This is a genomic window from Secundilactobacillus angelensis (assembly GCF_012641075.1).
GTDB classification, from domain to species: domain Bacteria; phylum Bacillota; class Bacilli; order Lactobacillales; family Lactobacillaceae; genus Secundilactobacillus; species Secundilactobacillus angelensis.
Window position 1 is genome coordinate 1 of record NZ_JAAXLJ010000017.1, and the last position, 54,931, is coordinate 54,931.

44 protein-coding genes are annotated in these 54,931 nt (G+C 42.8%); 8 read left to right on the plus strand and 36 right to left on the minus strand.

The window, feature by feature from the left end; genetic code table 11:
- Positions 1 to 446: 446 nt before the first annotated feature.
- Together HC026_RS09100 and HC026_RS09105 are read right to left on the minus strand one after the other, a co-directional pair.
- The gene (locus tag HC026_RS09100; protein ID WP_269814117.1) at positions 447 to 1,811 is read right to left on the minus strand and encodes a cytosine permease; all 1,365 of its coding nucleotides are present in this window, start codon (positions 1,809 to 1,811) and stop codon (positions 447 to 449) included.
- 183 nt (positions 1,812 to 1,994) lie between these two features.
- The gene (locus HC026_RS09105) at positions 1,995 to 2,405 is read right to left on the minus strand and encodes a hypothetical protein (protein WP_168925657.1); all 411 of its coding nucleotides are present in this window, start codon (positions 2,403 to 2,405) and stop codon (positions 1,995 to 1,997) included.
- 149 nt (positions 2,406 to 2,554) lie between these two features.
- On the opposite strand from HC026_RS09105, the gene HC026_RS09110 reads away from it, so the two are divergent.
- Complete coding sequence (locus HC026_RS09110; protein WP_168925658.1) at positions 2,555 to 3,499, plus strand: dihydroorotate oxidase; 945 nt, start codon at positions 2,555 to 2,557, stop codon at positions 3,497 to 3,499.
- A 31-nt stretch (positions 3,500 to 3,530) separates the two neighbouring features.
- Here the strand turns inward: HC026_RS09110 and HC026_RS09115 are convergent, their stop codons facing one another.
- From HC026_RS09115 to HC026_RS09135, 5 genes are all read right to left on the minus strand, one after another.
- Positions 3,531 to 4,259 (minus strand): DUF1003 domain-containing protein, encoded by a 729-nt coding sequence (locus HC026_RS09115; protein ID WP_168925659.1) that lies wholly within the window; start codon positions 4,257 to 4,259, stop codon positions 3,531 to 3,533.
- 139 nt (positions 4,260 to 4,398) lie between these two features.
- Positions 4,399 to 4,590, minus strand: coding sequence for a hypothetical protein (locus tag HC026_RS09120; RefSeq protein ID WP_168925660.1), 192 nt, complete (start codon positions 4,588 to 4,590; stop codon positions 4,399 to 4,401).
- Positions 4,591 to 4,761: 171 nt separating this feature from the next.
- A complete protein-coding gene (locus tag HC026_RS09125; protein ID WP_168925661.1) occupies positions 4,762 to 5,634 on the minus strand; it encodes an RluA family pseudouridine synthase in 873 nt (290 codons plus the stop codon).
- Positions 5,635 to 5,640: 6 nt separating this feature from the next.
- Positions 5,641 to 7,392: a thiamine pyrophosphate-dependent enzyme gene (locus HC026_RS09130; RefSeq protein ID WP_168925662.1), complete on the minus strand. Its 1,752-nt coding sequence runs from the start codon at positions 7,390 to 7,392 to the stop codon at positions 5,641 to 5,643.
- A 75-nt stretch (positions 7,393 to 7,467) separates the two neighbouring features.
- Positions 7,468 to 8,550: a glycosyl hydrolase family 8 gene (locus tag HC026_RS09135; protein WP_168925663.1), complete on the minus strand. Its 1,083-nt coding sequence runs from the start codon at positions 8,548 to 8,550 to the stop codon at positions 7,468 to 7,470.
- A 79-nt stretch (positions 8,551 to 8,629) separates the two neighbouring features.
- Here HC026_RS09135 and HC026_RS09140 point away from each other — a divergent pair, with 79 nt between their 5' ends.
- Positions 8,630 to 8,947 carry a hypothetical protein gene (locus HC026_RS09140; protein WP_168925664.1) on the plus strand — a complete coding sequence of 106 codons (318 nt, stop codon included), beginning with the start codon at positions 8,630 to 8,632 and terminating at the stop codon, positions 8,945 to 8,947.
- Positions 8,948 to 9,147: 200 nt separating this feature from the next.
- Here HC026_RS09140 and HC026_RS09145 read toward each other — a convergent pair whose 3' ends face one another.
- The 4 genes from HC026_RS09145 to HC026_RS09160 form a co-directional block, all read right to left on the minus strand.
- A complete protein-coding gene (locus HC026_RS09145) occupies positions 9,148 to 12,162 on the minus strand; it encodes a KxYKxGKxW signal peptide domain-containing protein (RefSeq protein WP_168925695.1) in 3,015 nt (1,004 codons plus the stop codon).
- A 258-nt stretch (positions 12,163 to 12,420) separates the two neighbouring features.
- Positions 12,421 to 14,955, minus strand: a complete 2,535-nt coding sequence (locus tag HC026_RS09150; RefSeq protein WP_168925665.1) for a M1 family metallopeptidase — start codon at positions 14,953 to 14,955, stop codon at positions 12,421 to 12,423.
- A gap of 78 nt (positions 14,956 to 15,033) precedes the next feature.
- Positions 15,034 to 15,828: a CPBP family intramembrane glutamic endopeptidase gene (locus HC026_RS09155; protein ID WP_168925666.1), complete on the minus strand. Its 795-nt coding sequence runs from the start codon at positions 15,826 to 15,828 to the stop codon at positions 15,034 to 15,036.
- A gap of 74 nt (positions 15,829 to 15,902) precedes the next feature.
- Positions 15,903 to 16,640, minus strand: a complete 738-nt coding sequence (locus HC026_RS09160; RefSeq protein ID WP_168925667.1) for a sulfite exporter TauE/SafE family protein — start codon at positions 16,638 to 16,640, stop codon at positions 15,903 to 15,905.
- Positions 16,641 to 16,727: 87 nt separating this feature from the next.
- On the opposite strand from HC026_RS09160, the gene HC026_RS09165 reads away from it, so the two are divergent.
- On the plus strand, positions 16,728 to 17,294 hold the full coding sequence (locus tag HC026_RS09165) for a TetR/AcrR family transcriptional regulator (protein ID WP_168925668.1): 567 nt from the start codon (positions 16,728 to 16,730) through the stop codon (positions 17,292 to 17,294).
- 36 nt (positions 17,295 to 17,330) lie between these two features.
- Here HC026_RS09165 and HC026_RS09170 read toward each other — a convergent pair whose 3' ends face one another.
- From HC026_RS09170 to rsgA, 19 genes are all read right to left on the minus strand, one after another.
- On the minus strand, positions 17,331 to 18,284 hold the full coding sequence (locus HC026_RS09170) for a serine hydrolase (RefSeq protein ID WP_168925669.1): 954 nt from the start codon (positions 18,282 to 18,284) through the stop codon (positions 17,331 to 17,333).
- Positions 18,285 to 18,449: 165 nt separating this feature from the next.
- Complete coding sequence (locus HC026_RS09175; RefSeq protein WP_211089465.1) at positions 18,450 to 19,871, minus strand: KxYKxGKxW signal peptide domain-containing protein; 1,422 nt, start codon at positions 19,869 to 19,871, stop codon at positions 18,450 to 18,452.
- A gap of 197 nt (positions 19,872 to 20,068) precedes the next feature.
- On the minus strand, positions 20,069 to 21,487 hold the full coding sequence (locus HC026_RS09180; RefSeq protein WP_168925670.1) for an NAD(P)(+) transhydrogenase (Re/Si-specific) subunit beta: 1,419 nt from the start codon (positions 21,485 to 21,487) through the stop codon (positions 20,069 to 20,071).
- Complete coding sequence (locus tag HC026_RS09185) at positions 21,487 to 21,798, minus strand: NAD(P) transhydrogenase subunit alpha (protein WP_168925671.1); 312 nt, start codon at positions 21,796 to 21,798, stop codon at positions 21,487 to 21,489. Before HC026_RS09185 ends, HC026_RS09180 begins: the two co-directional genes overlap by 1 nt.
- A gap of 1 nt (position 21,799) precedes the next feature.
- Positions 21,800 to 23,023 (minus strand): NAD(P) transhydrogenase subunit alpha, encoded by a 1,224-nt coding sequence (locus tag HC026_RS09190; protein WP_168925672.1) that lies wholly within the window; start codon positions 23,021 to 23,023, stop codon positions 21,800 to 21,802.
- Positions 23,024 to 23,291: 268 nt separating this feature from the next.
- The gene (gene aldA / locus HC026_RS09195; protein WP_168925697.1) at positions 23,292 to 24,731 is read right to left on the minus strand and encodes an aldehyde dehydrogenase; all 1,440 of its coding nucleotides are present in this window, start codon (positions 24,729 to 24,731) and stop codon (positions 23,292 to 23,294) included.
- A 90-nt stretch (positions 24,732 to 24,821) separates the two neighbouring features.
- The gene (locus HC026_RS09200; RefSeq protein ID WP_168925673.1) at positions 24,822 to 25,943 is read right to left on the minus strand and encodes an NAD(P)-dependent alcohol dehydrogenase; all 1,122 of its coding nucleotides are present in this window, start codon (positions 25,941 to 25,943) and stop codon (positions 24,822 to 24,824) included.
- A 383-nt stretch (positions 25,944 to 26,326) separates the two neighbouring features.
- A complete protein-coding gene (locus HC026_RS09205) occupies positions 26,327 to 27,607 on the minus strand; it encodes an MATE family efflux transporter (protein WP_332871180.1) in 1,281 nt (426 codons plus the stop codon).
- 187 nt (positions 27,608 to 27,794) lie between these two features.
- The gene (locus tag HC026_RS09210) at positions 27,795 to 28,472 is read right to left on the minus strand and encodes a type 1 glutamine amidotransferase (protein WP_168925674.1); all 678 of its coding nucleotides are present in this window, start codon (positions 28,470 to 28,472) and stop codon (positions 27,795 to 27,797) included.
- On the minus strand, positions 28,469 to 29,251 hold the full coding sequence (locus HC026_RS09215; protein WP_168925675.1) for an ABC transporter permease: 783 nt from the start codon (positions 29,249 to 29,251) through the stop codon (positions 28,469 to 28,471). The genes HC026_RS09210 and HC026_RS09215 overlap by 4 nt, the downstream gene beginning before the upstream one ends.
- Positions 29,244 to 29,900: an ABC transporter ATP-binding protein gene (locus HC026_RS09220; RefSeq protein WP_168925676.1), complete on the minus strand. Its 657-nt coding sequence runs from the start codon at positions 29,898 to 29,900 to the stop codon at positions 29,244 to 29,246. Before HC026_RS09220 ends, HC026_RS09215 begins: the two co-directional genes overlap by 8 nt.
- Before the next feature lie 209 nt (positions 29,901 to 30,109).
- Positions 30,110 to 33,076 carry a KxYKxGKxW signal peptide domain-containing protein gene (locus tag HC026_RS09225; RefSeq protein WP_168925677.1) on the minus strand — a complete coding sequence of 989 codons (2,967 nt, stop codon included), beginning with the start codon at positions 33,074 to 33,076 and terminating at the stop codon, positions 30,110 to 30,112.
- Positions 33,077 to 33,252: 176 nt separating this feature from the next.
- Positions 33,253 to 33,912: a hypothetical protein gene (locus HC026_RS09230; RefSeq protein ID WP_168925678.1), complete on the minus strand. Its 660-nt coding sequence runs from the start codon at positions 33,910 to 33,912 to the stop codon at positions 33,253 to 33,255.
- 68 nt (positions 33,913 to 33,980) lie between these two features.
- Positions 33,981 to 35,153: an aminotransferase class I/II-fold pyridoxal phosphate-dependent enzyme gene (locus HC026_RS09235; protein ID WP_168925679.1), complete on the minus strand. Its 1,173-nt coding sequence runs from the start codon at positions 35,151 to 35,153 to the stop codon at positions 33,981 to 33,983.
- A gap of 319 nt (positions 35,154 to 35,472) precedes the next feature.
- Positions 35,473 to 36,015 (minus strand): phosphoribosyltransferase family protein, encoded by a 543-nt coding sequence (locus tag HC026_RS09240; RefSeq protein WP_168925680.1) that lies wholly within the window; start codon positions 36,013 to 36,015, stop codon positions 35,473 to 35,475.
- A 128-nt stretch (positions 36,016 to 36,143) separates the two neighbouring features.
- Positions 36,144 to 37,097 (minus strand): alcohol dehydrogenase catalytic domain-containing protein, encoded by a 954-nt coding sequence (locus HC026_RS09245; RefSeq protein ID WP_168925681.1) that lies wholly within the window; start codon positions 37,095 to 37,097, stop codon positions 36,144 to 36,146.
- Between the two features lie 27 nt (positions 37,098 to 37,124).
- On the minus strand, positions 37,125 to 37,463 hold the full coding sequence (locus tag HC026_RS09250) for a DUF1048 domain-containing protein (protein ID WP_168925682.1): 339 nt from the start codon (positions 37,461 to 37,463) through the stop codon (positions 37,125 to 37,127).
- On the minus strand, positions 37,456 to 37,785 hold the full coding sequence (locus HC026_RS09255; protein ID WP_168925683.1) for a PadR family transcriptional regulator: 330 nt from the start codon (positions 37,783 to 37,785) through the stop codon (positions 37,456 to 37,458). The genes HC026_RS09250 and HC026_RS09255 overlap by 8 nt, the downstream gene beginning before the upstream one ends.
- A 182-nt stretch (positions 37,786 to 37,967) precedes the next feature.
- A complete protein-coding gene (gene rsgA / locus HC026_RS09260) occupies positions 37,968 to 39,038 on the minus strand; it encodes a ribosome small subunit-dependent GTPase A (protein WP_168925684.1) in 1,071 nt (356 codons plus the stop codon).
- Between the two features lie 290 nt (positions 39,039 to 39,328).
- Between rsgA and arsB the strand changes: the two genes are divergently transcribed.
- Positions 39,329 to 40,372: an ACR3 family arsenite efflux transporter gene (arsB, locus tag HC026_RS09265; RefSeq protein WP_211089464.1), complete on the plus strand. Its 1,044-nt coding sequence runs from the start codon at positions 39,329 to 39,331 to the stop codon at positions 40,370 to 40,372.
- Positions 40,373 to 40,964: 592 nt separating this feature from the next.
- On the plus strand, positions 40,965 to 41,807 hold the full coding sequence (locus tag HC026_RS09270) for a zinc ribbon domain-containing protein (RefSeq protein WP_168925685.1): 843 nt from the start codon (positions 40,965 to 40,967) through the stop codon (positions 41,805 to 41,807).
- Positions 41,808 to 41,882: 75 nt separating this feature from the next.
- Here the strand turns inward: HC026_RS09270 and HC026_RS09275 are convergent, their stop codons facing one another.
- A complete protein-coding gene (locus HC026_RS09275) occupies positions 41,883 to 43,316 on the minus strand; it encodes an aminotransferase-like domain-containing protein (protein WP_168925686.1) in 1,434 nt (477 codons plus the stop codon).
- A gap of 113 nt (positions 43,317 to 43,429) precedes the next feature.
- On the opposite strand from HC026_RS09275, the gene pdxS reads away from it, so the two are divergent.
- Positions 43,430 to 44,314, plus strand: coding sequence for a pyridoxal 5'-phosphate synthase lyase subunit PdxS (gene pdxS, locus HC026_RS09280; protein ID WP_168925687.1), 885 nt, complete (start codon positions 43,430 to 43,432; stop codon positions 44,312 to 44,314).
- Between the two features lie 15 nt (positions 44,315 to 44,329).
- Positions 44,330 to 44,878 (plus strand): pyridoxal 5'-phosphate synthase glutaminase subunit PdxT, encoded by a 549-nt coding sequence (gene pdxT / locus HC026_RS09285; protein WP_456300134.1) that lies wholly within the window; start codon positions 44,330 to 44,332, stop codon positions 44,876 to 44,878.
- A 707-nt stretch (positions 44,879 to 45,585) separates the two neighbouring features.
- Here the strand turns inward: pdxT and HC026_RS09290 are convergent.
- The 5 genes from HC026_RS09290 to HC026_RS09310 form a co-directional block, all read right to left on the minus strand.
- On the minus strand, positions 45,586 to 46,857 hold the full coding sequence (locus HC026_RS09290) for a nucleotidyltransferase (protein WP_168925688.1): 1,272 nt from the start codon (positions 46,855 to 46,857) through the stop codon (positions 45,586 to 45,588).
- Positions 46,858 to 46,865: 8 nt separating this feature from the next.
- Positions 46,866 to 47,951, minus strand: a complete 1,086-nt coding sequence (locus HC026_RS09295; RefSeq protein WP_168925689.1) for an SLATT domain-containing protein — start codon at positions 47,949 to 47,951, stop codon at positions 46,866 to 46,868.
- 176 nt (positions 47,952 to 48,127) lie between these two features.
- The gene (locus tag HC026_RS09300; RefSeq protein WP_168925690.1) at positions 48,128 to 51,124 is read right to left on the minus strand and encodes a type I restriction endonuclease subunit R, EcoR124 family; all 2,997 of its coding nucleotides are present in this window, start codon (positions 51,122 to 51,124) and stop codon (positions 48,128 to 48,130) included.
- Positions 51,125 to 51,146: 22 nt separating this feature from the next.
- Positions 51,147 to 52,367, minus strand: a complete 1,221-nt coding sequence (locus HC026_RS09305; RefSeq protein ID WP_168925691.1) for a restriction endonuclease subunit S — start codon at positions 52,365 to 52,367, stop codon at positions 51,147 to 51,149.
- On the minus strand, positions 52,367 to 53,950 hold the full coding sequence (locus HC026_RS09310) for a type I restriction-modification system subunit M (protein WP_168925692.1): 1,584 nt from the start codon (positions 53,948 to 53,950) through the stop codon (positions 52,367 to 52,369). Before HC026_RS09310 ends, HC026_RS09305 begins: the two co-directional genes overlap by 1 nt.
- Positions 53,951 to 54,366: 416 nt before the next feature.
- On the opposite strand from HC026_RS09310, the gene HC026_RS09315 reads away from it, so the two are divergent.
- Complete coding sequence (locus HC026_RS09315) at positions 54,367 to 54,660, plus strand: hypothetical protein (RefSeq protein ID WP_168925693.1); 294 nt, start codon at positions 54,367 to 54,369, stop codon at positions 54,658 to 54,660.
- Positions 54,661 to 54,931: the final 271 nt, after the last annotated feature.

The window sequence follows — 54,931 nt, forward strand, 5'->3', positions numbered from 1 at the left end:
CCGTCGCTTTGGCGACATTGCTGAAACGTGTTACATCAGGCAGAGACTTGCATCTAAGGGCTAAGCAACACAAATCCAAGCCCGGGATTTCCGTTTCTTAGCCCTTAGACTCCAGTCTCTAAACGCCTGGTTCCACACTCTCCTCAAAAAAAGCCCCCCCAGTTTTTCACTGAAGAGACTTTTCCAGTAACAGGGTGCCTGGCTAGCACTGAGAAAATCAATTTCTTAATTTTCACTTACCCGTCATTCAGATACGATTACTGGCTCAGTTTACACTGAGCGCTCAAAGCGCATTGTAGCGCCATCCATGGCAAATCTGTCAAGTTTAGCGACTAGCGACGTTTATCAAACTACATTCAAAGACAAACTTCAAAAGTATTTCCAGTATTAGCCAGTCATATCCTGTCACTATAGTAAGAATAACATTATCAAAGGCTTATGGAAACCTATTCAACCTGCTTTTGTGTGAATTTCGCCAGGGCTCCGTAAAGCACCATGCTCAGTATAATCACTACAAAAGTTGCGCCAATCGTGTTTGCAATGATTGAAACGTGCTTTAATCCGATGTAACAGGCAACCGACACAACCCAAACCAGAATGGCAATCCAGTTGACACCGCCTTGATACCAATACTGGCCATGAACCTTCGAAAAATCATCGATCTGATATTGCTGACGACGCAACCAGAAGTAGTCAACTAAGAATATGCCAATCTCTGGGCCAAGCACCATACCGATACCGTCCAAGAAGGCAGTGAAAATGGTCAGAAACGATGCCACAAAAATGGGTAGAAACGTTACCGCAGTGGCAACCAGCGTCACAACCCACAAGCTCACCCTTAAGCTCAACCGACGTGTCATGTTGGTCAGTGCTGAGCCTGCCGACATGAGATTCACGGCATTGGCTGTGGTACTGGTCAAAATAATGACGATCATGGCTAAGAAACCCAGCCCTAACTTGCTGGCAATGGTACTGGGGTCCGAATTGTTCGGGTCAAAATGATTCAGTGTAATGGCAGTCCCAATGGTGGCAATCAGGCCAATAAAGGCAAACCAGAACAGCCCCAAATTGGCTCCGAGGAAGGAAGCCTGCGTAGCGTTTTTCTTCACTCCAGTAAACCGAGAGAAATCACTAGCGGCAGTCACCCATGCCAAGTTAAAGGCAGCTAACACATCAATCGCTGCGCCGGGTGTCATTTTCAAATGATGCGGTGGCTGCCAGTTCAAAATCTGATGAAAGGAAACCGTCTTGAAAACCACGATGGACTCCCAGATAACGAAGATGAATACCAACACAATGCCCACCCGTTCAATCATCTGCACAGAACGTTGCCCGACTGAAATACTAAGGAGATGGAAAATACTCATCACAATGATACCAACTACCAAACCCGTGGTACCCCCGGGCTTACCGTACACCGGCCAACCGAAAATATCATGAAAGAGATAGCTCATTGATGTTGCTGCAATGAAAGTATTTACCGCTGCCCAGCCGATAAATTGTACTAAGTTGATCACTGATGGCAGCAAGCTACCCCTTAGTCCAAAGGAAGCCCGAGTCAAAGTCATGGCGGTTAGCCCGGTTTTGTAGCCCATATAACTGGCAGCAGCCAACAACAAATAGGAAATGACACCACTAATAATTAAAGTTGTCGAAGCCGTCAAAAAACCGCATGCCGCAATCACACCGCCAATGTACCAGGTCCCATTATTTGCATTGGCACCAACCCAAGTGGCAAACATATCCCAGTAAGACATGTGTCTGGCATTCACCGGAATCGCAGGAACCCGTCCTAACCCATTTTTTGCCAACTCAAACACTCCTCATCTCGCATTTATAGTAAAAAAACACCTCTATGCCCGCAGGTATAGAGGTGTCGTCATTAATTGCTGTTGCCAGCGCCGACCCTTTATTAGCCTCACGGGACTAAATTAAAAGGTATATTGATTTGAATTCAGTATAGAGTTAGGAATGAGTGTTGTCAATATGCATCGCTAACTCACAATTTGATGCCATTCTGCTTCATCAGCGCGCGAAATGTCATTCAAAAACTTCAACACACGTTGGGCACGCTTTTCCTGTTGAGCAAATAAATTGTTCAACCCTGCGCCAGTTGTGAGTGGCTGCCCCAACTTCAGCTGTTTATCCTGACGAGTACCTTCAGCAAAGGCCACCACCATCTCACCACTGTCAATTGTAGTGAATAAGAAGAACAGGCTGTAAGGATCATCGTCCTGCAAGTAAGCCGGCATCGCCCAAATTCCCTCTTGCAACTCACGAAGTTCAGACTCGCCAAACTTGTAGTCTAAATGATTTTGCTGGTTAATCGGCGTCTTTAAAAATAGCATCATGTTTTCGAACTGATCATCACCCAGCTTCAGTGCTGGACCGTCATTTTCACTCATTTTTATCCTCCTGTTAAACATTTACGCTCTATCTTACCTCTTTTTCGTTATGATTGTCTGCTGAAATGTCACTTGACGCTGACAAATTTATACTGTAAAGTTAACGGCAATTGAATACCAAATAAATTCAGACAGGGAGCTGATTTTTGATGACAAGTTTAGCAACGAGTATTGGCGGCAGAACCTTCGATAACTGCATGATGAATGCGGCAGGGATTCGCTGCCAAAGTAAGAAAGATTTGGACGCACTGATTGCCTCGAACGCAGGTGCATATGTGACTAAGAGTGCTACGCCAGAGAAACGAGCAGGTAACCCTTCACCACGGATGCAGACTTTGCCACACGGCAGTATTAATTCCATGGGTTTACCGAATAATGGCTTAGAATACTATTTAGATTATGTTATCGATGATCAGCATAATCGTCCTGGCACAACCAATTTTCTTTCCGTGGCTGGCACAAGTTTGGAAGATAACTTAGCCATGCTGCACGAGATTCAAGATTCTGAGTACGACGGTTTTGTAGAATTGAACTTATCGTGTCCCAACGTTCCTGGTAAGCCACAAGTTGGCTATGACTTTGATCGAGTAAATACAGTGTTGGATCAGGTCTTCAAATTCTACACGAAACCGCTTGGTGTGAAGTTGCCACCTTACTTTGATTTGGTGCATTTCGACCAAATCGCCGAAATTTTAAATCAGTATCCTCTCACCTTTGTGAACTCAATCAACAGTATCGGTAACGCTTTGGTAGTAGATCCACAGACTGAACGGGTCGCCATTCGGCCTAAGGGTGGGTTTGGCGGCATCGGTGGTGCTTCGGTGAAGCCTACTGCGTTAGCCAACGTGCGCGGCCTAGCGTTACGACTAAAACCTGAAATCGCCATTGTTGGTACCGGTGGGATTTTGAACGGTGTGGATGTGTTTGAACACATCTTGTGTGGTGCTTCCATGGTTCAAATCGGTACTCAGTTTGGTTACGAAGGGACCAAGATTTTTGACCGCCTTGCCAGCGAGTTAAGAGAAATCATGAATCAAAAAGGATATACCAACATTAATCAATTCCGTGGCAAACTAAAAACATTTGATGATTAACAAAATAAGGACTGAGCCGATTGTTTTCGGTTCAGTCCTCTTTTTTGTCTGCGCGTAATTCAGCTAATTCAGACCGAATTTCAGATAAAATCTCAATCTGCAGTTTTTCAATTTTCAGTGTATGGGGAATTTGGTTTTGGGAGAGATGATCCAGCTTGGCATGCAGAATCCGGAGTTCATGTTCTGATTTCAGATTCACGTGGAAATCATTCTCAGCATCCATCCGGTCACGATCTGCAGAACGGTTTTGACTCATCATGATGATGGGCGCTTGAATCGCTGCGATACAGCTTAGGGCCAGATTCAATAAAATGAAAGGATAACGGTCAAAATGGATGCCGAATAATTGCAAACCGTTGACCAGCATCCAGGAAATCAGGATGAAAACAAAGATACCAATAAACCCCCAGCTACCACCAAAGCGGGCAACATTATCCGCCACCCGTTCGCCAAACGTCAGACTTTTATTCAACGTTTCGTTAACATCAGTGATTTCATAATCATCGCTTTGCATCGCTCGAGTTAACTTCCGATTGATCTTTTGGCTCTGTTTCAAATCAGAATTAATCATCGCGTCAACGTTGGCTAGTCGATACTTCAATAAATGATGGCCGCAAATAAAATCAGTCACTTTGGCTTTGGGATAATCCCGTTTGACCCGCTGTCGAATGGCCGTACTTAAATCCGCTAGAAAAAGACCATCCTCGGCGTCATACGCTCTGCCATCCACAATGCAGTGCACCGTAGTATTCTCCGTCATGTCGTTCACTCCTCTCGCTATCAAGTTTAACGCAAAAACATCCGCTGCAAAATGATTCTTTCGCAGCGGATGTCATTAAAAATCGTCTGAGTACGGTGTTTCAAATTTGAGGCGACAAACTGATGTCTCCAGCAACGGTCTATTCTGTAACTAAGTCTTTGTCAATAAATGGCTTCTTAGCAGCTTTTAACTCTGCCTTGATTTCAGCCATGTGCTTGGCAAACTTATCATCTTTAAGGTCACAGTCAAACCACGATAATTCGGAAAGGTTTTCGTCCATTTGGGATAAAATTTTCGCAATCGCCTGCTGTGACTCATCATTAGTTGTCATCAAATTCACTCCTTAGTAGTTTTTACAATTGCCATAATACCGAATTTCCAGAGAATAGCAAGCGTTTTACTATTAAAAAGTTCATTATGAGATGAATTCTTATTTATCGCCAATTTTCAACATTATTTGCTCAGATAATCATTCATGAAACTGCATGATTTTTCAATTTGCTCAACCAATCACTTTACGCATATCCGCTGGTAAATCGGCCTCGAAATGCTGTGGTTCGTTAGTCAATGGGTCTTGATAATCTAACTGGTAGGCATGCAAAGCTTGGCGACCCATTTGATCTCTGGGACCACCGTAAAGTTCATCACCAAGCAGCGGGTGACCAATGGATTTGAAGTGGGCACGAATCTGATGTGTTCGACCTGTGTGCAACAGCACCTCGACCAACGTCCAGTTTGCATTTCGTTGACGGACCCAATACTCCGTTTGCGCTGATTTACCATCAGGTGCCACGATCTGGTCAAAACCATCCTCAGATCGCCTCAGTGGTGCGTCGATCACAGCATGATCCTGATTTAACTGACCGCTGACAATTGCCAGATAACGTTTCTTCAATCGATGATCAGCTAACTGCTGGTTCAACCAAGAATTGGCTAATCGGTGCTTGGCAATCAGCACTAGTCCACTCGTATCGCGATCCAATCGGGTGATAATGTGTGGTACCAAATTATGGTCGCCTTCAGAGACTAAATGCCCTTTCACACGATTAACCAGCGTATCGGTGCGATTGCTTGGACCGGGAACGGCAGTTAGCCCAGCTGGTTTCAAAACCACTAAAGTATTTCCATCTTCATGAATCACTTCAATGGGTTGAGTACTTACCGGAACTTCGGGATCGGCTGGTTCCTCAGGCACAATCAGTGTAATTTGGTCGGCTGGATTGACTTTAACCGCTGGCTTTACCACTGCCCCGTTCACTATAATTTGACCATTACTTTGGTTGAGCTGGGTAAACATTCGGTGACTGACACCGTGTTGGCTCAAGACTTGCTTCACCGATAATCCAGGGTCACGCACCGTCCACTTAAATTCCATTTAGTTCTATCCCTCTTCTTCAATTCGATTTAAAATGCGTCTCAACGATGGATAACTGTCGCCATCCAGATGATATTTCACTCTGAACTGGCCAATCATCCGATCAGAATACTTGTCCGGATCCAGCTTCATATTACTCGTATCCAGTGGCGCTTCATCCGTCACTATGGCATCTAGCAAGATTGGCCGCTTATCACCAGCTGCCAAATGCTGTTTGATCGTTTCTACTGCCTCTTTCAACGTGTCATCGTTGGTGACTCGCAAACCAATGGCGCCCATATTCTCGGCCACCCCAGCCCAGTTGGCATTCATAAACTTCAGCGCATAGTCACTCTTACCCGCCTTCGCTTTTTCCTGACGAATAAAGCCGTAACCGCCATTTTCCAGCACCACGTTAATGATTGGCAGTTGATATTGAACCTGAGTCAAAATATCTTGAACGACCATTGAAAAGCCGCCGTCACCCGACACGGTAATGACTCGCCGATCGGGATAGCTCAACTTAGCTGCAATTCCGGCTGACAACGCGTAACCCATGGCACCAAACCAGGAAGACATGGTCATCATCTGGCCGTCGCCAAAGGGCAACATACGAGCTGACCACACAGTGTTATTACCAATATCAAGCCCATAAATCGTGTCAGCTGTAACTAACTGTGAAACTTGGCGTAAAACGGCTTCTGGCGTTAATAATCCGTTGGGGCGTGCTGAAACTCGTTCATTTAAATAACCGTGCCAATTTTTGCGGGCAACGTGGCAAGCCTTTAAGAAATTACTGGCTGGCAAGTCTTCTGGTTGGGCGTTAAGCACCTGATTCAAATAAGTTTTGGCGTCCGCCTGCACCATTTGAGTCGCCGGAAATTGTTCGCCCAACGCCTGAGCAGACTGATTGATCTGAATCGTTTTAAGACCACTCGGCATAAACCGCATAAACGGATAACTCGTCCCCACCATCACGACCAAATCGGCCATGTGCATCGCTTCAAAAGCGGGTTGGGTGCCAATGGTTCCCTGTGGGCCTAAATTATTTTCAAAGTTGGTAGGGACGTAACCCACCGCTGGCGCAGTTGGAATCACTGGCAACCCAAACTTCTTTGAAAACGCCACAACTTCTTCTTGAGCGTGACGAATTCCCGTGCCAACCAGCATCACGGGCTGTTTTGCTTGTTTAATTAACGCAATGCTTTCGGCGACTTGTTCATCCGTGCCCATCAAGATTTGCTTCGGGTGCGTATTCACTGGCATGGCTTCATATTCAATTTCAACGTTTGCCAAATCATCTGGAATAATGACCACGGATGGCGACTGGGTTTCGTAAGCTGCCTGAATAGCCGACCGAATGGTTTCTGGAATTTGTTTGGCATCACTGACCTGACGATGAAAGGTATCCAGTCCAGCAAACAGCTCATCTTCATCCATATCCTGTAAATAATGGGTATTCATCATATTAGTGGCAACGTTACTAATGATGATCAGCATCGGTGTGTGATCCATTTTGGCGTCACAAAGACCATAGATTAGATGAATGGCACCGGGTCCAACTGCGGCTAACGCCACGCCGATTTTACCAGTGAGCTTAGATTCGGCAGCCGCTGCCAGCGCACCCACTTCTTCGTGACGCACCTGAATGTAGCGAACCAGATCCTGTTCAGCTGCAAAACCGTCGATCAGTGAATCAGCTGGGATACCGTAAACGTGATCAATCTGCCAATTTGCCAGTTCTTTTACCAGTGCTTCAGACGCCTTCATCTGTGCCATGATCAATGCCTCCTGCATATAAGTTACCTATATTTTACCATGTTTGCCTGGCAAAATATTGTTCAGCCAGTACTTTCAATAGCCGGCAGAAACCAGTGCCTGCAAATCATTGAAAGCATAGCTCACGTTTTGATTGCTATCTCCCAATCCACCCTGCAGATTTGAGTGAGAATCCTGAATTTGAAACCGCCAGACTTGACTCATAGCCAACTGATACAACCGCGGATGCCTGGCCACAGCAAATATCCGGGCTGCAATCGAATAATTAGCTGCTGATTCATTCCAGTCGCTGACTTCGCCGGTGACTTTGTAGCGGTTATATAACGTGCTGTTGGTGACCTGGTTGGCCAGCCATCGCAGTGAGGCATCCTTTAAGTGGCCAACTTCTGCCAAATGTAATAGCGTCAATAAGGCCTCAGAAGTATTTAATTCACTCGTTGAATATCTCTGCTTCGTCCAGTCATAATTGACGGCATACAACGGCAGCTGGGCACCGAGATAGCCACGTTGAACTAATCGCAACTGTTTAGCATACGTTGATTTCATTTCGTACTCTCGTAATGTTAACAAGTCATAATAGGCCAGTGACGTCAGCGGACTTATCTGCTGATATTCAGTGTCATAAAAATCTCTTAACTGACCGTTCTTGCTCACCTTCCGTTTCAAGGCAGCAAACCGCTGAATTGCTTTGGTTTGATAATATTCATCATGTGTTTTGGCGGCATATAGGCCCAGACTTCGAATGACTCGCAAATCATCTAGGGTGGCGTTAACCTTAGACCGTTTCCCAGTCGAAACTCGCATGCGATACATCAATAGACCATCGTTTTCAAACGTCGTCACCGTTTGCCGATAGGCTTGTCGAAATTTAGTCTTTTGACCCGACTGTGCTAAATAAATTAGCCAGAGACCAGCCGTTTCAGAAAGCAACGTACGGTTACCATTATTTTGACTATAAATCCCTTTCGAGGTAATCAGGTTAGTCGTCACAAATTTGGCCAGTTGCTTGGTCCGTTGATTATTATTTCCATATTTCGTTTGTGGTATAAACTCCGTGGAATACTGTCTAGACGCGGGTTTACTGACTCTTTTAGGCGCGCATCCCTGAATCAAAATCATCACTAACATCCCGCAAAGCAGTAGCTGAAATCGTTTCATAACTTATTCTCCTGTTTATCTAAGACGACGTTTCGGTTATACTATTAGAAAGAACATTCGTTCGGAAAGTGATGTGAACGTGTTGAATCCATCAGAATTACAAGATTATTTAGCAGCCAACAGTCAGGTTGAGGCCCGTTTTATGGAGAAAGCCTTACCCTATTTAAATGATGAAAATCTCAAACGAGCACCTGCCCGCCGATACAATAGTGCAATCATCCAACGGCAGGCGGACAAGTTGTACGACGAATTTGTGGAGCAGATTCACGGTAAAATTTCTCAACAAATCCGCGGTGAGGAGAGCCGTTCTGCATGGTTGCAACTGATTGAGCAGAATAACTTACTTGAGGAACTGGAAGATTCCATGGCAGATCTTAATTTCGGTGAGGAAGAATAGGCAAAATACAATTCATAGATTACCTTAAATCCCCCTGTTAAACGAGGATTAATCCATGAAAAATCAAAGTTGATACAAAGCTTCAAGTCTGTCACAGTATTTTTCGAAATCGGCACAAATAAGCGCTACCCCATTGTGGAGTAGCGCTTATTTCAAATCTTCAAATCATTAACCAAGAAGTATTTTACAAACCTTAAAGCTTAGTCACGCCGTTTCCGACTGACGAAAGCACCAAGGCCAACTAAGCCCATCAAACTCAAACCAAGCAATGCAAGACTGCTATTAGCATGCTCATCAGTTTGAGGTAATTTGTTGGTGTTAGTCGTTGCTGACTGAGTACCCTTAGATGCAGTTGGAGTAACTACTCCTGAAGCATTGGTATTACCAGTGGTTGAAGTTGGTGCTGTGTTTGTTGCAGTACCATTTGAACCTGCTGTCTGCTCTGGTGTAGTTTCGTTGTTATCTGCCGGAGCAGTTGAACCATTACCAGCTGGAGCCGTACCTTGATTGGTTTCAGGTGTAGTGGCACCACCGGCGTTATTATCCGTAGGGGTACTTGGATTAGTTGGAGTTGTGGTATCAGGACCGGTTGGAGTTGTGGTATCAGGACCGGTTGGAGTCGTAGTGTCTGGACCGGTTGGAGTTGTAGCTGCAGCTTTAGCGTATACAAACTTAACGTTCTGAGTTGTTTCAAATGTGAAGTAGTTTGGAGCAGCATCCGTCCCGTCCACATCTATACCATTGGCTTTCAATATAGCAACTGCTTGATCATAAGGAACAGTAGCGGTGTGTTGCCCATCTGGAGTGACATCGTAAGCATCAATTACCACATCACCTTTTGGATCAGTAGAATTAAATGTATAACGAATATACTTTGTTGGTACCAGACCAAGAGCCTCACCTTGAGGGGATTGACTAAGGACCGTCCCTGCTGGCGAACTCTCTAGGATAATTTGTTTCAAAGCACCATGATTAGCTAATTTAACATCTGAGCCTTGCACTTTATCATAGTTTGCCTGTTTGGTTGCAGGATCATAAGCACCATTTAAGGTCTTCGTTGGTGTCAGCTTAGCACCAGTATCATCAATGTAGTCGACTGTCTGTTGTGCAGGTACCAGTTTAACAATCAAGGTAAAATTACTGTCCCGTGAAGGATCAGTGATCTTATATAATTGCTGACTAATATTTAAGTCCCCAAATTCATTTGTAGTTTCTGCAGAACCTGAACCATTAATATTGCTTTCCGGCTTCTCAAGATTATCAGTTGTGTAGTTAACAACTTGAAAGCCTAGTGGAATATTCAGAGTAATTGACTGACCATTCTGATCAGTCAGAGTTTCTTTATAATTTAACGGTAAATAATAAGTTTGACCGGCGTTCCCATCAGGATAATAAACACTCATATATGCTCCTGCTACAGGTTGCCCATCTGCTTTATCATAGTTCGGCTTTGTTGTGGAAAGTAAAACTTGACCATCAGTCGTCTTCATTTCAAAAGTGAAGGTCCCTATTTGATCAGGATTTTGCTGATTGTTAGCATATACAAACTGGACTCCAGTTAAATTACTTACAAAGTCTGGACTTGTAGCGTTGACCGATCCATCTGTACCAATGCCTTTATCAGATAGGCTCTGGACAAGCTTATCAGCAGCTTTGTTAGTTGCATCGTTAATATAAGGTACACCGACCCCAAATTTCTGAGCCATTTGATCATACCAGCTATTACCAGTGGATTCATCTGGGGTATTTTCGTACGAATTAGTGTCTTCATTGAAAGTTTTCATCGTGGCAAAAGCCTTGTTAAAGGTATTGCTTGCTTGATCATAACCATCAAAAGCATAGATGAATTCTCTAGCTGGTGTTGTCGAAGTTGCAGCCGTCTTAAGGATAATTTCCTTCAAATTAGCCGTCTGATCTTTACCGGCATTTTCTGGATCATTCGCCTGAATTTCAGTTTTACCAGTTCCATCCGTTGACACCGTTACATTCGTAACAGATGGATCAAGTGGAGTTTGATCCTCATGAGTGTATCTAACACTAACAATGCCTTTATCAATGATTGGGACAGTAAACGTCACAGATTTCACAGCAGCAGCGATAGCATAATTTGGAATAGCAACAGTACCATCTAGTTTGATTCCAAACTGTGCCAGATAATTGAATGCCTGTTCGTAGGTCGCTATATTGCCATCAGGATCTTTGGTACTATCAATTACTGTCTGCGTTGCATTATTGATTTCAAAAGTCATCGGTTTCAAATTCTGAGAGGCACCAAAATCGCTCGGCGTCACAGTCACTGTCACATCACCAGAAGTATCATACCCGGAAGGTGCATTGACTTTAGCAGGTGTTAAACCGGCAACAACTTCATTCGCGGCAGTATAGACAGTTGTTGTGTTAGTGCCCTTCTGCTGATAATTAATTGTAGTCTTAACAACTGGATTAACTTCCACGTTTAACTGAAGACTTGTATTAGCTTCATCCGGAATCGTCACAGTCGGACCAGTAGTAGGATCAAAATTGGAAATAGATTGACCCCCATCTAGGCTATATGATACCAACTTCAGAATCGTTGGTTGACCGTTTAATTCACCACCACTAATCACGGGAATAGTCGTTGAAGTACCAACTGGGGCTGGCTGAGTTCCACTCGTAATCACCTGATTGGTCTTGTTATCAACGTAAGTCATCGTGACATTAGAAGTCTCACCGACCCGGGCAGTAAACCCAGTAGTCGCTTTCTTTTCAGTTGTAGCCGTATTAGCTGTCGTATTTTGACTGTTCGTTGTAGTTGTATCCTGTTTAGTAGCAGTTTTATCACTTTGTTGTGCATCGATTGCAGTAGAAGCAGCTTTCGCGGCGGTTGCATCTGACACTGTATCTGACGTTTCAGCTCCAGCCGTAATGTCGGATTCTGTAGCGTCAGGCTTAGCTGCTGGCGTTGCTGCATCAGCTGTGGCTGAATCGCTTTGAGTATCAGTTGTTGGTGAAGTCAAGGTTACCTGCTTTGTCGTAGTTGCATTAGCCGACTCGTCACTGACAGGCGTAGTATCGTCCGTCGAACTTGCCTCAGTTGTAGCCGCAGAAGCTTTTGGTGCGATTGCCATTGCGCCTAAAAGGGCAACACTGGTTAAACAAGCCGTTACCCAATGCTTACCATCCTTATACGATTTATAATGCGGTGTTGACGCCATTCTTGTTAATTTCTGATTCATTATTAAATCCCCCCAAAGATATTTAATCCGTTTGGTTCCAACAAAAAACAACGACCTATAGTTATCCCTCAAAGCATTTTACAAAGAATAGCAAAAGGACACTTTCGCCCTTTCTGTCTTTATATTAGCATTAATTAGCTCTAAATTCTATCTTCGCTTAGGTATACCAAAGGATAGGTTTGGAAAAAAATCAAAAAAATGTTCCTCTCGAGATTAACTTGCTCAGTTAATTTCATGAGGAACATTTTAAAATTTAATTTATTTCACTTCATCGGCAACTGCCTGATTGACGGCATTTTGTTCCGCTTCAATCAATGCGACCCGACTTTCAATCACTTTAATATCCATGGTAATTTCACGAGTCAACCCGGGTGTATTAATCTTTGGTTCGAAGAAGGTCTTGAACTCGACCAATCTATCGGCCGTCTTGAAGATGCCGGCTGTAACAGTGATGTAAGTGGAGAATTCCATATCCCCACCAACCGTATCTTCAAGCCACTGCCAATCTGTCCGCAACCAATCCCAGGCTGCTTGTTCACCCTTGGGGTTAGCTAAAACTCCTCTGAACCAGCCACGGAGATCTTGTGGCTTGACGATATCAGCATTTTCAAATTCACCGATGGTTTTAGCAATTAAATCGACGTCTGGTGTGCTTGTCAACGCTGCCCGGATATTGGCTTTATAACTGCCATCAGCAGTTGATTGATAGTCAGCAAGTAACTGATCATACAGCTTTGCACTACCATAGTGTTTGACTTCATTTGATAAAATCAACCCACGAATATCAGCGGATAACGTTGCTAATTTTGCTTGATTATCCTGGAAAATTTGGTGAGCAGCAGCAATCGCATCCTCATTTTGAGCGTACAGCGCGGCACTCAAAATCATCGGCCGTGACAGTTGATCGTCGATTGATTCACCTGCGACTGGCAGCCAACCAAGTCGTTTTACCTGAGCAGCACTAAGCTGATCAAATAATTGCTGCAAGTGTTTTTCTTCTGTTGAGTCAGGTGACACAAATTTTTTGAAATTATTGGCTAACGTATACAGAGCAGTAATTACTACCGCAGCATTGCTATCAGCAAACCGTTTCAGTAACGGCACCACGCTAGCATACGAAATTTGCTGACCTTCTGCTAATAACCGCAGATCTTGCATCAACTGCAATTGAGTAATGGCATCGAAGTCATCCAAATGAGCCAAAATATCGTTCAGTAAGGTCTCATCATAGCGCACGATAAAGTGAGAATTATTCCCCACATTGGCACGGAATGGTTCTCCCAGACGAGAGCGAACATCATCGTATTGGCCCAAAGAGATTTGCTTATCTTTGAATATCGCTGGTGCTTGTGAATCGTTACTATTTAATGGAATCTGCCATTGTCGACCAGCATCCTTGCCGTCGCCAATAAAGAATTGGTGCTGTTTCAAAGTGAGCTGACCATTAACAATTTGTGCGTCTACCACTGGATAACCTGGCTGTTCCAACCAAGAATTCATAATGGCACCAATATCTAAGTTAGAGGCAGCGCCAAGGGCTGACCATAAGTCTGCACCGGTTGCATTGCCATACTGATGAGCTTCAAAATACTTCTTCAGCCCCTTACGTAATGCATCGTCACCCAATAATGAGCGAACCATGACCAGCATCCTGGCACCCTTGGCGTAAACGATGGCGCTATCGAACAGGGCATCAATTTCAGCGGGGTCTTCCACTTGAACGTGAACGGATTGAACGCCATCGGTGGCATCCCGGTTCAGTGCCATTGGGGCCTCACTGGTCTGGAATAGCTCCCAAATGTGCCAGTCAGGTTGAATGGCATCAATTGCCACGTATTCCATCATGTTGGCGAAACTTTCATTGAGCCATAGATCATCCCACCACTTCATGGTGACTAAATCACCGAACCATTGGTGAGCCAGTTCATGAGCGATGACGGTGGCGACCTGTTGCTTCATTTCAAGAGACGTATTATCAGGATCCAGCAGCAAGTAGGCTTCCCGATAAGTGACCAAGCCCCAGTTTTCCATGGCACCCGCGGAAAAGTCTGGCAGCGCCAATTGCCAGGAATGTGGCAACGGATAAGGAGTCTGGTAGAAGTCTTCGTAAAATTCGATTGAGCGTTTAGCAATGTCCAAAGCAAAGTTCAATTCATTGGCCTTGTGCGCTTTGGTACCAAAAACACCCACTGTGACGCCACTCTTGGTCTTAGTTTGCTTGCTTTGCAGCTCACCAAAAGCAAAGGCAATCAAGTAAGTAGACATCTTCATGGTCGTGTCAAAGTAATGCACACCATCTTCAGTCCGGACTTCTGGCATGTTACTGATGATGGTTTCACCAGGATGTTCGTCAAATTTGATGGCTAAATCAAAGGTTGCTTTCGCTTCCGGCTCATCGATGCTAGGGAATGCCTGACGTGCGAAAGTCGTTTCAAATTGCGTACCGATGATCTGCTTCTTTTCACCGTTAACTTCGTAGTATGACGGGTAAATGCCCATCATAGAATCAGTTAATGGTGCAGTGTAGGTAACTGTTAGTCTAGTCTCACCAGCCTGCTTAAGGTTGATACGGATGGCTTCAGCTGATTGATCTAATTTAAAATCAACCGCTGCTCCATCCGCTTCAACAGCAGATACATCTAAAAATTTCTGATGCAGTGCAATTGCCGTTTGGCTGGCGTTTCCTGTAATCGTGGTTTTACCGGAAATGAGTTTCGTTCCCCGGTTAATATCAAGGTATAAGTCGTAATGACTTGGTTGAAAAGTCTCATAAAAATGGTTTGATTCTGTCATGGATTGGCCCCCATTTATCGTTAGAATATATCCATTATACGACTTTCGCTTAACGGCTGGTGGTTTAAAGTACGCTACTTACTTCAATTTCGGCAATGGCCGAAATCTGACTAAAGTATTCACCTTCACCAAATACATCAGTGCGATGATCAGCAATGGTGTAAAAATAATCAAATCAGCCGTCCAACTGCCATTCCCCTGCATCTGCGTGGTAATGGTAGGATCAAAATCAATCAGCAAATGGATAACTAATCCCACCCAAATACCGTTGGTAGAAATGCGGATCGCAGAAAACGCCATTCCAATCACAAATGCGTAGAATACCTGTTGCAACGTTGTTTGAACGCTCTGCCCATTAAATAAATGGGATAAATGAAGCAGACCAAACACCAGACTGCTGGCAGTTGCCGTCCACAGTAAGGACTGATTTTTGGACTGGAAAAGCCCCAGAAAAAAAGAAAATAACAGTCCACGACACAGCGTTTCTTCAAAGATTCCTGCCGAAAGTGCAATCAGGGCAATGTTGAAAAGCTGGACCGGTGTTAACCCCATTGAAAAAATGACGTGAAGTTTCAATGACAAGACACTGATAAAAAAGAACAGGATCAAGGCTAACCAAGTCCTTATAGGCCGCTGATACCCGATTGATCCAGGTGATGTGATCCTAACTGTTTTGAAAAAATAAGCCATGATCAATCCTAAAACTACAGCTAATATCAACCTTGCAGCCGCATAGCCAAATGTCACGATACCATGATCAGTCATGGTTATCACTTGGTGCAATAAATAAGAAACCCCGAAGAAAATGACTAAACTCCCAGCAATAACGCCTAATTTCCAGCGCTGATCACCGGCAGCTTTTAAATTATACATGAACTGCCTCCAAGTAAATGAATTAACACTACGATACCACATGGCAGCTGATCACCAAAGACTTGACCACTCCTTTAGCGAATCGTGTTAATTCCCATTAAAACCAACAGTATTGCCATCACCCACTTCATACCGCCAGAATGTGATGAAGTTGAAATTTTCTTGACTAATAACGGCGCAACCAGTGCCCCAACAGCAGCACCAATCATCAAAGGCAGTCCCAGGTGCCAATCCACCTGACCGCCAGAAACGTGCATGGCAGCGCCAATCACGCTTAATCCTACCAGTACATACGAAGACGTGGCAACTGCTTGAAAAGTATCCAGTCCAAGAATCAATAAGCCGGCCAAAACAGGACCGCCGCCGCTCATTCCGGCAATTCCTACCATCAATCCGCTTAGAACACCGTACATGGATGCCATCAGCAATGTATGGTTTTTGGGTGCAGATTGATTGTTTTTCTGGAGAACGATTCTGAGACCCAGCGCGACTAAAATCAGACCAAGCACCCAACGGTAAACGGCAGCTGGAATATAAGGTGCCAATAGCGCGCCAATCACCACAGCAGGGACGGCAGAAAATAACATTTGATTACCTAACCGAAAATTAATCTGCTTTTGACGATAATATCCCCAGGAACCAATAATGACAGAGGGTAATGAAGTTACTAGCGAAGTCGCCGCAGCGGACAGCGGGGCAACTTTAAACACTGAAGCCAGCAATCCTAGATAAATGGCGCCCCCACCGCCACCTAAGGAAATGACGATGATACCGACAATAAAACCCAAGAGCAATAACAATGCTGTTTCCATTCTTTGTCTTCTTTCTTACTCATTTATATTTACAGCTTGTAATTATAAATGATAAACTGTAAAATTCAAGTGAAAGAGGGGCTTAACTTGACCAGTCGAACGTTAACAACTGAAAAAATTATCCAAACCGCAATGTCATTAATCGCGGCGCAAAAGCCACTGACTTTTTCTAATATTAGCCGAGAATTAGGTACGCATTCGCAGGCACTCTATAATTATTTCCCGGACGTGAGCACCTTAAGTGCTTCAATCGATGAAACTTATAACTCCGGTCTGGTAAATGAATTACAGCAGCAACTGTTGGGCCTATCAGGTGAAGAAGCAATTCTCAAATTTGCGACAGTCTCACGGCAATATGCACTTGAGCACTTTAAAATTACCCAGTTCGTATTAGCGATTCCACGGGAGTTACTGAATGAAAACGCCGCGAAGGCGCCCAGTTCGGAGCAACTAAAAAGTATTTTGTACCAACTGCTTCAAACGATGAACATCGATGAACGGCACCGTTTGAATGCTGCGCGAATGATTCGTAATCTGATCATCGGTGAAATCGTCAACGTTGGGCGTGGTTGGTTTACCACCAAATCCGTAAAGGAATCGGAGAGTTTTAAACAAATGTTGTTGCTTGCGTTGCATCACTTAGACGAATTATGAGACACAAAAAAACGCTGAATGAGCTATTCAGCGTTTTCATCTATACATCTGCAGCACTTGATTAGTTGTGGCTGTACCATAAACAATCGTTTGAATGTTTTTAGTGATTTGGGCAATTTTTGGAAAACCACTGAAACCTGTTTGACCATGGCCGTGAGTCATAATCGCAATAGCGTAACGTTGACCATTTGGCAAAGTGACGATACCAGCATCGTTGTTGTACGACCCAATCCAGCCAACTTTATTGGCAGTGGTAGAGCCCGGTATTGCTTGTACGGCACCAGTTGGAATACCTGCGCGATAGACCTGTCGGCTCATTAGTGACAACACTTGGCTACGATTAGCTGCGTTATCAAAGGGATAGCGTCCCTGATCTAACTTCCGCATGACTGAAACCAAGGTGGCAGCGGTTGTCTTGGCGGGTTGATAAGCGACAAACGGGTGGGAGTACCAGCCCTGTTTCTTAACAAAAGCATCCATAGTAGTTAAGCCATACGAATCCAAATAATTCTCGGCAAATTTATTCTGACTGCGGACAATCATTTCCTGAAATCCAGCTGACCGTAACATGGTCTTATTAAGAGTGCCAGCATCGATTCGGGCGAGAATATTGGCGACTATAAACATCTTATACGTACTTGCTGACGTGTACGCCTTATGAGCGTTAGGACTGGAGACAGCTAGCTGACCGGCCCTGTAAAAATCAGCAGCATCACTTACACCAGCTGGGGTAGTCAACTTCGCTCCTAGATTATAAAATGAAATGCTCACCGTGCCATCTTTTGTCACCGAGTTAACGTATTTTTGCAGCTTCTGTTTCACCGCTTTTTGCTGACTGGTCACTTGTGACTGCGGTGGATCAGCGTGCGCAGGACTCCCAAGCAAACCCACAGCTAGGAATATCGTGATTAAGGAAATAATGAAAACGCAAGCTGGCAAGTAGGTCATCGCAGAATGATGATGTCGATCCATTCGACTCTGCCCGTTCATGCTGGTCATCCCCTTCAGTTTATTTTACTGACATTATACTCTTTTGTACTATCAGTTAGTGATATGGTGATCAATTATTGGTAAAGAAAAGGCACCATCCCACGGTTGTTGGAATGGTACCTTTTCTAGCCTATCTGTAAATCGATGACTAATATTGAGTTACTTTTATTGTTGTTCTTTCCGACGGCGGCTAATTCCAAACAGCCCTGCCAGACTAGCCAAAATACTCATGCCAAGCAAAGCACCTGCTTGACTTGTTGAGTCTTCATTAGTTTGAGGTAGCGTACTTGCTTTGGCTTGGTTAGTCACTGGTGTCTGAGTCGTACTCGAATCATCTGTTGCTGTCCCTGCGTTAGTGCCATTACTGATTGCAGGAGTAGCAGAAGCATTGTTCGAACCACTATTGGTATCTGATCCACTGGCAACTGGATTGTTCGCTGTTGCTTTTTCTGAAGTAGTATGTGAACCAGCAGTTGAACCACTATTATCGGCCGGTTTCGTTGAAGCGGCTTCAGTGAAGCCCTTATTTTCCGCTGGTGCTGTCACTGTGGTAGAGCTGTCATTCGGTGTGGTTGGCGTTGTCGCAGTGGTTGAGTCGTCAGTTGGTGTAACTGGCGTTGGGTTGCCAGTATTGGAGGTTTCACCTGAATTACCACCAGTTGCAGGCTGACCCGTAACGATATAAGTGATCACAGCTGAACCGGGTAATTTTTCAAGTGTAAATCCACCGAGAGCAATGTCATCACCAAGTGATTTGGCAAAGGAAACAGTATAAACATTGCCATTGTGCGAGATAATCCCATTCACTGTGGTAATCACAGCCGCCCTTAAATCTGCAGGAGTAGAAGTGTCCGCTAAATCAACTGTTTCAGCCTTTCCGGTATCAGGATTCAAACCTGTGAATAGAATATCACCCTTTTGCGTTAGGAGATCATAAGTAATCGTGGTCAAGGTACTGTTGTCCTTAGTGGCCGTCTCAATTTTGATGCCAGTCAGCGTATAACCATTGGGAATAGTATCAGTCACTGTTGTGTATTTAGTGTTAGCGGTGTCAACAGAGGCAACTATACCTTTATCGACACCTTGATTGTTCACATTAGCTACAATTTTATCTGTGCCAGTCTGAGTACTTAATGTATCACCACTGGTAGTTTTAACAGTTGTCGTAACCTGGTGTTCTGCGGTTGTGGGCGTGGTTTGATCATCGTTTGAAGAAGGGTCAGAAATTGCTGCATTCTGCGCCTTTGTTTGTGGTGTTTGACTATTATTGCCAGACTGCTGAGAATTTGAACTGTCTGACACTTCTTTTACTTGTCCGTCTACCGGCGTTGTTGCCGGATCAGTTGCAGTCCCAGTACCATCTTGAGCATTCGATGATTGATCAGTTTCACTTTCTGAAACAACAGCAGTAGTAGCTGGTGCACTAGTGGCTGGCGTTTCAGCACTTGCAGCTGATGCAGATACACTGCTTACTCCAAGTGCACCCAAACCAAGAGCCATGACTGTCACACCCGCTACTAGCCATTGACGCCCTTTTTTATACATTTTAAAATGAGTCTTTGCTTCGTAATTACTGCTTTTGTACATAATAATCCCCTCCAACAAATCTGTTTCGTTTAATAAGTTGTCAATCTTATAAGACTGCAACATTATTACACCTTAATCATACCATAACCCAATTTGTAAGAATCATTTTTTGTGAAAAAAACACCAATAAGTCCATCAAAAAACAGCCTGATTATCATCAGACTGTTTCGCGTTCAAGTTAATAATCGATTAACCCTTTATTGATCCAGATACTCTTTGGTAGATGCAATAATATCTTGCAACCCTTTCTTAGCATCTGAGAAGAACATGCTGGTCTTGTCATCAGAGAACAAGGCGTTTTGAATACCTGCGTAACCAGTACTCATAGAACGCTTAATAACAACGACCGACTTCGACTTATCAACGTCCAAGATAGGCATACCAGAAATTGCGGTATGTGGTTCACGAGCAGCTGGGTTAGTAACATCGTTAGCACCAATGACTAAGGAAACGTCGGTATTTTCAAACATCGAGTTAGCTTCTTCAAGCTGCTTCATTTGATCATATGGCACGTTAACTTCAGCCAACAGCACGTTCATGTGACCAGGCATCCGTCCGGCAACTGGGTGAATGGCGTAGTTAACGTTAATCCCATTATCGGTTAACAATTTAGCTAGCTCGGCAACTTCGTGTTGAGCTTGAGCGGCAGCCAGGCCATACCCAGGAACGATCATCACGTTCTTGGCGTAAGCTAACTGAACACCAATATCGTCAGCAGAAGTTTCCTTAACGTTAACGGGAACGTCATCAGCAGCACTAGCACCACCACTGTCACCAGTACCGAAACCACCGGCAATAATGTTAGCGACAGAACGGTTCATCGCAGCAGCCATTTGTAAGGTCAAAATGGTACCAGCAGCACCAACTAAGGCACCAGCGATGATCAAAACTTGGTTATCGATAACGAAACCAGCCATGGCAACGGCTAAACCAGTGAAGGCGTTTAACAGTGAAACAACAACCGGCATATCGGCACCACCAATAGGGATGGTCATTAAGATACCAAAGATCAAACTAGCAATAATGGCAGTGACCAAAGTCCAAACATTAGTTGGGAAGCCAACCGTCATCACGATGGCTGCCAAAATAATCAAAACGACGATGCCGTTCAATAATTTAGCGCCAGGGAACGTGATTGGTTTACCAGAAACTTTACCAGCCAACTTACCGGTCGCAATCAGTGAACCTGAGAAGGTAATACTACCAATGATCAAGTCTAAGATTACTGGCAATGAGAAGGCAACGGCCAGAGAAGCACCATTTGGCTTACTCAAATAATCAAAGGTCCCAATAGCAGCAGCGGCACCACCACCAACGGCGTTAAATAAACTAACTAGTTGTGGCATGTCAGTCATCTTGACGGTTCGAGCCCGGTAAACACCATAGCCAACCCCAAGAACCAGAGCCACTAGGAGAACTAGCCAAGCTGCCATCGTCGTATCATTCTTTTCCAAGACAATCAGGAAAGTCATAATAACGGCAAGGATCATACCGACAAATGATAACCGGTTACCACTACGGGCAGTCTTAGGTGTCCGCATCATGTGTAACCCCATTACGTAGCAGATCGCACTAATCAAATAACATAGAGAAACAAGTGTCATTAAACCAGACATTACTTGTCGCCTCCTTTGTTATCTTTGTCCTTAGGCTTCGAGAACATTTCAAGCATCCGGTCGGTAACCACATAACCACCGGAAACGTTGATGGCGCCAAGAAATGCAGCGATAAAGGCAATCACATAAAAGGTTGGCGTGTCAGCTTCCAAGGCAACCAAAATCGCACCAACAACAACCACACCATGAATGGCGTTGGCACCAGACATCATAGGTGTGTGCAACGTTGCTGGAATTTTACTAATAACTTCGAATCCAACTAACAGACTCAGTACAAAAATGGCAAGATTCGTATATAATTCCTGACTCATTCTACTCAGCTCCCTTCGACTCAGCTGATTGATCAGCCTTTTCGTCAGTTTCGTCCTTTGCCGGTTCATCCGTTGGCAATGGATCGAGCTTAAGGGCTTCACGCAAACGTGGATTGATAATTTCACCGTTCGTGGTTGCAGTCAGACCGCTAAAGACATCATCTTTAGGATCAATGGCCAAGTTACCATCTTTATCAACCATCGCGTTGATAACTGACTGAACGTTCTTGGCGTAAAGTTGTGAAGCTGAGTTAGAGAGCTCACTGGCTAAATTATTACCACCAATGATCATGACTTGATTGTCAGTTGTAACCGTCTCATCAGGTTTACTGCCGGAGACGTTACCACCCAAATCACTAGCAGCCAAATCAACAAAGACGGTCCCAGGCTTAGCGTTATCAACACTTTCTTGAGTTACCATCAATGGTGGCTTGTGACCAGGAACTTGAGCGGTGGTGATGATCACATCATTATCCGCAATAAAACCTGCTAATTCCTTTTGTTGTGCGGCCGTTTCTTCAGCTGTCAACGCACGAGCGTAACCACCAGAACCAGCACCATTTGAGACGGAACTCGTTAAGAAGGTTGCCCCCAAGGATTCAACTTCACCCTTAGAAGCTGGCCGAACATCGTAACCAGAAATAATCGCACCTAGTCGCTTAGCAGTCCCAATGGCTTGAAGACCAGCAACACCAGTTCCCAACACTAACACTTTAGCTGGCTTGACAGTACCAGCAGCAGTAATCATCATTGGGAAATACTTTGAATAAGCGTCACTAGCAACTAAGGCCGCTTTGTAGCCCGCAACACTAGATTGAGAGCTCAAAACATCCATCGTTTGAGCCCGACTGATCGTCCGTGGTAAAAGTTCAAACGATAACGCTGAAACCTTCTTATCGGCTAATTGCTGCATCTTTTCTGGTTTGATCAAAGAACTTAATAGTCCTAGCAAAACCTGACCAGATTTTAACGCATTGAGTGTTTCATCGCTGGGCAGGTTGATTACAGCAACAACGTTAGCTTGAGAAAGTGCGGTCTGACGATCAACAACTTCAGCACCAGCTTTCTGGTAACTTTCATCGTTGTAGTATGACGCAACCCCAGCACCTTTCTCGATCAGAACTTTCATGCCGGCTTTAATTAACCGTTTCGTGACGTCTGGATCGATGGCAACCCGTTTTTCATGGGGCTGCTCTTCTTTTAAAGCAGAAACCACAATACTCATCAATATTACCTCCACTTCAAAGTTTGAAACGTTTAGTGGTAACTTAGTTTCTGACAGTCACTCACCCTGCCCAACAGAAGTAGCGATTGACGAACACGTATTGCGTGCCGAAACCGAATTTGCCATGTAAACCACACCAATAATTTTCATAAGATAAGACATCAATACCTATAAGATGCGGAAACGTTTCCATCTCTAGCTTAACAGAAAAGGTACCTAGAGACAATCACCTCTAGATACCTTTTGTGCATTATTTAACTTGATTAAATTATGCCTTAGTGTTCTCAGGGTGACCCTGTAAGTAAATAACGTGAGTGTTCAAGAATTCGTCGATACCGTGACGACCATCGTCACCACCGATACCTGATTCCTTCCAGCCTGAGTGAGACCCATTCATCGCTTCAAAGTTAAACCGGTTGATGTAAGTTTCACCATCTTCCAATTCGTTTGCGGCACGTTGAGCAACATCAATATCCTTTGTGAAGATTGATGAAGTCAAACCGAAGTCACTGTCGTTAGCCATTTCAATGGCATCATCCAATGTCTTAAAGGTAACAACTGGGAGAACTGGGCCGAAGATTTCGTCCTGAATAATCTCAGAATCCTGCTTGACGTTGGTAATAACTGTTGGTTCGTAGTAGAAACCATTTTCGATTTGAACTTTGTGACCACCAGCAGTGATCTTGCCACCAGCTTCAACGGCACGATCGACCATACCAGCAACCTTGTCCAAAGCGGCTTGGTTGATCAGAGGGCCAATGCCTGAGTCTTTATCAGTGATTGGGTTAGCAACCTTGATAGCAGACATCTTGTCGCTGAGCTTCTTGATGAATTCATCAGCAACACCTTCTTGAACGTAGATCCGTTCACAGTTGTTGCAAAGTTGGCCATTGTTGTCGACACGTGAATCAATAATTGATTGAACGGCCAAATCAATGTCAGCATCATCCATGACGATTGCGGGTGCTTTACCACCTAATTCCAATGAAACTTTAGCCATGTGGGTCGCAGCGGAAGCCATGACGCGCTTACCAGAATCAACAGAACCAGTCAAACTAATGATACCGATCTTCTTGTTCTTTGATAATTCGTCACCAACAACCGAACCTGGTCCAGTAACGAAGTTTACAACCCCGTTTGGAATACCAACTTTGTCGACGATCTTAGCAAATTCAAGGGCTAAGTTTGGTGTGTCTGAACTTGGCTTCATCACAATGGTGTTACCAGTGACCAAAGCCGGACCCATTTTACGAGCAATCAGGAAGAATGGGAAGTTCCATGGGAGAATCCCAGCTGCAACACCAATTGGTTGCTTTTGAATCATAATGTTTTCGTTAGCGTTGTCGGATTGAAGAATTTCACCTTCATAAGTCCGAGCGGCAGAACCCATGTAATCGAAGTAATCTGCTGAGAACAAGATTTCAGTCGTTGCTAATGAACGAATCTTACCTTGTTCTTCTTGTAGCATATCGATTAAATGTTCCGAATTTTTGCGAATTTCGGTTGCAACATCATGTAAGTACTGGCCACGGGTTGCGGCTGGTACGAACTTCCATGATTTTTCAGCTTCGTAAGCGATATCAATAGCTTCCTTGGTTTCTTCTCGGGTTGCACTTGGTACTGTTGAAATTTCTTCCCCAGTTGATGGGTTGATAACAGTTAAAAGCTTACCTGATTTAGAATCCTTAAACTCACCGTTGACATACATTTGATAGTGCTTTAAACCTGTTTTAACTTCTGACACGGTTATTGCTTCCTTTCAAATACGAGCTGTAATCTCAACAATCTTCCTATTAAATTATTTGCCCGGTACGTAGTCTGGGTCGATGACCAAAACTGGCTTGATCGTCTTACCACTACCTGAATCAGCATTAGCTTCATTGATTTGATCGAACTTGTAGAACTTTTCGGTCTTGTCGAAGTCGAACATGCCGGCCTGATAGAACTTGATTAAACGAGGCACATCAATTTGTGGAACCGCATCACCCATGTTGACACCAATGACTTTACGATCGTCAACACAAAGGTCGTTCCAAGTATCCAAATCAATGTGGTTAGGGGTAACGGCGATGCAAGCTGAAGTCCCACCTTGTGCTAAGGCTTGGATGGAATCTTCCATAACCTTCTTAACACCGGTAGTATCAACAGCGAAGTCAACACCGTAGCCGCCAGTTAATGACTTGATCTTTTCAACCGCGTCTTCACTCTTGCTGTTAACAACATCAGTAGCGCCTAATTCTTTAGCAAGTTCTAGACGTGAATCAACGACATCAACAGCGATGACAGTCGTGCAGCCGGAAATCTTACCAGCCATCATTGCTGCCAAGCCAACGGCACCAGTACCGAAGACGGCAATGGTCTGACCGGGACGAGGCTTCAAAGTGTTCAGAACAGTACCACTACCAGTAACGTAGCCACAGCCCAGAGGACCTAATTTACGTAAATCCAAATCCTTAGGGACTTTAACTGCATTAGCTTCTCGAACAATGGTCGTGGTGGTAAATGATGATTGGTCAAACATATCATCGACTTGCTTGCCGTTTTCAGTGAAGTGAGCACTACCATCTGGACGAACACCTGATAGGTTGTTAGCAGCGTAGTTCAAGCACTGTGTCGGCACACCTCTCAAGCAGTTTACACAACTTCCGCAACCGTAGAAGGAAAGGACAACGTGATCGCCAACCTTGAAGTTTTTAACTTCTGGGCCAACCTTTTCAACGATTCCTGAACCTTCATGCCCAAGGATAATTGGGTAACCAATCTCGGCGTCACCTTTACGTAAGGCTTCATCAGAATGACAAATCCCTGAAGCGACCATGTGAATCTGCAAGTCATCTGCTTGCATTGGTGCTAATTCAACGTCATCGCGCATCTCAAATGAAGCGCCTTTTTTATCAACAACTGCTGCTTTAATACGCATAACTCCATCATCTCCAAATTATTTTTGATGAAAGTTGAAATGAAAATTCAATTTACAACTGAAGCTTAAGTGTTGAATTATAATGGTATAACTCTTATTTTCCTTATACTTAAGAATCACTTGTGAATTAGTTCTCATTTGCTTACAACTCTGTTATAGTTCTTTTTAATCGAAAAATAAAGCGTTTACACGAAATTGTTTGATTATATTTTTCTAAGAAAAATTTACTGCTTGTTATTTTTATCACATGATAAATCATATGTAAACACTAGTCATTCACTTTCAGTTTTGTACTATATTCATCTGAAAAATTGTATAAAAAAACTGCTTAACTTTATCGTTAAGCAGACCGTTTTCAATATTTCCATTAAGTTTGGCATACCTTACCAATTTGCAACGACCTTACCTTTAGGACCGAATTCTCTTCGGTAAAGTACTACCCCAATCAACGCCGTGATCACGTCCGCGATTGGTTGTGAAACGATAACACCTTGATAGCCCATCACTGCTGCCATGATAAAGATGACGACAGCGAAGACAACACCTTGACGCGAAACCGACATCACGAAGGCATCAAATGGTTGGTTCACCGCCTGAAACATGGTCGTGAAAACCATCGATGCACCAATGAACGGCGTGGTAATGAGGAACCAGCGTAACATGTAACTTGCGGCATGCACAACACTTTGATCCTTCATGAACAACCCACAAAGCGCGGGAGAAATCACCATCAAGCCCAACGCAATGATAAACGCGAATACCACGTTAACTAGCAGGTCAAACTGAATAATTTTGGTCAACCGTTCCTTATTTCTAGCCCCATAATTATAGCCAATGAGCGCTTGAGAGCCAAAGCAAAAACCAACTAGCACCATAATGACAATCGTTTCAACTTTGATGGCAATCCCGAAACCGGCAACTTTAGTAGCGCCATAGATAATCAGGAAATTATTCATGAGAGCTGTTCCCAACATGGTCATAAAGTTGGTGACCGAAGCTGGCAACCCAATCATCAACACATCTTGAACTTCTTTGAACGGAATCTTAGTTTGGTTGATGTGAACATGCAAATAACGCGCCCGGCGAACGGTATACCCGATTAAAATCGTATCAGTCACTAGGTACCCGACAACGGTGGCCAACGCGGCCCCCGCGGCGCCTAAGTGGAAGCCGAAGATGAACAGCGGATCCAAGAAGATTTTCAGAACGGTCCCTGATGCCGTCCCAATCATGGATTGTGTTGCCAAGCCTTCAGTCCGCAGTGTGTTAATGGGGACCAGCGAAATGATAATTAGCACACTAGCTGCAGCCATAATTTCATAAAAAATATTGGCATATTGATAGGTGTTAGGCGTGACCCCAAGTAGTGATAAGCCTTCTTTTCTAAATACAAACAGGCAAATCATCACTATGATGCCAAGTGCCAGCGCACCATAGAATGAAAAACTATTAACCCGACCGGCCATTTTATACTTTTTTTGTCCCAATAATCGGGAAATGGCTGAACTGGCACCCAACCCAAACATGTCCCCTAGTGCAATCATCATGGAGAATAGCGGGGTGCAAAGTGTAATCCCCGCAACCAGATTAGCGTTTTGAGTTTGCGCGATGAAGAAAGTATCGGTTAAGTTATAAATCATGGAAATTACTGTCCCAAAAACCACTGGTAAGGCGAGTGTAAAGTAGGCTTTTGGAATCGGCGCTTTCTCGAAAAGCTCAATGATGTTATCATCCCCTGTTGATATTCATAGCTTTTATAATATCACAAGATAAGTTTAAATTGCAGTCGATTTATGACTGAAAAGAGTCGAAAAAAACCGTTTGAACGGATCTTCAAACGGACTACTCTCACTATTTTGACTTAGCTAAAAAATCGAAAATAGTATAAATTGCTGACTTATTATTCGTGGGAACTGGTGCTTGTAAAATTGCCTCAGCGTTCTGGTGCAGATCGTTTTGCTCATTTGCATACTGCCCATCATTGACGACCATGGTTCGCACGTTGATTGACTTTGGTTCAAGATGAAACTGTAAGCCAACCACATTATCTCCCAAAACAAAGCCTTGATTGTGAACCAAATCACTGGTGAATAACAACTGAGCTTCCTTAGGGACTTCAAACATCTCCTCGTGCCAATGCAATGCAGTTAGCTGTTGGGGAAGCCCAGGAATAAAGTCAGTTTGCCGATACACCGGTGCCCACCCGACTTCTTTATGGGGCGCCTTTAAAACTGAATATCCCAGTGTTTTAGCGATTTGTTGAGCACCGTAACAAGCACCGAAAATCGGCTTGTGCTGTGCCAATAGTTGTTTGATCAATTGACGTTCATTCTTGATCCAATCCAAGTCGTCGTTGGGGCTCATTGGCCCACCTAAAATCACTAACAGATCAGTCTCGTCAGCGGTTGGCAAAACGCCGTTAAACTGGTAGGGATGATAAATATAAACTTGATGGCCACGATCATTTGCCCAGTCAACGATACTGCCTGGTCCTTCACTTGGGGTATGCTGTAAAACGTTTATTCTCATTGTTGTTTACTTCCATTTCTATCACTTAATTGCATATCACTATTATAATATCTCGGATATGCCAAATAGCAGGCAATTACACTGCCAATACTAGTGGCGGCCAGCAGCATAAAGGTAACCATGATTTGATACATGATGGCCTTGGTGGGGTCAACCCCAGCGAAAATCAAACCAGACATCATACCGGGAAGACTAACGATTCCCACGGTCTTGGCTGAGTCAATCGTCGGGGCCATCCCTGTCCGAATGGCCATTTGGACGATGTGTTTTGAAGCTTGCTTAAGATTGGCACCTAACGCCAATCGTTCCAGCACGCCTTGCCGCTGATCGTGAAAACTGGTATTCATGCTGCGATATGCCAAACCAATTGCCACCATAGCATTGCTAGCAATCATCCCAGAGATTGGCACAATTTGACTAGGCGTAAACCGAACGGCACCAGCAACAACCAGCAACAAAATAGTAATCAAGGTGGCGGTGGCAATGGCCAGCAGACTGATAACGAAAGCGTGGGGAATGCCGTTAGCCCGTTTATTAGCGTTCAGCGCGGCGTTGAAAATAATGATGGCGACCATTAATCCCGTCAACCAGACACGATTGACCCTGATGATGTAAGTCAAAACGTAACCCACTACCGTTAGCTGGATAACAGCGCGGATAACACCGATGATCATATCGCGTTCCAAGCCAATTTTTTCCTTTAAGTTAATCGCCAAGGCAATCACGACCAGAATAACCGCAAACGCCAAAGCGGTAGGACTAACAATTAAATTATTCATGAGCGGGCACCTCAATCTTTCCGTCACGGATTCGCAGCAAATCATCCGCGGCCGCAATTTCCGATTCATCATGGGTGACCGATAACACTGTCACACCACTCTCTCGATAGGATTGGATCAAGCGATGAACGACACCCTTTGTATCCACATCAAGGCCTGCCGAAATTTCATCCAATAACAGTACTTGAGGTTTGAACAGCAGATTTCTGACCAATGCCACCCGCTGTTTCTCACCACCGGATAGTTCAATAATCGGCTGATCCAGCATTTCCGCCTTTAATTCTACCGAATCTAAGCCAGCCAGCGCTTTATTTTGATCGAATTTTTGATTACGAATTTCAAACGGGAACTGTAAGTTGTCCCGGACCGTCTCACCAAATAAGGTTGGTTGCTGAAAACAGTAGGAAACCTGCTGACGATAAACGGGTTTCGGATAAGTCGACTGTTTCTTCCCAGCAAATTTCACCACACCTTCAGTTGGTGTCAGTAAAGTCGCCAAAACTCTTAAAAAGGTGCTCTTCCCCGAACCTGATGGCCCGGCAATCGTTAAATTAGCCCCCTTTTCAATTTGAACGGTGATTCCTTGTAGGATTTGATTGCTACCATTTTTATAGCCTAATCGCTGAACGTCAAAAATTGGTTCCGTCATCGTGATCCCCCCAAGTTGTTTTATTGAACTAAGTTTAGCGTAGAAAACGCTTTTTTACTAGCAACTCGTTGTGCGTTATGTTTGCAATTAAATTGCTAAAAGGTTGGCACAAAAAGACGCATTCCGACAAACTTCATCGAAATACGTCTTTTTGTGCTAAATTCTGAAGACTACCAGTTGAGCTACAATTTCTTAAAATTTATCCCAAATCATTCATCACGACGCTTATTTTTAATTCCAAGCAGTCCCAACATTGACATCAATACCGCACCAAGTAAACCAAAAACACCATCATTAGTTTCACTCGTTTGCGGCAATTGACCAGTCGTTGTGGATGAACTTCCCGTATCACTCATCTGGGTAGTCTGATTACTCGTATCTTGCGATTCTTGTACAGCCTTAGTCGCTGGCGTTTTATCCGTTTGGTCTGCGTCACGACTTGTCTTCGGCTCAGCGTCCCCATTAGTTGTATCGGTTCCACCTGTTGGTTTGTCACCTTTCTCTGCTGGCAGCATTGGTACTTGATTGTCCGTGGTAACCACAGTCGTGTCATCATTAGGCGGTGTGCCCTCTCCAGTAACAGGTGGCACCGCCACTGATGGAAGCTTAGCATAGACCACCGTCACACTCTGATTGGTTGGCATGCCCGTCGTTGCAGGCAACCCTTCCTGTGCCACTACGGTAGCTGGCTGGCCATCAATCGTGGCTGAATAACCAGAAAGGATTGGAATCTCATATTGATAGAATCCACTTTGAGGCGTGTAAGTCGACTGATTAGTGACTTCGTTAGTCACCTTCTTGTACCAAACTGTCTGTGCCACTGGATTAATGTTCAAAGCACCATCAGAGCTGGTAAAGTTGATAAGCCGAGTGACAGGAATGTAATTGGTATCCAATTTAGGCGTGTAAACGTAGTAAACGATTCGGTGCATCGCATCATACCTGCCAGTCGGATTACCGGATACGCTAGCAAGCTCATACCCCTTTTCGCTCAATTGAGGCTGAATGGCCTGGTTGACCACCCCCGTATCATACTCTCCAGATGGCAGAATACCATTTTCAGGATCAAAATCACCATAGGATTCCTGTTGAATGATTTGACCGGTTGAATCATCTAGGAAGATGACTTCAACTGGTTGGTTGGGCATGTAATCTGCCAGAGGCATCAGCCCCTGTGATAGATTGCCATCCTGGTAATTGATCCCGATTGTGCCAGTCAGTGTGTAGTTAGGGTATTGGTTCACAGCATGACCGTTCATCTTCACAACTTCACCAGAAATCGGTTGAGCGGTTGAAACTTCAGGAAGTTTTTCATGTGAAAATTCAGTTCCGGAAGTCGTCATCCCAGTGATTTTATCGGTGACGTTGATTGGCGTATTGGCTGCCGTGATAGGTTGGTCAATATACATCGCCCCAGGATTTGGGTCAGAAGTGGTCTTCATGTAATAAACATTGATCACAACCGGCTGACCATCAGTTTCGTCAATTGATTTAAACCCATTTCCCTTCAATGCGCTTTCTGCCTGGGTCTTTTGTTCATCATACGTATAGCCATTAAACATTGGTTCGTAGTCAAAATTGTAGTCAGCACTGCCGCTAATCCAACCAGCCGGATCCTGCGTGTCATATTTAATTTGAAACATCACGTCAGTTGGATCAGCCTCGTTCACGTAATTAATCACTACGGGAGCTAATTTTTCATAGTACGCTCTAATCGTCTTTTCTTGACCTACTGGTACAAAAGTGAGATCCGTCGTGTCATTCCCCACAAATTTGTAACCGACGATTTCAGCTTGAGCAACTTTACTTGATACTGATATCTGGTCTAATTTAGCCGTGGGGACCTTTGTTTCAGCCAAGTAAGTGCCATTGATTTGAGTCGGATCACCGGGGATTGATGAATAGCCACTATTAAATTTGAGGGGCTGTTGGGTATCCTTATCAATATAACTGATTGTCACTTGACCAGTGACGGTTTGCTCTGGTGTTGTTTGCGTCTCTGTGGTGGTTGGGCCAGTCGTAGTTGAAGTGGCAGCGTTATTTTTATAGTAGGCTGTGATTATCTTACCATCAGCGACTGGTGCGAAGTTCAAGGTGTCACCATCAGCTAATTTGTCAAACGTATACCCATCAATCGCTGGTCGGGTATAGCTGTCCTTGACCTTCATTTGCGTGACTAAGTCTGTCCCTACCGTTGTTGTCGCTTCGTAGCTGCCAGTAATCGTTGCTGGAGCCGTTGCTGGAAAGCCCGCTTTGTCTCTGTCAAATGATAACACTGCCGTAGGATCGTCCTCATCAACGTACTTGATAGTGACTTGTCCCGTCACAGTCTTCTCCTGCGTGGTTTCCGTTTCCGTTGTGCCCGGCTCACTCGTCGTGGCAGTTACAGAAGCATTCTTATAGTATGCCGTTATTGTCTTACCATCAGCGACTGGTGCGAAGTTCAAGGTATCGCCATCAGCTAATTTGTCAAACGTATACCCTAAAATCACTGGTTGCGCATAGGTGTTTTTGACTTTCATCTGCGTGACTAAGTCTGGATTAACTGTCGTTGTGGCTTTGTAGCTGCCGGTAATCGTTGCTGGAGCAGTGGCTGGAAAACCTGCTTTATCTCTGTCGAATGATAATACTGCGGTGGGATCGTCCTCATCAACGTATTTGATGGTGATCTCTCCTGTAGCTGCGACTTGGGGCTCAACGGCAGTCACAACCTGTGGCTGACCAGTTTGAGCGTAGACGTCACTGGCGATGGCCTTAGCTTGGTCGATTTGCGTATTGCTTGCGTCACCTAAGTTTGTGACCTTAGTTGCCGTTTCAGCTGCGTCCCCAGTTGCAGTCTTAGCCGTACTTGCACTGTCATCGGTACTATCGCTAGCAGTTGTTGCCTCGGTTACCGCCGATGTTGTTGCTGTGGTCGTCTGTGCTGTATTCTCGCTGTTCAGCTGATAACTAGATGCGCTGACATCATTTTCAGCTGACTTCACAATGGCCGTCGTCTCTTCAGTAGCAGCGTTAGCGATTGGCACTTTAGCCAGCGCGGTGATGCCTAGCACCACAGTAGTCATCCCTGCAGCTATCCAAAACGTACCGGATTTATACAGCTTCACGTGATACGACAATTTTTGTTCATCCTGATGAAGGTGCCGACATTTTTGATTCAGTTCATCATATTTCATGGTTCTCCCCCCTAGAGTGAATAAAATAAGGTGCTTCTCCTCAAAAACCTGATAGACAAACCCATCCGACATTACTTGTCTCAATCAACCTTTTATTCTCAAAGTGTAATACATTTGCTATCGAATTGAAAGCGTTTTATTCGCAAATTTTCTCCCCCCCATCCTCGTAACCTTTGCTAATTATTGAGTACTTGTAACTTTGCGAACTGATTCCAATACGGCTTAAATGCCGAAGATTCAGTGATCAAGCCATGTGTCTGTAATTGTCTTAGATTGTGAAAAAATAGTGGTGAAGCGGTGGAGAATTGGTTCATGATCACGCTGATCGTTTGGTATTCTTCATCCGATAACACTACTAACTGTTTTTGATGCGTCTGAATATGAGCAACCCCCGCTGTGCTGACTAGTAAATTAGCGCTCCAGATAATTTGCTCAATAACCTCAAAACCATTTTCCTTGGCGTCTCGAATAAGCCATTCCGCAGACCCACCAGCTTCGATAAAATTTGCAAACCAAAACGCATACCGGTTTCGTAAAAAAATATTATGTAGTGGCAACGCCCTTAATTGCGCCAGATAAGCAGTTAATGGTACTGACAATTGTGCTAACGATTCTTCAATCACAGTTAACGTATGTAACGTTTGGTCATAATCAGTGCGACTAAACTTACCCGTGAAAAAATCAGCTTCCTTAGTTGTTGGAATGCCCATGAAATCTAGAACCGCTCGATTGGTTAATTGAAGTCGTTGCTGCTGATTTTTAATACCGGCTATCATCTCAGAAACAGTCTGTTCATTTTTGTGGTCGAACATTTGATCAGCTTCTTTCTTTCGCATCAAGATTATCATACAAATCCAAAAAACACCCCGCAACCATTAAATCGTGGTTACGAGGTGTTAGTTGATTATTCTGCTATGGCACCAACCCGAGTTAATTCCTTCTTCAAAGCATCTACTGCTGCATGTAGATTTTCGTTGCTGGAAGCATAACTGATTCTCAGCGCTTGTGGATCGCCGAATGGGGCACCTGGCATTAATCCAACGTGATAGTTTTTCGCCAATTGGTGAGCAAAAGTAAAGCTGTCTTGGTGACATTCTTCTGGTATTTTCACAAAAATATAGAAAGCACCGCGAGGCTTAACGTACTTCATCCCTAATTTATCTAGCTCTTGCGTGAGATATTCACAGCGTTGCTGATAAATTTTACGCATGGCTTCCGCATCATTTTGCCCGTGAGTCAGTGCCTCAACCGAAGCGTATTGAACGATTGAAGTTGGTGTGGTGACCTGAAATTGATGAGCCTTGGCGATTTGATCGATTACGCCGGTTGGCCCGAAGACAAAGCCAATCCGCCAGCCAGTCATCGCGTGTGATTTAGAAAGCCCATTAATAATGATCGTTTGTTCCGGCAACCACTTAGATAATGAATAATGCTTGACGCCATATGTCAGCTCACCATAAATCTCATCACTAATGATCCAGATATGATTATCACGGAAGACTGGCACCAGTGCAGCCAACTGTTCCTCTGAATAGACGACTCCGGTTGGATTAGAAGGATCCGTAATGACAACACCCTTAATCGTAACTTCCGGATGAGTGGCAATAGCTTCCTTCACTTGTTCAGGTGTCAACACACAACCCGTATCGGTGGTGTCTACCATAATCGGGACTAAGTGATTAATACCCGCAATCGCCTTATAAACTGGGTAAGCTGGCATTGGAATCAAAATCCCATCACCGGGCTGAAAGAGCGTTTTAAAGGAAGCCGCTAAACCTTCTGTCGCGCCAACTGTACAAACAATTTGATCAGCAGAGTACTGGTAGCCAAATTTTTCACGATAATAAGTCGAAGCTGCATCACGTAATTCTTGAATCCCCCAATAATAGGGATAATGCGACTGATCAGCATTGATTGAATCAATGGCTGCCTGTTTGATGTGTTCTGGCACGTTAAAATCGGGTTCCCCAAGGGTTAATTTAACAATCTCCGGATCCGCGCTGATCTCATGATCAAACGCCCGTAAGGCAGATGGTTTAACTGACAAAACGTCAGGATTCAATTCGTTAATGTCCATAAAGTGATACCTCCAAGTATACTGTTACCTTTTTCACAAAAACATCCAATAAAACCTATCCTGATTCAATACACAAGGGCTTAGTTATCTCCAAATGGCAATTAATAAAACCACTTTGAATATTGAAATCAAGTTTAAAAACGACTCAATTAAGTTCTGATTAGATTACAAAAGTTCCTGCTAATAAACCAAATATAACAGCTTTACAGAATAATTCCTAGAGCTTATTCAAATAATATTCTAATTCTCAGTTGTATTTTAATCAGCTTGCGATAAAAGCAAAAAGGATCGTACTCGAAAGTACAATCCCCTCAAGGGTTCAAAATAGTGGTAACGTTCCAAGAAATTTGATATCTTCACGATTCTTTGCTGACCCCTCAGCCAATACTGCCAGCCGGTCAACTACTTGAGCTCCTGCCTTCTGCATCAGCTGTTCGGCAGCTTGAAGTGAACCGCCGGAACTGATGACATCGTCAACAATGATAACCCGTTTTCCCTTCAATCTAGCAGCATCCGTTCCGTCCAAAACCAGCTGCTGGCTCGCGGAAGTCGTGATGGCTTCTACCGGAATAGTAAGTGGTGAAACCATGTAATCCTTAACAGCCTTGCGGAGAACTATATACCGCTTATGCCCACTCAACCACGTGATTTCTTGGGCCAATGGGATCCCCTTACTCTCAACAGTTACGAAATAATCAAAAGTATCCGTTTTAATCTTCTTTAACAGCTGTTCAGCTGCATAATGCGTCAATTCAGCATCACCCAATAAAACAAACGAGGCGATGGTCACCCCATTTGGCAAGGTAATTAGTGGCAGATCACGTTCTAGTGGGCCAAGTTGTAAATGGTAAGTCTTGGGCATGAGGACAACTCCTTTATTCTGCTAATTCTGTCTGTTAATTACAGTCATAGAATAGAACAATCATCAGCAAGTTTAAACCGAACATAGTAAAAGCTGGTTACCGTCAGAAATCGACCATTTTCTTTGCATTAAGGAAGAACAACAACTTTGCCAAAGCTATCACTTGATTCTAGAAATGCTTGTGCATCACCTGTATGGGCTAGATCGAAAGTCTTGGTTGGCTTCACATCAATATGGTGATTTTCAATCAAATTCAGCATATCATTGAACGCTGAATCATTGTTTGCAATACCAGAACCAAAAGTGGTTAAACTAGCCCCATTTGGAATGACGAATGCACTAAAATCTGGCACTGTCCATTGATCGGCTAAACCACCAACCATGCAACAATAGCCATACTGATTCAGATGCGACAGGGAATCAGTCAATGTGGCTGAGCCAACCAATTCGATAATGGCATCAAAATGATCCTCAGTTTGGACTTTGCCATTCTTATCCAAGACTGGCTTATCACAACCAATAGCCCTGAGTTTAGCGAATTTTTCTTCATGTCGAGTACTACCACTGATAGTCACCGAAGGATTCATCACCTTAGCTAATTTAATTGCCGCACTGCCAACGCCACTAGAGGCACCACGCACCAGTAAACTCTTTGCGGTATCAATGTGGGCATTCTTCATTGACCCATAAGCAGTAAAGTAAGTTTCAGGAATTGCTGCTAACTCCGGCCAAGACAAATTAGTGGTCACTGGATAAATCTGTTCACTTGGTAATAAGGCATATTCTGCATAACCGCCATCGAAGTCGCGGCCCATGCCACCCATGATGCTGACGACCTTCTGGCCAACTTTTAGCCGATTTGGCTCCGTGGTGTCAGCCACTTCGCCAACACATTCAATACCAAGAATTCGCGGAAACTTAACGGTTGGCGACTCGCCGTTCCGGGTAAAAATTTCGGAGTGATTAATGCCAAATCCTTTAACCCGAACTAAGCTCCAGCCAGGCTTAACCTTTGGCGTAGGTACTTCTTTTAGCTTCAAAACTTCTGGACCGCCAGCTTTTTCAATGACAATTGCTTTCACTATGACAACTTCCTTTCATTTTACTTTTTAAAGCTGTTCCGCCTTTTTAACTTGTTGGCGCAACCGCGTGCGGTACTTGATCAGCCATAACTCTTCCGGATACTGTGTCATAATATTTTCAGCGAACTCAACGGGATCGTCGCCGATTACTTGTTGAACTGGTACATTTTCCGCAGCACTTTCTTGAAACATGTGCAGGATTTCTTCTAACACGTCCATCATAGCGCCACTCTTAGCAAAGTTCCAAATGTAGGTTTGCAATGCTGTGAGGGTTTGTGCATATGCTTCGGGAAGTGCTTGCACGTCTGCCTTAAATTGTTTATAGCGTTTTTTATCACCAACAATGTTATTCCATAAATTAGCCATTTAATCTCTCCTTTAATCTTGCCATAGTAGTGGTTAGAAACTCCCATTTTTGCCAAAATTCACTCAAATACGCCTGCCCCGCTTCATTGAGCGAGTAAAACTTCCGGGGTGGCCCCATTTCAGACTTCCGCCTTTCAACGGTGAGCAACCCCTTTTTCTCCAACCGGAGGAGCACTGTGTAGACCGTGCCCTCAACAATATCTTCGAAGCCAAGGTCAACCAGATAATTGGTAATCTCGTAACCGTAAGTTTCGCCTTGGCTAATTCGCTGAAGAACGATGCCTTCTAATGCACCCTTTAATAATTCAGTTAAACCTTTCAATTCAATCGCCTACCTTGTAATACTAGTTAGTATTGCTGGAATAGTAGCAAATCTATTGCTTAATCATATCTACTCTTTATTACAATGTACCAGTACATAATAACAACAGGTAGTAGTGCTGTCAACAAAAATAACTCTCATGGCAAATACCATGAGAGTTATCACATCATTTTATATAGACACTATTTTCGTTTTCGGCGAACTTCTTTCAAAAAAGCTTTCATCTGTTTCTTGCCACCGAACATCCGCTCAATTTTGGCGTTCTCTCGTTCTTTGCCACGTAGCTGATTATTCGCCTGTTCATCTTGAAGTTGGCGATAACTGGCTAAACGAGCCTCAGAAAGCTGCCCATCCGCGACCGCTTGTTGCACTGCACAACCAGGCTCTTGCTGATGTGTGCAGTCATTGAATCGGCATTTTTTAGCTAATTCAGTGATATCTGAGAACGTCGAGTCTAGATTCGCCTCCAGTAAACCCAGTTCGCGCATTCCCGGCGTGTCGATGACCAGACTGCCGTTGGGTAATTTGACCAACTGCCTGGCTGTGGTGGTGTGCCGACCATGATCATCAGTTGCTCGAACTGCTGCGGTCGCCAAACTCTGCTTACCCAGCAAATGATTGATCAGTGTCGTTTTTCCTACTCCAGAAGAACCCAAGAAAGCATAAGTTAGCCTGGGTTGCATAAATGCGGTTAGTTCTGCCATGCCGTTCTCATTGGTCGCATCGCAGACAATCACGTCCGCACCTCCGCTGACCTCTGCAACTGTAGACAATTGTTCCGCCAATTGACTTGTTTTATCGGCTTTAGTGAGCACAATGGCTGACCGCGCACCCGAAGCTGCAGCAATGGCTAAATAACGTTCCAATCGACGTACGTTAAAATTAGCGTCTAGCGCCATACATAATAAGAGCCAATCAACGTTGGCAGCAACGAGTTGTGCTGCCGACCGTCGACCAGCTGCCTTTCGTAGAAAAACGGTGGTGCGATCATTCAATCGTTCTATCGTGGCAGCGTCTGCTGAATTATTTGGCAATCTGACCTCTACCCAGTCACCAACCGTTGGAAAGTCTTCCGGCCCGTTAGCGAAATTGATTAGTCGACCGGCCACCTGTGCAGTGAATTGACCCTGCTCAGTCACAATCGTGTATTGCTGATGACTCGTGGCAATGACTCGAGCTAAACTTAAACCGCTCGTCGGTTTTTGCGCCTCACTGGCGCCATATTCTGTTAATTTAATTGTTTTGTCCTCCATAACCGCGGAGAACTAAGCCTTGTAGTCCTCCAGTGACGTAACAACGCCCATTACAATGCCCAACATACACGTTCATCCTTTCTGTGGCGAGTTGAATCGCCTTATTGCACATATTGTACCAAAATTTATCAAAATCACAACCTCATTGCGCATGTTTACGGTCATGCTGTTCAGCGATTCTTACGTTGCTAACCGCCACTATTCGGCCACTAACAGTCATCGAGAAACAACGATACATTGACCACCTGACAGACCTGAACTACCATTAAAACTAAGTGGAGGCGTTAATTTTGAAAAACTCAAAACAACTCTCAAAATACGATCGTTATGAAACCATCTGGATCATTATCGCAATGTTTGTGGGAATCGGTGTGGGGATGTTATTACCTGAAGTTACTCGGGTCATTACCCAACTGCAAGTGGGTACAACTTCCATCCCGATTGCCATTGGTTTAATTTTGATGATGTATCCAGCCTTGACCAAGGTTAAGTATGAAAAATTAGGGCACGTGTTTAGTGACTGGCGAACCCTGAGTTTGTCACTAGTTCAAAACTGGATCGTGGGTCCACTCCTTATGTTTGCCTTAGCAATCATCTTTCTGCGTGATCAACCTGGTTACATGACTGGCTTGATTCTAATCGGACTCGCTCGATGCATTGCAATGGTAATTGTCTGGAGCCGACTCGCCCATGGTGACAACGAATATACAGCCGGACTGGTCGCTTTAAATTCAATTTTTCAAATTGTCTTTTATACAGCATTTGCCTATATCTTTTTCACGGTTTTACCCGGATGGTTTGGGTTAAGTGCCCAGCACGTTGACGTCTCAATGGCGGCAATTGCCGAAAGTATTGGCTTGTACCTTGGCGTGCCGTTTCTCGCTGGCATCAGTTCCCGCTATCTGTTGATTCACTGGCGCGGCCGGGACTGGTTTGAATCCGTCTATCTGAAGAAAATTGACCATCTCACCTTCTGGGCGCTGATTTTCACGATCATCGTCATGTTCGCTATCAAAGGAAAACAAGTGGTGGCTTTACCGTTAGCCATGATCCGCATCGCCATTCCACTAATTCTATACTTTATCATTATGTTCAGCGTTACCTTTGCTATTTCACATCATATGAAACACTCGTACGCCGTAACCACTTCGCAGTCACTAACAGCCGCCAGCAATAATTTTGAATTGGCAATTGCTGTCGCCGTTGGTGCTTTTGGGATTAATTCACCGGAAGCCTTCACCGCGGTTATAGGGCCGGTTGTTGAAGTTCCAGTCATGTTGGGGTTAGTGAATGTGGCGTTATATATGCATCATAAGTTGAATTGGCCAGCTTGAAATTCATTTGAGAAGAAAAATAGGCAACCAATGATTACAGTATATTTTTTCTAGAGCGGTGCCTATTCAGCAACATACATGAGCTTAAGACCTAATGCCCGTGTATGTTTTTTTGCATATGACTAATATTCACCAAAACAATCCCAATTTGACCTCATTTTTGATATACTTAAACCTTATGTAAACCGTAAACGTATTTAATCAATAAGAAGTTGAAATTAATGACAAGCATATACGAAAACCGTCATGAGATTTCAACAGTAATCATTCTTAGAATTCAAAAAGCGTTTACGGTTGGATCGGCGAATAAGATTTTAAGGGGAGTTGACTGTTCCTTTCATTTGTGTGTAAGTACACAATACCTTTTAATTATATTCGTCGTTCAAATTTAATATTTGTTCATCAAAACCAGATGACAAATAAAAGATTGGAGTTGATTCTAGGCTGTATATCATTATTTTCTCAACCGTTCTACTTTGATTTATTTACGAGTCATCTAACCCTATCTACCTGTTTACTCGTAGAAGACAAGATGAAATACGTTCAGACAGTTTTACGCACTTATTTTAGTTACATTAAGGGGAATTATATCGTGGAAAATAGATACTGCACCAACTGTGGCAAAGAATTACCTCGTGATGCCGAATTTTGCTTGTACTGTGGCACAAAGCAACCTACTGTTGAAAGAGATGCTCCAAGGGGAGATAACCAATACAATCAATCCGACAATCACAAAAGTAATGACAATCAAGATAACGAACTAGGGAACACCTTTACAACTGCAACCAGTTCAGCTGGTGCTTTAACCAAACAGAAAATAAACAGCCCCAAGAAGTCGAAACATAAAAATAAACGAATCTGGTTTGTTCTAGCGGCAGTGGTTGTTATTTTCATCGGTTTAGCAATTCACGCTAGTACCAGTTCAAGCTCCGCGACCGGAACGTCGGCTTCATATGATAACAGTAGTTCTGATAATTCAAGTTCGGATGATACAGATGATTCAGACAATTATGATGATACAGATGATTCTGATACCGATGACTCCGAAGATACTGGGGATTTTGAAAATGAAGCTGTCGCAGGCATATCCTCGTCAGATTACGACGCTACAGAAGCAGCTGAAAATACTTACTCATATGGTGAGCTGCTTAAATCTGATGATTATAATGGTGAATCTTACAACATCACAAACGCTCAGGTGCTTCAAGCCAGCGAAGATGATGGCGCTACTACGTTATTAGTGTATACGGACGAATATGCAGATGATATCTTCAAGGTCTACTATCCAGATACTACAGATGCCGTTGAGGACGATTACGTCACCATCAAGGGTGTGCTGGGCAGTCGTGAAGATTATGATACTCAATCCGGTGGTTCGAATACTGTACCTACAATTGTTGCTCAGGACGTGAGTGTTACTGGACAGGGAAGCTAACGACTAACTCATTATAAACACAACGACCCCGAGGGCTTGCTATCCTCGGGGTTTTATACGTGCCTATACAATATACTATAACCTCGTTAATATCAGCTTTAATCGCTCCTGTAACTGTGGAACTTGTTCTGCGGTGAGATTAGCGAACCCCACCCGTAAATTATTTTGGTGTACGCCAAATAAAAAGTCTGGACGGACAAGCACCCGTCTTTTCAAAAATTGGTTGTAATCGGTGATACTTAGCGGATGAGGGGTATGTAGATGCACCCAAAAACTATTGCCATTTGCTGGTAACTGGTAGCTTAACTGATTTTGATCAACGAACGGCTGTAAGGCTTGTTGCAACCGTTGCTTTTTTTGCTGTAACTGGTCGGCTTGTTGCCGAATCTGTTGCCGAAGATCCGACTGCGCTAAAAACTGACTGGCAATAATCTGTGGAAAGATACTCATGCCAGATTCCATTTGCTGACGAATGTCGGCTAACTGATTGACGATAAACGATGGCGCCAAAAGCCAGCCAATCCGTGCTTGATTACCGACTAATGAGGACAACGAGCCAATGTAAAGCACGTTGTCAGGATCTAAGACCTTTAATGGCGGTTCTGACTGATTGTCCGACACTGCATAAGTGATGCCAAAGGGATCATCTTCCACGATGGGTAATTTCAACGTTTGGCACATCCTGATCAGGGCTTTACGTTTAGCCAGCGGCATCATCTGCCCAATTGGGTTTTGACCATTGGGATTGACGAACAAGAAACGGAACCGGTGTTTGTAATATTCCAGTTGCAGAGTCGCCAGATCAAGACTGCCATCCGCCATCAGCGGAATTCCGTACACCCGAATACCAGCCACTTGAAAGAGCGTTAACTGATAAAAGTACGACGGTTTTTCGATGGCAATGGCGTCACCATATGATAATAAGCCCTGTGTTATCAGGTAAAAGGCTTGCTGGGCACCTGATGTAATCAGTAGTTGGTTAGCGCTAAATGAGTGTTGCAATAATGGTGATAACCGCGTAATTAACTGTTGTTTCAAGTCAGCAGCCCCACTAATATCCACGTGATTCTCTTGTTCAACCAGTCGTCCAGTTGAAACATGATTTAGCGAGATGGGTAACGCCATTTTATTAGGAATATTAAAGTGCGCCAGATTGATTGCTTCCGGATCTGACTCCAGTTCCCGTAGTTGCTGCAAATAACTCTCGGGATCGCCAAACCGATTAGCGGCAAGATACGTTCGCCAATTGACATTTTCAGTTAAGATTCCCCACTTATCCATGCTAACCCAAGTACCGCTACCACGTTTTCGGGTCAAAATCCCATTGCTGACCAGTTCGTTTAACGCTTGTTGAATGGTTGAGCGATTCACTGATAGCATTTGCGCTAATTGCCGTTCTGCCGGTAACTGCTGACCCGGAATCAGATTCCCATTATTAATGCCATCGGTAATCAGCGTCATCACTTTGATATATAACGCTTGTGAACCACCTGGAAGTTGCCACTGCATGCTGTCACCCTCTTTAATTAAATTGGATGGGTAATTTACCATCCAATTGGTTGTTTCCATTATAAACGCTGTGTCCTAGTATGAAACTAATTTCTAGAGATGGAGGCTTGATTATGACAGAAACAGGCACAACTACAGTAAAACGAGGTATGGCACAGATGCAAAAAGGCGGCGTCATCATGGACGTCGCTAACGTGGAACAGGCTAAGGTTGCGGAGGCTGCTGGTGCAGTTGCCGTGATGGCGTTGGAGCGGGTACCCTCAGATATCCGAGCAGCTGGTGGTGTGGCACGGATGTCTGATCCCGCGATGATCAAGGCAATCATGGATGCTGTCACCATTCCGGTCATGGCGAAAGTGCGAATTGGCCACATTGCTGAAGCCCGAATTCTGGAGGCCATCGGGGTTGACTACATAGACGAGAGTGAAGTCTTGACTCCCGCAGATGACAGTTACCACATTAATAAAAATGATTACAAAATTCCCTTCGTGTGCGGCTGCCGTTATTTAGGTGAAGCACTCCGTCGAATCGGCGAAGGCGCCTCAATGCTACGGACTAAGGGAGAACCCGGCACGGGTAACATTATTGAAGCAGTACGTCACATGGAAAAAGTGAACGAACAGATTAGTCACGTAGCTGGCGCAAACCCTGATCAATTGATGTCAATTAGCCGCGACTTGCGCGCACCTTATGACCTAGTGAAACAAGTTCACGATTTAGGTAAATTACCCGTTGTCAACTTTGCGGCTGGTGGTGTTGCCACTCCCGCAGACGCCGCTTTGATGATGAACTTAGGCGCTGATGGTATCTTTGTTGGCTCCGGTATTTTTCACTCTGAGAACCCCGCCAAGTTTGCTAAGGCAATCGTCACAGCAACTGCACACCCAACCGATTGGGCATTGATCGCCAAAGTTTCAGAAAATTTGGGTAAGCCAATGAAGGGAATCGACATTTCAACTTTAACGGATGACGAGAAAATGGCTGACCGTGGGATTTAAACGGAGGTGATGCGTGTGGTTATTGGTGTATTAGCACTTCAAGGTGCAGTTAGTGAACATATCAAGATGGTAACAGCGTGTGGCGTAACCCCGCGATCGGTTAAAACTCAAGCAGATTTGAAAGGGCTTGACGGGTTAACCATTCCTGGCGGTGAAAGTACCACGATTCGAAAACTGTTAGTACGCGAACAGATGTTAGAACCGTTGAAAAAGCTAGTTCAACAGGGATTCCCAGTCTTTGGAACCTGTGCCGGTCTGGTCCTACTAGCTCAACCAGATTTACTGAATGGTTTAAAGGGAACCGTAGTACGTAACGGCTTTGGGCGGCAAAGAGAGAGTTTTGAAACTGAATTGACGGTAAAAGGATGGTCGAAACCCTATCACGGAATCTTCATCCGTGCCCCTTACCTTTCTGAGGTGCAGCAACCTGCTGAAGCTTTGGTCACCTTAGCCGACGGCCGGATTGTGGCTGCTCAGCAAAATCATGTCCTGGTCACTTCGTTTCATCCAGAATTGACTGGGGATACGCGGTTTCATCGGTACTTTGTTGAGAAGATGATTTGACCATTAGTGAATAGTACTAGCTAAAATTTTACTAGCAGTAACTTCAATTCTAAATTAAAAATGAGTCAATGATAATAAAAGTAATCATTTTACCTAGAGAAATAGCGCGTTTATGATGCTGAAATAAGACCAGGTAAAACGATGAAAATGAACTTGAATTTGGAAAACTATAGGGCCTAACAACTACTATCACAGGGTATCCGATATCTACTGAGTATCTTTGCTCTTGTGGACGCAGCTATAAAGCTGTGGCAAAATTAGGTTGTACTGCGTCAAAAAACATCCCTAGTTATTAACTTAGCTAGGGATGTTCTTGTATTATTCAGAATGGGATATGACAGTACAATTGTTTTAGCATCAGAAATGGCCACTCAATATACATCAGTGATCAACTAGAGTACGAAACCAATACACTGTTTAATGAATTTAATCGTGACTGTGAAAAGAGGCTGACAAGTCCTGATATTTGTTGTGTAATATTTGTTGTGTAATATTTTTTGCGTTGATGAGTTGAAAAAACGCAAAAATCATAGAATCTTTTTTTAGTAACTGCAATTTCACAGCCCCATGAGTCCCGTCGATACGATTCGAAAAAGTAGGAAACCGACAAGTTATCGTCGTAATTTTCTTATTTTTCAACTATCCTTCAAACGTAACCACATGTTTTTTAGATGTCGAAGTTTGGCAGCCTAATCTCCAAGTATTACTTATAGCACTCCCTCATCAGTCCCACGATAACTATCAATTGGAACTCTAATATGACCTCTGGCAATCACTACGCCCCTTCTCACTGCATAGCACTCAACATAGTGATCTCCATTGAAATCACTTCTCTCATCCTGAGTCTCTTCACCTTTCACTATCATACCTCTCTCTCGTCCTTTAGCTGCTTCACCAGTATTTCTGACCTTCCAATAATATTTAACGTTACTTTTAATACTTTCAGGGATATTTGAATCGGCAATAAAAAAATGAATTTTTCGATTAACTTTTAAAAGATGTTTGCGAGCCAAAAAAGATTGCAAATAAAATGGGCGAAATCCATTTTGCAAAATTTTAGCGTCAAGTTTCAATTGATATGTGATTTTTAAATTAAATTTTTCCTCAACGTATTGCTCATCAGTAGCTCGTCGCTCAGGATCATACTGAGTACCAAATAGCTGAATCATCAGCTCCCTTGAACCTTCTTCATCACCTTCAATAGCCGCTAATGCATTCTTAGAATATTCGATAAATCTCAAATCTTCGTTATCCATTTCTTCATTAGTGCCCAGAGCTATAATTCTTCCATTTTTCATACTTGCAGCAGTTCCGAAAAAAGCTTTAAGATGACTAATATAATGAGAATCCATCAATAAAGAAGGCTCATTTTTATAGCACATGTCAAGAATACTGTCTATGACAATTCCTTTTAATGGAACGCCAACGTGATCACGCCATGCCCTAATCGCCTTAGCAACTTCAGTGTATTTCCCAGATGAATTAATATTATCACAATTGGCTTGAGAAATTTGATTATCTGGATTAGTTTGTTGCCAACTTCCTCCATCATGTGTATCAGGATAATCGTATTGTCCATCAGAGCGCTTAAACCCAGGTACAAGTTCGATAGTCCCCTTGTTTAAGGCTATTACAACGACCTGACCATCGCCTCTAATATCGGTTCGTGAATATCTCTCTTGAAGAAGCGTCTTGATTTGTTGTAATAAATCAGTTTGACCGTGCTGCCGATTATTAAATTGTTCTTTTACGCCTGCTGGTAAAACACAAAGTACATCGTGATCACTTGTAGCACTGATATTTGTATTTCGACCTGCGCTCCCGACTTTCAATACATGAGTATCATTAGATTCATCATAATAATGATCATTAATAACATTATTAATCTCAGATATTGTGGTATCAAAGTTTTTCTTTTCATCATCTGTTTCACTTATTCGGCTGATAAAGCTTCGGAACTCAGTATCATTATCTACCATTCTTACACCTATTTTCCCTTTCCCACAGTCTTTTTCCAATGATATAAGTCAACAATACTCATATCGATTAAAATTATTGACAAACTAAGAGCGGTAAATTGTTCCCAATTTTCAAATGAATTATTGACTCCAGAATAACTTAAAAAAAGCAGCATTATTGCACAACCTGCAATCACTTTTAAGTTCACAGTAAGAAGAGTCAAACAATCAGTCTCCGCTCGTTGATATTGCAAAACAGGATTATTATTTTGAATTGTCCCTCCAAAAAGGCCATGTTCAGAAAGTTTACTGGCAATTATTAACATCGCTTTATTCCACAAGTACAGAAAAACAATTAATAATACTGTTCCTGTAGTAACAATTATCCAAAAATACCATGGTGACGCTATTTTAGTCACCATTTCAATAATAACCGAACCAGAGAGAGCGCCAAGAATCACTGCTAGAAGTGTAAATAAACCAACAACAAAAGTATCTAAGATTTGCCTTTGGTAACTATAACTGATAGACGTCTTTACAGTACCATTCTTAACAGTTATTTGAGAACGACGTAAATGTTCTGGCAACATTTTATCAATTTCTAAGGTTGTAAAATGCTGCTCTTCTCCGTATTTGAGAGATTGCTGTGCTAACTGGTAACTTTTAGGGTCCGTTTTCATTGATGTATCATAGATGTCCTTTGTTCTTTCTGTAAACTCATCACGTTTTTGACGAATATCCGTAACTTGTAGACTAGGTGAATCTGTCAACAATGATACGTAGTCCTCTCTAATCTGCCAAAGATCATTAGCAGTTTTACTATGACTCGTAATTTCTTCACTCACATCAAAATCTTTGAAATATAAAGTTGCTCCTGTTAAGCCGGCAGAAATAAGAGCACTGAGTAGCTTTAAAATAAGACTATTAATCAGAATAGTACCTAAAATCCCACTGGTTGAAATTGCAGATAATATTATTTTCAACCATTTCACGCATGCTTGTCTCTTACGTAAACGATCAACCTGTTTTAAGTGCGTCGTATAAGTATATTGTACACGCCCGAATGCTTCCCGAATTTGTGACTCAAGGTTGAATCTTACCATTTTGTCATCCATCTTTATAGTCTCCTTACGTGGAACTACTATAAATCATAGCAAACATATGTTCGTAAGTAAATGTATTTTCCATAAAACAGGTATTAAAACTACTACAGACTGATTAAACTTCTCTTCTTCAAATTTAACGTCAGCAATATTCCTCTTCACCCGTTCTCATCAGTCAGATACCAATTTTAATTTGATCGATCAATCAACGGCTGAATTTTATCAGTAAAGTACTCTTTGATTTCCGCCTTTACATGTTTTTTCCACTTAAGCATATTAGAAGTTTCAGAATTAGGATTGAATGACTTAAACCGGTTATAAGACATCTTATCCAACAGATCTAACATTCCTTGCTGTTGCTTGTCAGACTCCGGATTATAGTGAGCCATAACGTACTTAAAGTTATCATACTTAAGCTGATACTGATTTGCGAAATCTTTCATCAGTTTCTGGCTTTCATCATCGACCATTGATTCCAGAATTTGATCAACTTGTTGACCTCTATACCGTTCTGGATCATCCTGAATCTTCTTCCATAATGATCTCATGATGTCAGCTAACTTTTCATTCTTTTTACCTAAATCATTGATGTAACCATTGATTTCATTAACATCATCCTGGTTCATCTCAGATGATTGGTTATCTTCGTCAGGAACATAAGCTTGAATCAAAGCAACGATATAACGCTCATTGATTTCTTTAATATGAAAAGACTCAAGCTCATAGTCATCGTTAATCTCCGACTCGTCATCATCTATCGGTGGGTCTTTTTTTAAGCTCTCAAGTACGTTTTCGTAAGTACCTCGCAGCTCATCCATCTTTTCCTCGGAAATTTCAGGCATATTAAGCTGTTCTTCCTCAGGCAACTCACTTTGGTTGTCTAGCTCATCGTATGTTTGAATCGCAGCAGTATGCTTATCAAGTTCTTGGAAGTCTTTCACAAATTGTTTTCTATCCTTTTTCGGCGCATTTTCAATCGATTGAAGGCTATCTGGTTGCAGGTACTTATCAAACGTCTTCCGCGCTTTAACATAGCGTTTTCTGGCTACCTTCCAGGTAGGAGCTAACACATCATTAGAGCCACCATGCGAATAGAGCCGTAACGCATCATCAATGGCTTCGCTAAAGGCCTCTGGATATTGAAAGGTCACGATTTGTCCCCACGCTTTGCCAGAATCGTAAATCCGATTAGTTCTGGAAAATGCTTGAATGATATTTTGCGGATTCATTGGCCGACGATCAACGTACAGCGTTGAAAGATTGGGTGAATCAAATCCCGTTAAAAGTCGATCCACTACGATAACAATATCTAACTGCTGATGAGGTGCTTGATACGGCTTCTTCTTTCGAGCCAGTCGATCATTGACATTACGGTTATAGGATCCTAGCTCCGCCATCGAATAATTAGTGTGAAACATGGCATTGTAATCAGCCATTGAATGTTTCATGGCCTCTTGGTCTACCTCTGAATCATCATCATTTTCCGAAATGGAGTATGTTACCGCAATACGTGGAAAATCAGGTGCCACTTCTTTGATTCGTTTAGGAACCCCACCCTGTTCAATAACGTCTTTAAATAATGAATAGTAACGTTGTGCTTGCTTAATTGATGAAGTTGTAAAAATTGCTGAATAACGATGACCATTGATCAATCCTTGTTTTCTGTAGGCAAGGTACAATATTTTTTCGACTACTGCACGCATATGCTGGTCAGAAAGATAGACTTGATCTAACCCATGGGTATCAGCTTCATCTGCTTTTTCTTCCTTACTATCACCTAAGTTATCCGTCTTAAATCCTAAAACAGCTTTATCTCGTAGTGCATCCTTGATCGTGTATTCATGAAGAATTGGCCCATATAGCTGTTCAGTCGTCCGAGCATCCTTACCATTTTCTGCCCGCGCATTTTCATCAAAAATTGGTGTTCCAGTAAAGCCATACCATAGTGGCTGGCGGTTAAAGAACTTATCCAACTCTCGCTTTTGAGTTGGCGTAACTGTCCGATGACATTCATCCACGATAAACGCCAAATTCAGACTTTTTAACTTTTCATATTTCTTTGATAGTCCAGGATTTTCTTCAATTCGCTTAAAAATAGTTTTCAATTTCTGCCGTGTCGTGACAACTACGGTCCGGTTACCATCCACTAATTGATCTGCCAAATCATAGCTATTCTTGGTTTCCTTAACACTAATGGTGTCGTTGTTAGCATAAGTCTGAAACGCACCAGTAGTTTGAGCATCCAAATCTTTTCTATCAATCAAAAAGATAGTTTTCTGAATACTTGGCAACTGTAATAGGTTTCGAGCAACTTTGTAAGAAGTTAGTGTCTTACCTGATCCAGTTGTATGCCAGATAAAACCAGATTGGCGTTCTCGGGAGGCCTTAAAAATAGCTTCAATTGCGTGAATTTGATACGGACGAAGTAAGATAATATTTTTTGCTTCACTATCTAAAACCGTGTAATCAGCAATCATATGATGTGCAGCCGGAATAGACAGAACCTCACGAGAAAAATCGAGGTAGTTATCAACTAGCTTATTTTGCTCATCAACCCAAGATGTCAAGAATTTGGGATTTAGCTGTCCTCCCGCTGAAATATACCGAGTACTAGTGCCATTTGTCACAACAAACATTTCAACAAAACAGAAAATATCAGTAAACTTACCTTCACTAATATATTTGTTAATTTGATTGAAAGCTTTCATATAAGGCTGCTGTGGTGCTTTAAGCTCAATATGGATCATTGGCAACCCGTTAATGAGTAGTGTCACATCAAAACGACGATCCTGATCCAACGCCATACCCTTAGGAACTTCAACTTGATGGACAACTTCATAGACTGATGAACCACCAGAAATGTTAGAGTTATCCAAAATTAAAAGATCGGCGTCTGGCAACGTAGAGTCATCACGTTTTAAATGAAAACGAACTTGCCCATTGGCACCTGACATGAATTCAGCTGCCCGATAAAAAGTTGGTTGAATAATCTGTGTTTTGATTGTCTGTTTTTCATTTTCTGTAAGTGCTATATCTGCTAATTTTGCTTTATTATTGGCTGACAAAATTCTAAAAAAGTTATTCCATAATTGTGGTACGTTTTTTAAATCTTCACGAAGAACCCATTGATTGGTGCCCTTGGTTAAGCTATCAATTAATTTTTGTTCCATTGCTGCTTCAGCCATTTGAATACTCCTTTATTAATGCTTACACAAACATTTTTTGTAAGAGGGATTGCTTTAATTTCTTTAAGTTGTCTAACATACGCTGATGATGAGCGATAGCAAAGTTAATTGTTTTAAATAATTGCGCAACTGCCTTTTGTTCAAGAGGTTTTTGTGGCCTTTTTATTGGAATTTGAGCAAGATCACCTAAATAAATACCTGGTTGTGCGGAAACGACTTGTCGTACATTTAACTGTCGCTGAAAGTCATTGCTTTCAAGCAAAGTTTGCAAAAACTCAGAGTTCATAGATATTGGCCGAAGGTATGCAACACTACGTTGAAATGTTAGATTCTGGGGATTAGTCAAAATAGCTGATTCCCCAATGGAGCCAACAATCGTTAATAAAATATCACCAGCCTCAAGAGTGAACGATTTGTGAATCTTTCGAAATTCATTCCACGATATGCGTCGATCTGAGCTACTAATTATTATGTGGCCATTTTTTATGTTTTTAGCACTTAAAAGATAAGGTCCCTCCTTAGCATCTTTATGGGTCCCATGAGTCCCATCTTTTAAAAGTGTAAGTTCACTTCCAAGCTTACGTTGTTCCCATACATCAGTAAAACCACTAAATCTAATCTCTGGCTTATTTTGACCATCCTTTGGAAACATTTTTTGTAAAAGTGACTGTTTTAACTTATTCAAAAGTTCTAACTTACGCTGATGATGAGCGATACTTTTTTCTATGTTTAAAAAAAGTAACCCGATTCTCTGTTGTTCTTCTTTATTGGGAAATAATGCGCTAATATTTTTAAACTTTTTAAGCGACAATACGTGTTGTCCAGTTCCTTCTGCTTGAATGGCGATTTGTCTTTCAATACCATAATTAACTCTTTTTAAGAAAAATTCCGAATCTGCATTTTTTAAACCGAAAACAGGATAAAAGTAGCTAATAATACCCATATCAATTATGTTATTACGGTTGAATACAAACCTACTATTATCACTTCTACTACGATACGTAAAATACCCTTTAGGTAAAATAAAGTATCCAACGTTATCATTTGTTGTTACTTGCCTGTCATTAAAATACTCTTCCTGTAATACAATGCCCTTTTGTTGAGACGAAGTTAACACCGGATACTGATTGTTCACAGTTGTTTTATTAACGTAATCAACGATGTAGTTTCCGAGCTTACGCTGTTCCCACGCGTCAGTGAATCCCTTAAATCTTAGAATTGGACCTTTTTTAGATTCCACCATTAATCTGCGTCCTCCAAATCTTTGATTACATCATTAAGTCCGTCCATAATGTTGTCGTCATCCGACGTTAGATCCTTTAACATCGAAACCAAACTATGTTCATTCTCTTTGATTTCCTGACTAGTTTGTCGTAGGTCATAAGCAACTTGTTTCAAATCAATTTCAGGTTCTGGTTCAAAGGTATCTACATAACGGGGAATGTTCAAGTTAAACTCATTCTCTTGAATTTCATCAAACGTAGCTAGGTGGGCAAATTTATCAACATCTTCTCGCTTTTCATAGGTATCGAGAATCCGTTGTACATCTTTCTCACGTAATATATTCTGAGTCTTAGCTTTTTCAAAGTTCTTTGAAGCATCAATAAACATGACATTACGGTCTTGTTTATCTTTTTTCAGGACCACAATTGCAGTTGGAATGGAAGTGTTATAAAACAAGTTTGCTGGCAATCCGATAACTGCATCGATTGCACCACTCTCAAGCATTTTTTGACGAATTTTACCTTCAGCTGCCCCTCGGAATAAGACCCCATGAGGCAAAACAATTGCCATAGCACCACTATATTTTAGATGGTAATAACCATGTAAAAGAAAGGCGTAATCAGCCTTTGACTTGGGTGGCAACACACCATAAGCAGAGAATCGAGGATCTTCTTTAAAACCATCTGCTGCTGACCATTTCAGTGAGTAAGGTGGATTCATTACGACGGAATCAAAGTTAGTTACTTCTTCAGCTGGCCAATCTTCATCTAAGGTATCACCATTACGTAAATGCTGACTAGCAATATCAACGTGGTGAAGGATCATATTCATGCGAGCTAAGTTAAATGTTGAAGTATTGATTTCTTGACCAAAATAAGTAATTCGATCTGCTGCGTCAGAATACTTCTTGAAGTTCAGCAGCAAGGAACCAGACCCCATTGCAGGATCATAAACGGTCATTCCATCTTTATAATTTTTCCCAACCAACGTTAATCGAGATAATAATTCAGAGACTTTTTGTGGTGTATAGAACTCACCTGCTTTTTTACCAGATTCAGAGGCAAATTGACCAATCAAATATTCGTAGGCATCGCCTAAAGAGTCCCCAGCGGTTTTAACGAGTTCCAGTTTGCCAATTGCAGAAAGCACTCCGGCGATTGTATCAGCCTGCTTTTGAGCGTTATTGCCTAACCGTTTTGAGTAAAGATCATAATCGTCAAACAAGCCTTCAAATTCAGCTCCGAAACTTTCCAATTTCGTGAAAGCGTCACCCAACTGGTTTAACTGAAAAGAATGATCGTCGACAGACTTCAAAATATTCGTGTAAGTTGACTCTGGTTGAATAACATAACCGAAAGTATCCTTTAATTCATCGATTAAATCGGAATCAGTTGCATTATCTTCGTAAATCTTTTGAGCTTCTTCTAGAGATGCTTTTTCCTTACCCTCTAGTTCTGCTGCATAGTAAAGCATGCTGTCTGATAGATACTTATAAAAGACAGTACCCAACAGGTAGTTCTTGTATTCATTAGCATCCATCTTTGATCGTAGTACATCGGCCGCACTAAAAAGTCCACTTTGTAATTCAGTTGTTTCTGTCATTTTACTAATGACCTCCGTTAATATCTTTTTATAAATATCCAAAAAATTATGATATGTATCTCTCTTTACTAAGTTAAAATTTACTCATTCAATTTTCCCAGCCTTTTAGTTGGTCTTAAAAGCCCACACCTTAATGATTGCTTGCAGGCCATCAGGCTTAAACTGCTTCTCTTATGGTATCACGAAACTACTTTTTACTGTTGTGAATTCGGCTAAAAGACTGCTTAAAAGCAAAACAATTTTTCATCATGACGTTTGATAGCAATCTGAATTTATCTTTCCTCTCTGTATATAAAGTTTTATAATTAATACCGTGTATATATACATACTACAGAATATTACAAAAAATATGGACCAAATTTTGGTCATGCATGTAATCACACATTAACAAAATAAATGTTTAAGGAGCATTTGAGATGCCTTTAAAAAAGCTTTCAATGGTCCCGTTAGTTGCGCTTTCGTTTGTCACAGCACTATCTACAACTTCAACTACAGCTTCAGCACACGGATATGGTTATTGGCTTCGGCCTCATTGGGTCACCATCAAAAAAACAACAACCATCGCTAAGATAAAGAACACTTATCCTCTGTCAAATAGTTACAAAGTTGACGAATGGATTGTTTATCCCGGCTATCACCTAAAGGTTCATCATGGTGCAAGTTACTTATGGCTTGGTGAAAGCGGCAAATTTAACACTGGTCCAAGTTAAACCTGGGCGATTGAACGCGGTAATAACACTCACTGGTTCCGACAGGGGACCCACTAAAACAAAACAGTAAATAATTTGTTAGTTGAATCCTAAATTAACAGGGCAGCCCCAAGTCTGGGACTGCCCTGTTAATTTTATGGTGCTACGATATTTGGAGTTGATAGACAACTTGCCTCTCAACTCCTTTTTCTATACCATTATTTATATTTGAATACGCAAATAGGACACCACACTATTTCGTGTTCACCGTTCCGACCAAAGAAAAGAGAAA

Excerpts from the sequence above, each read along its gene's own strand:
- HC026_RS09105 (WP_168925657.1), bottom strand. The coding sequence starts at position 2,405 with ATGAGTGAAAATGACGGTCCAGCACTGAAGCTGGGTGATGATCAGTTC.
- HC026_RS09110 (WP_168925658.1), top strand. The coding sequence starts at position 2,555 with ATGACAAGTTTAGCAACGAGTATTGGCGGCAGAACCTTCGATAACTGC.
- HC026_RS09115 (WP_168925659.1), bottom strand. The coding sequence starts at position 4,259 with ATGACGGAGAATACTACGGTGCACTGCATTGTGGATGGCAGAGCGTAT.
- HC026_RS09120 (WP_168925660.1), bottom strand. The coding sequence starts at position 4,590 with ATGACAACTAATGATGAGTCACAGCAGGCGATTGCGAAAATTTTATCC.
- HC026_RS09125 (WP_168925661.1), bottom strand. The coding sequence starts at position 5,634 with ATGGAATTTAAGTGGACGGTGCGTGACCCTGGATTATCGGTGAAGCAA.
- HC026_RS09130 (WP_168925662.1), bottom strand. The coding sequence starts at position 7,392 with ATGGCACAGATGAAGGCGTCTGAAGCACTGGTAAAAGAACTGGCAAAT.
- HC026_RS09135 (WP_168925663.1), bottom strand. The coding sequence starts at position 8,550 with ATGAAACGATTTCAGCTACTGCTTTGCGGGATGTTAGTGATGATTTTG.
- HC026_RS09145 (WP_168925695.1), bottom strand. The coding sequence starts at position 12,162 with ATGAATCAGAAATTAACAAGAATGGCGTCAACACCGCATTATAAATCG.
- HC026_RS09150 (WP_168925665.1), bottom strand. The coding sequence starts at position 14,955 with ATGACAGAATCAAACCATTTTTATGAGACTTTTCAACCAAGTCATTAC.
- HC026_RS09155 (WP_168925666.1), bottom strand. The coding sequence starts at position 15,828 with ATGTATAATTTAAAAGCTGCCGGTGATCAGCGCTGGAAATTAGGCGTT.
- HC026_RS09160 (WP_168925667.1), bottom strand. The coding sequence starts at position 16,640 with ATGGAAACAGCATTGTTATTGCTCTTGGGTTTTATTGTCGGTATCATC.
- HC026_RS09170 (WP_168925669.1), bottom strand. The coding sequence starts at position 18,284 with ATGAACGGGCAGAGTCGAATGGATCGACATCATCATTCTGCGATGACC.
- HC026_RS09175 (WP_211089465.1), bottom strand. The coding sequence starts at position 19,871 with ATGTACAAAAGCAGTAATTACGAAGCAAAGACTCATTTTAAAATGTAT.
- HC026_RS09180 (WP_168925670.1), bottom strand. The coding sequence starts at position 21,487 with ATGTCTGGTTTAATGACACTTGTTTCTCTATGTTATTTGATTAGTGCG.
- HC026_RS09185 (WP_168925671.1), bottom strand. The coding sequence starts at position 21,798 with ATGAGTCAGGAATTATATACGAATCTTGCCATTTTTGTACTGAGTCTG.
- HC026_RS09190 (WP_168925672.1), bottom strand. The coding sequence starts at position 23,023 with ATGAGTATTGTGGTTTCTGCTTTAAAAGAAGAGCAGCCCCATGAAAAA.
- aldA (WP_168925697.1), bottom strand. The coding sequence starts at position 24,731 with ATGTATGTCAACGGTGAGTTTAAGGATTCTAAATCAGGTAAGCTTTTA.
- HC026_RS09200 (WP_168925673.1), bottom strand. The coding sequence starts at position 25,943 with ATGCGTATTAAAGCAGCAGTTGTTGATAAAAAAGGCGCTTCATTTGAG.
- HC026_RS09210 (WP_168925674.1), bottom strand. The coding sequence starts at position 28,472 with ATGAGAATAAACGTTTTACAGCATACCCCAAGTGAAGGACCAGGCAGT.
- HC026_RS09215 (WP_168925675.1), bottom strand. The coding sequence starts at position 29,251 with ATGAATAATTTAATTGTTAGTCCTACCGCTTTGGCGTTTGCGGTTATT.
- HC026_RS09220 (WP_168925676.1), bottom strand. The coding sequence starts at position 29,900 with ATGACGGAACCAATTTTTGACGTTCAGCGATTAGGCTATAAAAATGGT.
- HC026_RS09225 (WP_168925677.1), bottom strand. The coding sequence starts at position 33,076 with ATGAAATATGATGAACTGAATCAAAAATGTCGGCACCTTCATCAGGAT.
- HC026_RS09230 (WP_168925678.1), bottom strand. The coding sequence starts at position 33,912 with ATGCGAAAGAAAGAAGCTGATCAAATGTTCGACCACAAAAATGAACAG.
- HC026_RS09235 (WP_168925679.1), bottom strand. The coding sequence starts at position 35,153 with ATGGACATTAACGAATTGAATCCTGACGTTTTGTCAGTTAAACCATCT.
- HC026_RS09240 (WP_168925680.1), bottom strand. The coding sequence starts at position 36,015 with ATGCCCAAGACTTACCATTTACAACTTGGCCCACTAGAACGTGATCTG.
- HC026_RS09250 (WP_168925682.1), bottom strand. The coding sequence starts at position 37,463 with ATGGCTAATTTATGGAATAACATTGTTGGTGATAAAAAACGCTATAAA.
- rsgA (WP_168925684.1), bottom strand. The coding sequence starts at position 39,038 with ATGGAGGACAAAACAATTAAATTAACAGAATATGGCGCCAGTGAGGCG.
- HC026_RS09275 (WP_168925686.1), bottom strand. The coding sequence starts at position 43,316 with ATGCAGTGGCAACTTCCAGGTGGTTCACAAGCGTTATATATCAAAGTG.
- pdxS (WP_168925687.1), top strand. The coding sequence starts at position 43,430 with ATGACAGAAACAGGCACAACTACAGTAAAACGAGGTATGGCACAGATG.
- HC026_RS09290 (WP_168925688.1), bottom strand. The coding sequence starts at position 46,857 with ATGGTAGATAATGATACTGAGTTCCGAAGCTTTATCAGCCGAATAAGT.
- HC026_RS09295 (WP_168925689.1), bottom strand. The coding sequence starts at position 47,951 with ATGGATGACAAAATGGTAAGATTCAACCTTGAGTCACAAATTCGGGAA.
- HC026_RS09300 (WP_168925690.1), bottom strand. The coding sequence starts at position 51,124 with ATGGCTGAAGCAGCAATGGAACAAAAATTAATTGATAGCTTAACCAAG.
- HC026_RS09305 (WP_168925691.1), bottom strand. The coding sequence starts at position 52,367 with ATGGTGGAATCTAAAAAAGGTCCAATTCTAAGATTTAAGGGATTCACT.
- HC026_RS09310 (WP_168925692.1), bottom strand. The coding sequence starts at position 53,950 with ATGACAGAAACAACTGAATTACAAAGTGGACTTTTTAGTGCGGCCGAT.
- HC026_RS09315 (WP_168925693.1), top strand. The coding sequence starts at position 54,367 with ATGCCTTTAAAAAAGCTTTCAATGGTCCCGTTAGTTGCGCTTTCGTTT.